We start from the raw sequence: 57,671 nt of genomic DNA, 5'->3' as shown, positions 1-57,671 counted from the left end.
TGGTCCATGACGTCACGGACCGACAGCTCGGGGCCGTGGGACCACAGCGTGTCCATGACGACCCGCTCGAGGTCGCCCAGGGAGGTGTTTCGCTGGCGCATCCCGTCAGTCTACTACGACGGTCCCGTAGTAGGCGAGGCGTGCCTCACCCGGGGTAGCCCTCCGGGTTGCCCTGCTGCCAGCGCCAGGTGTCGGCGCACATGTCGCGCACCGTCCGGGTCGTGCGCCAGCCCAGCTCCCGCTCGGCCAGGGAGGGGTCGGCGTAGGAGACCGCGACGTCGCCGGGCCGGCGGTCCACCACCTCGTAGGGCACGGGACGCCCGCTGGCCTCCTCGAACGCGCGCACGAGCTCCAGCACCGAGGTGCCGGTGCCCGACCCGAGGTTCCACACCGACAGCGGCCGGTCGTGGCTGCTGATCCGGTCGAGCGCCGCGACGTGGCCGGCGGCCAGGTCCTCGACGTGGATGTAGTCGCGCACCCCCGTGCCGTCCGGGGTGTCGTAGTCGTCGCCGAAGACCGACAGCCTCTCCCGGCGGCCCACCGCCACCTGGGCGACGTAGGGCATGAGGTTGTTGGGGATGTCCGAGGGGTCCTCGCCGATGCGGCCGCTGGGGTGGGCCCCGACGGGGTTGAAGTAGCGCAGGAGCGCGACCCGCAGCTGGGGGTGGGCCACGACGACGTCGCGCAGGATCTGCTCGTTCATCACCTTGGTCCAGCCGTAGGGGTTGGTGGCCGAGGTCGGCAGGTCCTCGGTCATCGGGACCGGTGCGTCGGCGCCGTAGACCGTGGCGGAGGAGGAGAAGACCAGGTGGCGCACGCCGTGGCGGACCATCGCGTCGACCACCTCCAGGGTCGCGTCGATGTTGTTGCGGTAGTAGGCGACCGGCCGGGCCACCGACTCCCCGACCGCCTTGAGGGCGGCGAAGTGCACCACGGCCTCGACCGGGGCCGACGGGTCGCTCATGACGACGTCGAGCTTGTCGCGGTCGGCGACGTCGAAGGCGTGCACGGGGACGTGACGCCCGGAGAGCTCCTCGAGCCGCTCGACCACGGCAGGCTTGGCGTTTCGAAAGTCGTCGACCACCACCACGTCGTGGCCGGCCGCGAGCAGCTGCAGGACGGTGTGGGAGCCGATGTAGCCGGCACCGCCGGTCACGAGGACGCGCATGTCCTCACCCTATGCGGGGCCTCACTCCACCTCGTGCGAGGTCCCGGTGCCGTCGTCGGGCTCGGGGGTCGGCTGCTGGCCCACCGCCTCGGAGAGCTCGTCGAGGTAGGTATCGACCGCCTCCTCCTCGTAGCCCTTGCGCACCCCGCGCGTGGGCTCGAACTTGGCGTCGGCGATGGACGGTGCGGGCCCGCCGCTGCGGACCGCGTCGAAGACGTCCTCGATCAGCGCGTCGACCTGCTCGGGCCGGTAACCCTGGTGGACGCGGGTCGTCGGGAACTCACCGGGCTCGGGCAGGTCGCCCTCCGCCACCCCGTCCGGGACGGGCACGGTGGGCTGGTCGTCAGTGCTCATCCCCTGATGGTGCCACCGTCACGCGCTTCCCGTCATGCAGCTCGACCAGCTGGTCGGCCCGGCCGATGAGCACGGCGTCGTGGGTGGAGACCACGGAGGCGATCCCGCGGCTGTGCGTGAGCTCGACGAGCAGGTCCATGATCGTGCCGGCCGTCTCCGAGTCGAGCTGCCCCGTGGGCTCGTCGGCGATCAGGATGTCGGGCCGGGAGACGAGGGCGCGGGCGATGCCGACCCGCTGCTGCTGGCCGCCGGACAGCTCGTAGGGACGCTGCGTCGCGTGCCGTCCCAGCCCCACGAGCTCGAGGACCTCGGCGACCCGCTTCGCCCGCTCCACCGGTGCGGTGCGCTGCAGCCGCAGCGGCACCTCGACGTTCTCTGCCGCGGACAGCACCGGGACCAGACCGAAGCTCTGGAAGACGTAGCCGATCCGCTCGCGCCGCACCGCCAGCACGTCCCGCTCGGGCAGGGCCGACAGCACCCGGCCGTCGTCGAGCACCACCTCCCCGGAGGTCGGCCGGTCCAGGCCGCCGAGCAGGTTGAGCAGCGTGGTCTTGCCCGAGCCGGACGGCCCCCGCACGACCGTCAGCCGGCCCGCGGGCACCTCGAGGTCGACACCGGCCAGGGCGTGCACCTGGGCCGCGCCCGTGCCGAAGGTGCGGCGCAGGTCGCGCGCGGTGAGCACCGCGCCGCTCGTGCCGGGGGTCCCGGGGTATGCGGTGTGCTGGGTCATCGCGCCTCCTCCGTCCCCGCGGCGTCGTCCGTGGGGAGCCCGTGGTCCTGGTCGTCGGCCCACACCTGCACGTGGTCGGCCTCCTTCTCCAGGCGCACGCGGTCGTGCAGCCCGAGCTCGTGCACGTGCTGGCGGGGCAGCTGGATGCGGCCGGCGCGGTCGATCACGGTGTACTCCCGCGCCACGACCCGCTCCACGCCGTCCTCGCCGACGACCCGCTGACGCAGGACCTCGGTGGAGGTGCGGCCGTCGCGGATCTGCACGGTGCGCCGCACGTGGTCGGACACGGTGGGGTCGTGCGTGACGACCAGCACGGTGGTCCCCAGCTCCGCGGCCGCGGAGCGCATCGCCTCGAGCACCTGCTCGGACGCGGTGTCGTCGAGCTCTCCGGTGGGCTCGTCGGCGAGGAGCACGGCGGGCGAGTTGGCCAGGGCGGTGGCGATCGCGACCCGCTGCTGCTGCCCGCCCGACAGCTGGGAGGGGCGCCGGTCGGCGCAGTCGGCCACGCCGAGCAGGTCCAGCAGTTCGCCGACCCGGGCGGCGCGGTCGGTGCGGCTGCTGATGACCATCGGCAGCGCCACGTTGTCGGCGGCGGTGAGGAAGGGCAGCAGGTTGCGCGAGGTCTGCTGCCAGACGAAGCCGACGACGTGCCGCTGGTAGTCGACCCGCTGCGCACGGCTCATCGTCAGCAGGTCGACGCCGGCGACGCGGGCGCGGCCGCCGGTGGGGCGGTCGAGGCCGGAGAGGATGCCCAGCAGGGTCGACTTGCCCGAGCCGGAGGCCCCGACGAGCGCGACGACGTCACCGGGGTCGACCACGAGGTTGAGGCCCTGCAGTGCCTGCACCTCGACCCCCTCGGTGGAGTAGATGCGGACCAGGTCCTCGCACCAGATGTCCGGCCCGCCGTGCTCGCGCACGACGGGGGTCGGCGCGGCGGCCCGGGCCCGGTCGGGGGTGCGGGTGTCGGTGTGGTTCATCGTTCCTCCCCGACGCGCAGCGACTGCGCGAGGTTGGTGCGCCCGGCGAGCCAGGCGCTGACGGACACGGCCAGGACGACCGTGAGCACGACGGTGAGCAGGACCCCGCCGACGGTCACCGGGTCCAGGGAGAGGGCGGGCTGCGCGCCGCCCCCGGTGAGGCCGCGCAGGTCGACGGCCCGCACGAGCACCCACGGCACCGCCAGCCCGAGCACGGCGCCGACCACCAGCGAGGTGACCAGCAGCGGGCCCAGCTCCCACGAGGTGAGGGCCCGCGTCTGGCGGGGGCCCAGGCCCAGGGTGCGCAGGACGGCGAGCAGGCGGGTGCGCGCCGAGGCGCCCATGAGCTGCACCACGACGATGGCGAGCACGGTGAGCAGGCCGCTGACCAGGGCGGCCCCGACGAACGCCCGCGTCAGCCCGGTGGTCACGGGGGCCGAGGTGAAGTCGTCGAGCTCCTCCTGCACGGTCGTGACGACCCCCGAGCCGATGAGCCCGCGGACCTCCTCGGCGACCCGTCCGGGGTCCTGCCCCTCGCCGACCGCGACGAGAGCGGTCCTGGCCAGCGGCGTGGTGCGGCCCGCCGCCTCCCACCGGGAGCGCTCGACCAGCGCCCAGCTACCGGGGGTCTGGACCCCGGGCACGTCGTCGAGGGCGCCCACGACGCGCACCGGGTCACGCAGGGTGCCCAGCGTGCCCTCGCCGGTGGTCACGGACACGTCCCCGCCGACCGCGAGCGGCACCGGGCCCTCCTCGTCCCAGAAAGCCTCGGGCGGACCGGCCGCCTGCGACGGCGGGGCCAGCACCCGCTCCAGGCCGTCGTCGGCGATGAGCAGGCGCAGGCTCTGCCGCTCCCCGTCGACGACGAGGTCGAGGCGGGAGCCGAGGTCACGGACGCGGGCGACGGCGGTGACACCGTCGACCTGCGAGATCTGCTGGACGAGCGCGTCGTCGACGACAGGACCGGTGAGCCGCACGGACGCACCGTTGCCCTGCCACGCCGCCGCCTCCGCGCCCTGGGTGACCGTCGTCAGCAGCACGGCGCTGACCAGGGCGACGGAGGTGCCGAGGACCACGGACAGGGCCGGCACGAGACCTCCGGAGGGGTCCCGCAGCGCGCGGGCCGCCCCGAGGAAGGGGGTGAGCGAGGAGCGGCCGCGCAGCACCCGGGTGAGCAGGCCGAGCGGCAGCGGGTAGAGGCGCAGCGCCACGACGCAGGCCGCCAGGGCGAGCAGCACCGGCGCCGCGGCGGCCAGCAGGTCGATGCCCGACTCGGCCGCCTCGTCCCCGCGCGCCTCGCGGTCCAGCAGCCGCCAGGTCGCCAGCGCGGCCAGGCCGAGCACGGCCACCTCGACCACCCAGCGCCACCGGCTGCGCCCGCGGGCCGACAGGTCGCTGCGGCGCTGCAGCAGGGAGGCGTCCTCCAGCGAGGCAGCCAGGGCGACGGCGGGGACCAGCGCGACGACCGCTGTCGCCGCCCACTCCCACCACCGCCCGGGGCCGGGCAGCACCGCACGCGCCACCAGGTGGCCGGCCAGCGCGGCGGGGACGCCGAGGGCAAGACCCTCCGCCGCCACCAGGCGGCGCAGCTGCACCGGGCTGGCACCGCGCGCCAGCGTCAGGGCCAGTGCCGGGCGCCGGCGCTGCACGACGAGGCGTGCGCCCAGGGCGGTCACGGCCGCCGCGACACCGAGCGGGCCGGCGGCGACGACCGCCAGCAGCGAGGAGGTGGCGCGCTGCTGGCGGGCGACCTGGTCCAGGGCCGAGGTGAGCTCGGTCGTGAACGACGGGACCTGCGGACCCTCGAGGGTGCCCAGCGAGGGGTCGCCCGCCGGCACGATCACGTGCTGCTGGGCGAGCATGCGCGTCAGCTGGCGGCGCACCAGGGTGGTGTCGACGCGGTCGGTGGTGAGCGCGGACGTGTCGACGGGATACCAGAGCTGGGTCCGGACCGAGGCGGGCGGCCCGAGGCTGCCGCGGTTGCGCGGGCTCAGGTATGCCGTGACCTGTGCGGCCTCCCCGCGGTTGGGGTCGGCCAGGATGCCCATGGAGGTCCCGTTGGGCACGTGCTGCCAGCGGGGGTCGTCGGGGTCCACGGGACGGTAGGTGCCCACCAGCTCCAGCCCTCCGCCGATCTCGTCCCCGACCTCCCAGTGCGTCCGCTCCGCCGCCTCGTCCAGGATCACCACCGGTACGGTCGTGCGGGCTGCGTCCTCCTCCTGGTCCGGCTGGGTGCCGGCGGGCCGGGTGCGGCCGACGGGGGCGTCCGGGTCGGGGCCCGCGGGGGCCCGCAGCTCGGGCCACTCGCCCTCGACGAGCTCGACGTGGCGCTCCAGGTCGGGGTCGGCGAAGACGGTGACCGTGGCGGCGTAGTAGGTCGACTCGATCGGCGGGACCGTCGTGATGTCGCTGGTGAGGTAGGAGTGCATCTGCGCCGGCTGCAGCAGGGAGCGCAGGGGCTCCGGCTGCGCCAGCCGCACCTGCTCGGCGCCGTCGCGGAAGGGCTGCCAGGGGTCGGTCGCCTGCCCGTCCGCCGGGTCGACGGCGAAGGGTGACTCGACCGTGGTGCCCCAGGCCCCGGTGACGTCGCGCTGCAGGGCGGACAGCGCGCTGACGTCCTGGGCGAGCTGGCGGGCCTGCACGTCCTCCAGGGCCCGTGGCACGGCAGTGACCAGCAACGAGACGAGGCCGACGAGGAGGGCCAGGGCGGCCGACACCCACGGGTCCGCGGCGAACTGGCGCCAGGCCAGCCCGGCGGGCGTGGTCCCCCGCCCGCGGCGCGCGCTGTGCCGGCCGGTCACCGGATCTCCTCCCGGTAGTCGCCGTCGAGGGCCTGCGCACGCACCCGCCCGGCCTGCAGCAGCACGACCGCGAGGACCGCGACGAGGCCGACGCCCAGCAGCACCGCCCACGGCCCCGGCTCCAGCAGGAGCGCCGAGGGCAGGGACACCTGCCCGGGGAGGGTCGTGGACAGCGCCAGCTCGGGCACCACGGCCAGCCCCACGAGCCAGGAGGCCACGAGGCCCAGCGCGATCGAGGCCAGCACGACCCCGCCCAGCTCCAGGGCGCGGGAGCGCGCCTGGGTGCGCGGCGGCATACCCAGGGCGCGCAGCACCGCGACCTCGGCCCGCCGGTGGCCGAGCAGCGTGGCGGCCACCGCCGCGATGCCGGTGACGGCGAGGAGCACGGCGCCGGCGGAGGCGACCCAGAAGACCAGGCGGGCGGCGCTGGTCGCGTCGGTGACGGCGACCCGGCCGGGTCCGGCGACGGCGCCGACGCCCTCGGCCCCGGCGAGCTCCTCGACGACGGGGGCCGCGTCCCCGCCGGCCGGGCGGACCCACAGCTCGGTGGGGTGGGGCAGCGTGCGCCCCGCCTGCGCGTAGTGGGCGGCGACGGTGTCACGGTCGAGCAGCACCGCCTGCGGGGCCAGCGTGCCGGGGACGGCCGGCACCACGGCGGCCACCCGCACCGGCAGCCGGGTGCTGAACGCGGTCAGCTCGGCGCGGTCGCCCAGGGTGAGCGAGGCGGCCCGGGCGGCCTGGACGGTGAGCGCGACCGGCAGCGCGGCATCCTCGGACGGGACGTCGTCCGGTGGCGGAGCACCGTGCCCCGTCACGGTGGCATCCTCCACCTCCAGCCCGGGCCCCACCGTGGCCGCCTCCGGGAAGAGGTGGTCGGAGTCGGCGCTGATCGACCACCTCGGCCCGCTGGTGTCCAGCGCGCCGAAGACCGCGGTGGCGCCGTCGGAGACCAGCACGCTCCCGTCCGGGAGGACGGTCGTCGTGGTCTCCTCCGGGTCGAGCCCGGCGTTGGCCTCCTCAGCCCTGGCGACCGCCTCCGGCGTGGCGAGCTGGTCCGAGCCCCACCCGGCGGTCGGGGCACCCAGCAGGTCGGTGCCGTCGTCGGTCCGCAGGGACAGGCTCGCCTCCACCGCGGGGGAGACGAACCCCCAGAAGGAGTCCTGGTGGCGCGGCGTGGACAGCCGGACCCCCGTCAGCGTCCAGGCCGTGCCCTCGGGGAGGGTGAACGTCAGGTCGGCGCTGCCGCCGCCCTGACGGACCTGCGCCAGCGTGTAGTCCACGACCGTGCCCTCGGGCACCTCCGCGACCGGGTCCTCGCCCGGCGCCGGGTCGGCTGCCGCGTCGAGGTCGAGCCACGGCGGCCGCACCTGCGGCAGGTCGACCGTGACCGGGGCGGAGCTGACCTCCTGGTAGAGCCCGCTGCCCTGCTCGACGAGCAGCAGCGTGACGCCCCACTCGACCTGTCCCATGGAGGTCAGCAGCATGGAGTCGGTCATCTGGCGCGCCGCCGACCGGGCGGCCTCCAGGTCCTCCTGCGGTGCGCCGTAGGTGCCCTCCTGGACGTCCCTGACCGTCTGCTCGAAGCCGCGCTGGATCGTCGTCAGGTCGCGCTCGGGGACGGTCAGCTCGACGTCGAGGACGGCGGTGACCTCCCGGGTCCCCTCGGGCACGGCCAGGCCCTCCCGGGCCGCGGCCTCGGTGGTCAGGGCGTCGGCCGGGACCAGCGGCGCGTCCTCCGGCAGGTCGGGCACGCTGGCGACCCGTCCCAGCTCCTCGACGTCAGCCATCGTCAACGGCAGCGTCAGGTCGCCCAGCCGGGCGTCCGCGTCGAGCCAGACGGGGGTGGAGGTGCTGCCCGGGACCTCGGGCAGGGCGGGCGGGGCCGGCACGGCGCCTGGCGCGGTGGTGCGGGGCGGCTCGTCGAGGCTGGCCCGGACCGGTGCGCCCTGGGCGACGGCGGCGAGGTTGTCCCGGAGCGCGGCGGAGGTGCCGGAGTACAGGCCCGCGAGCGTGGTGGCACCGACGGCGAGGACGGTGAGCACGGCCGGCACGGCATACACGGGCAGCCGCCGGGAGACCTGCGCGGCGGCGAGGTGACCGCCGGCCCGGCGCGACGGCCGGGTGAGGCTCTCCGCGAGCCGGCCCAGGGGACCCAGGAGCGCCATGGCGACCACGGCGGCGGCGGCCAGCAGCAGCGCGGGCGCGGCACCGGCCACGAGGTCGGTCCCGAGCGTCCCGTCCTCGCGGGTGACGAGGGGCGAACCGGTCCGGCGCAGCTGCCACCAGGCGACGGCCGCGGCGCCGAGCACGAGGACGAGCGTGGCCAGGGCGGTGGCCGCCCGGGTCCGGCCGGACATGTCGGCGCGGCCGCCGGCGGTCAGGCGCCGCACCTGCAGCACGGCGACGGCCGCGAGCACGGCGAGGACCGCGAGACCGGAGACCGCGGCGACACGGACCACCGTGGCCCCCTGGGCGTCGCCGGCCGGCACCGTGCCCAGCACCGCCCACGCCGCCAGCGCGCCGAGCGCCGCACCGACGACCGTCACGACGGCGGCCTCGGCGACGGTGCCCACGAGGACCTGTGTGCGCGTGGCGCCACGCGCGACGAGCAGCTGCGCCTGCGCCTCGCGGGTGGTCGACAGCAGCCGGGCCAGCTGGGTGACCGCGAGCAGGGTCACCAGCGTCAGCACCGAGAGCGGGATGACGCCGAGCGCGTTGGCGGTGGCCAGGTTGCGGGAGGCGGTCGCGGCCGTCGGGGCGAGGTCGCCGTCGACCGTCACGCCGCGGACCTCGACCTCGGGGGTCTTCAGCGACGAGCGCAGGCTGCCGGCCGCCGAGGCGAGGTGGGCGAGGTCGTCGGGCTGGATCTGCGAGGCGTCGGGCTGGACGGTCCACCGCACGAACGGGGCGTCCACCAGGTCGCCGACCGACCCCGGCGCCACGACCAGCGGGCCGCGCTGGTCGCCGTCGCGGCCGGCGGCGACGAGAGGGTCGCCGAACCAGAAGGCGTCCTCGGCGTCGACCGGGCGCCACAGCCCGACCACGGCGACCTCGGCGCCGCCGACCTCGAGGGTGTCCCCGACCGAGACCTCCCACTCGGTGGCCGTCCCGGCGTGGAGCATGCCCTCCAGGGAGCCCTCCCGCGGCCACGACCCCTCCACCACGTCGACCCGCTCGCCGGCCCCGGGGGCGTCCGTTGTCAGCGAGCCGCTGGCGACCGCGACGAGGCCCCCGTCCAGACGGGTGCCGTCGAGGGACGCCGGCCGGGGGGTGCTGACGACCGTGCGCTGCACGCTGACGGGGGCGGGGTCGAAGGCCTGCGCGATGCGCTGCCGCGCGGCCGCGTCCTGGGCCTGCGGGTCCTCGGCCTGGCGGGTCTGGACCCGGATGCCGGCCTCGCCGGGGACGGCCCCGGTCAGCGCCTCGCGTGCCGCGGTCGTGGCGGCCGCGCCGGAGTAGCCGACAGCACCGGCCAGGATCGCGGTCGTGGCCGTCACCAGCGCCAGCAGGGTCAGCAGCAGGCCCGTCGAGGCCCGGGCACGGCGCAGCGCCCAGCCCCACCACGACGTCATGAGCGGGACCATAGGCAGGGGGGCCGACGTGCGGCAACGGCCGCGCCGCAGGCGTGACCGGATCGTGACCGGCCCACCGCCCGTCAGCCGCGCTCGCGCTGGTCCACGATCCGCCTGGCCTTGCCGACCGACCGCTCGATGCCGCCCTCCCCGAGGACCACCACCTGGGCGCTGGTGCCGATGCGCGACTTGATCTGGTGGGAGACCTCCCGCGCGAGCACGTCATACCTGGCGGGGTCCGTGCCGGGGACCGCCTCGACGTTGACGGTGAGCTGGTCCATCCGCCCCGGGCGCGTGAGGATGCACTGGAAGTGCGGCGACAGCCCCTCGACCGTTAGCACGATCTCCTCGATCTGCGTGGGAAAGACGTTGACGCCGCGCACGATCATCAGGTCGTCCGAGCGGCCGGTGATCCGGGCCATCCGGCGCATCGACGGACGGGCGGTGCCGGGTAGGAGACGGGTGAGGTCGCGGGTGCGGTAGCGCAGCACGGGCATCGCCTCGCGGGTGAGCGCGGTGAGCACGAGCTCGCCCTCCTCCCCGTCGGCGACCGGCTCGTCGGTCAGCGGGTCGACGACCTCGGGGTAGAAGTGGTCCTCCCACAGCGTCAGCCCGTCCTTGGTCTCGACGCACTCCTGCGCGACGCCCGGCCCCATCATCTCCGAGAGCCCGAAGATGTCGGTGGCGTGCATCCGGCAGGTCTGCTCGATCTCGGCGCGCATCGCCTCGGTCCACGGCTCGGCGCCGAAGACGCCGACGCGCAGCGAGGTCTCGGCCGGGTCCAGGCCGAGCTCCTTGACGTGGTCCACGAGCGCCAGGAAGTAGGAGGGGGTGACCATGATGACGTCGGGGCGGAAGTCCTGGATGAGCTGGATCTGCTTCTCGGTCTGCCCGCCGCTCATCGGCACGACGGTGCAGCCCAGCCGCTCGGCCCCGTAGTGCGCGCCGAGCCCGCCGGTGAACAGCCCGTAGCCGTAGGCGACGTGCACCAGGTCGCCGGGGCGCACCCCGGCCGCGCGCAGCGACCTGGCGACAAGCCCGGCCCAGGTGTCGATGTCCTGCTTCGTGTAGCCCACGACCGTCGGCCGTCCGGTGGTCCCGGAGCTGGCGTGCAGGCGCACGCACTGCTCGCGCGGCACGGCGAGCATCCCGAAGGGGTAGTTGTCGCGCAGGTCGGCCTTGGTGGTGAAGGGCAGCAGCCGGACGTCCTCCAGGCTGCGGATGTCGTCGGGGTGGACGCCGCGCTCCTCCAGCTGCCGCCGGTAGTGCGGGACGCCGTCGTGGGCGCGGCGCACGCAACCCTGCAGCCGGCGCAGCTGCTCGGCGCGCAGCTGGTCGACGGACCAGCGCTCCGCCTCGTCGTGCAGGTCGGGACGGGCGTCAATGGTCGGCAGTGACATGAGCGGTCCTTCTCGTCGGTCAGAGGCAGGGTATGGCGTGTCTCAGCGGGGCGGGAGGGCGCGGCTGCGCCCGCGGAGCTCGGCGACGACGGCCCCGTCGGACTCGCGGGTGACGGTGACGTCGGTCAGGCCGCTGCGGCCGAAGGTGACCCGTTCGCGGGCCTCGGCCACGAGGACGTCACCGAGCCGGGCCGAGGTGACGAAGGTGATGTCCCCGCCGGAGGCCACCGTGGTCCGGCCCGTGGCGTTGCAGGCCAGGGCGAAGGTGGAGTCGGCCAGGGTGAAGATGTAGCCGCCGTGCACGATGTCGTGACCGTTGACCATCGACCCGTTCACCGGCATGCGGGTGCGGGCGTGGCCGAGCGGCCGCGTGCCGTCCGTGTCGACCCCGCAGTCGAGCAGCTCGATGCCCAGAGCCGCCGAGGCCCGGTCGTCGGCCCACATGCGCCGGACGTGGGTCAGGTCGGGCTCGCTCACAGCGCCTCGCTGGGGCGGTAGCGCCCGCCGGGGTAGGCCCGGTCGAGCTCGGCCAGCTGCGCGCGGACGGTCTCGGCGCCGATCTCGGCCAGCCACTCGAAGGGGCCCTTGGGGTAGTTGGTGCCGAGCTTCATGGCGGTGTCGACGTCCTCGGCGCTCGCCTCCCCGCGGGCGACCAGGTCGACCCCCTCGTTGACCAGCATGGCGACCGTCCGGGCCACGGGGTCGGTGAGCACCGGCCCGCCCACGAGGCGGTCGGCCAGCTGCTCGTCGGGCGTCGCGTCGAGAGCGGTGCCGGAGTCGTCATACCGGAAGACGCCGTGGCCGGTCTTGCGCCCGAGGCGACGCTCGCGCACGAGCCCGCGCTGGTAGTCGGTGGGGGCGTAGCGAGGATCCTCGCCGGTCTGGTGCCACACGGACTCGCCGACCGCGAGGTTGACGTCCTGGCCGATGAGGTCGGTCAGCTCCATCGGCCCCATGCGGAAGCCGGCGCGCCGCAGGGTGAGGTCCACGGTCGCGGGGTCGACCAGCCCCTCCTGCACCATCCGCTGCGCCTCGCCGTAGAACGGCCGGGCGACCCGGTTGACGATGAAGCCCGGCGTCGAGGTGCAGCGGACCGGGACCTTGCCCCAGCGCCGCATCAGCCCCGCGGCGTCGTCGACCACCCTGGGGTCGGAGTGGGTGCCGGCGACGACCTCGACCAGCCGCATCACCGGCGGCGGGTTGAAGAAGTGCAGCCCGACGACCCGCCCGCGGGTGGCCATGTGCGGGGACCGGCCGCCGTGCAGGGCCGCGTCGTGGCCGGTGGTGGCCTCGTCGGTGATGCCGTCGATCGGCAGGCTCGAGGTGTTGGTCGCCAGCACCGCGGCGGGCGACTGGGTCTGCTCGAGCTGGCGGAAGATCTGCCGCTTGACGTCCAGGTGCTCGACCACGGCCTCGACGACCAGCCCCGACGGCGGCACCGTGCTCATGTCGCCGGTCGTCATCGGCGTGATCCGGGCGAGCGTCGCGTCGGCGTCCGCACGCTCCAGGCGTCCCTTGCCGACCAGGCGGTCCAGCGTCGCGCCCATCGTCTCCAGGGCCTTCTCGGCGGCGCCCGGCTGGCTGTCGACGAGGTGCACCGGGTGCCCGGCCTGCGCCGCGACCTGGGCGATGCCGCTGCCCATGGCGCCGGCACCGATGACGGCGACGGCCAGCTCGGCCGCCGGGGAGCTGAGCAGGGGGCTGGAGGTGCCGGGGCTGTCGTCCATGGCGCCACTCTGGCACGCGCGGTGCGCGGGCGACCGAGCGGCTGTGCTGGGCGAAGCGTCCCGTGGGAGTGGCGAGTATGGCGTCACTCCCACGTGACCGCCGCCCTGGCGCTGTGGACGACGGGCGTCGTGCCAGCGCGGTTCTGCCACGCTGGGCAGGGCACGAGATCGCGGAGTCGTGAAGGAGATGGACGGATGGGCGGTGGCGCGGGACCCGGCGGCGGCTCCGTGGGGCGGCCGACGTCGGCGGAACGCTTCGCCCGACGGGGGGACATCGCCGCGCAGCTGGCACGGCGGCACGGGGGTGTGGTCCGGCGTGCTGACCTGCTGGCGGAAGGACTGACCCGCTACGACGTCGACGCGCAGCTCCGACGGGGCGTCTGGCACCGGGCCGGCGTCCACACCATCTGCATCGACGGGCAGCGGCCCCGCGACGAGGGGTTGCTGTGGCGGGCGCTCTGGGAGTCCGGCCCACGGTCGGTGCTGGACGGTCCGTCCGCTCTGGTGGTCGCCGGCCTCAGGCACTGGACCGAAAAGCTGATCCATGTCTCGGTGCCGGGCAACGCGACGATCCGTCCGCTGCGGGGCGTGCGCCATCACACCCTGCGCGACGTCGGGCCGTGCGTGCTCGCCGGTCTGCGCCGGACTCGCCCGGAGGTGGCGGCGGTCCGTGCCGCGCAGTGGGCCCGCACGGACCGCGAGGCCGCCACCGTGCTGGCGATGGTGGTGCAGCAGCGGCTCGTGTCACCGGCGGTGCTGCTCGGACGCTGGTCCGCCGTGCGAGCCTCGCGCCGACGCCGCTTCCTGGACGTCGTGATCCGAGACGTCTGCGACGGAGCCCAGTCGATCAACGAGCTGGACGTCGCGGCGGCGTGCCGCGCTCGAGGGCTGCCCGTGCCGACGCGGCAAGCTGTACGTACAGGCCCCCGCGGGGCTGTCTATCTCGACATCTTCTGGGACAAGGAGAAGGTTCACGCCGAGGTGCAGGGAGCTCACCACTACCAAGGGATCAAGGTCGTGGACGACTCCTTCAGGGCCAACGACCTCGCGATCGGCGACGTTGACACGATCAGTCTGACGATCCCGGTCCTGGGATGGCGGCTCTACCCTGACCGATACCTGGACCAGGTCGCTCGAGCGCTGCTTGCAGGACGTCGCCGCCGGGCGGCCTGAGCGCTGTGTGCCCTCGGCGCGGCCGGCGGTCACGTGGAAGTGGCGAGATGCTGACCACTCCCACGTGACCCCTTCCACGGGACGAAGGGCCAGGAGAGTGGCCCCCGCCCAAACCCGTGGACAGCGCCGCCGCGCCGCTGACACCATCGACTCGCGTGGGCCACGTCGACGTCAACCGGATCTCCTTCGTCCTCCCCGACGGCAGGCCGCTGCTGGACGAGGTGAGCTTCCGCGTCGGGGAGGGAGCCGTCGTCGCGCTCGTCGGGCCCAACGGCACCGGCAAGACGACGTTGCTGCGGATCGTCGCGGGCGAGCTGGACGCCCACGGGGGCACGGTCACCCGGACCGGCGGCCTGGGGGTGATGCGGCAGTTCGTCGGCTCGCTGCGTGACGACTCGACCGTCCGCGACCTGCTCGTCAGCGTCGCCCCGGGGCGCGTCGCCGACGCGGCGCGGGCCCTGGACGCCGCCGAGCTGGCGATCATGGAGGTCGACGACGAGCCGGCCCAGATGGCCTACGCCCAGGCGCTCGTCGACTGGGGCGACGCGGGCGGCTACGAGCAGGAGACCCGGTGGGACGAGGTGACCACGGCGGCCCTGGGCATGCCGTTCGAGCGCGCGCAGTGGCGGGCCGTCACCACCCTGTCCGGCGGCGAGCAGAAGCGCCTGGTGCTCGAGGCGCTGCTGCGCGGCCCGGAGGAGGTGCTGCTGCTCGACGAGCCGGACAACTACCTCGACGTCCCCGGCAAGCGCTGGCTGGAGGACCAGCTGCGGGCCACCCCCAAGACGGTGCTCCTGGTCAGCCACGACCGCGAGCTGCTCAGCCGGGCCGCCACCCGCGTCGTCACCCTCGAGGCGGGCGCGGCCGGGGCGACGGCCTGGACGCACCCCGGCTCGTTCGCCACCTGGCACCAGGCCCGGCAGGAGCGCAACGCCCGGCTCGAGGAGGCGCTGCGCCGCTGGGAGGAGGAGCACGCCAAGCTGCGCCGGCTCATGCAGCTCTACAAGAGCAAGGCCGCCTACAACGCCGACATGGCCGCCCGCTACCAGGCCGCCCAGACCCGGCTGCGCCGCTTCGAGGAGGCCGGCCCGCCGGAGAAGGTGGCCGCCGAGCAGCATGTGACCATGCGGCTGACCGGTGGTCGCACCGCCAAGCGCGCGGTCGTCTGCGAGGGCCTGGAGCTGCTCGCCCCGGGCACCCCCGGACAGGACGGGCCGGCCCCGGCCGACCCGCTCATGCGGCCCTTCGACCTCGAGGTCTGGTATGGCGAGCGCGTCGCCGTGCTCGGGTCCAACGGCTCGGGCAAGTCCCACCTCCTGCGGCTGCTGGCGGCGGGCGGCAGCGACCCGGACGTCGAGCACCAGCCGGTGGGAGAGACGCGCCCGGAGGCGGTGCGGCATACCGGCACGGCACGGCTCGGCTCCCGCGTGCGGCCCGGCTGGTTCGCCCAGACCCACGAGGGCAACAGCTACGCCGGGCGGACCCTGCTGGAGATCCTGCACCGCGGCGACGACCACCGCCGGGGCCGCACCCGGGAGGAGGCGGCCCGCGTGCTCGACCGCTACGAGCTGGCACTGCAGGCGGAGCAGACCTTCGACAGTCTCTCCGGTGGCCAGCAGGCCCGGTTCTGCGTCCTCATGCTCGAGCTGTCGGGCGCCACGCTCCTGCTGCTCGACGAGCCGACCGACAACCTCGACCTGCACTCGGCCGAGGCCCTGGAGGAGGGGCTGCGGTCCTTCGAGGGCACCGTCCTCGCGGTCACCCACGACCGGTGGTTCGCCCGGGGCTTCGACCGGTTCCTGGTCCTCGGGGCCGACGGCGAGGTCTACGAGGCCGACGAGCCGGTGTGGGACGAGGAGCGGGTGCGCCGGTCGCGCTGACGACGCCCGGCTGGGTGAGGATGGCTCGGTGCAGACCTTCCTGCCCGTGCCCGACTTCGACGAGAGCGCCCGCCTGCTCGACCCGGCCCGCCTGGGCAAGCAACGGGTGGAGACCCTGCAGGTGCTGCGCGCGCTGGAGCTGCCCGACTACGGCTGGGGCTCGCACCCCGTCGTGCTCATGTGGCGGGGGCGGACCGAGGCGCTCGTCGCCTACGGGCTGGCCACCGTGCGGCACTGGCGCGAGCGCGGGCACGCCGACAGCACCGAGCCGATGATCGCCGAGTTCGCGCCGCAGGTCGTGGGGGTGCCGCAGGCCGAGCTCGCCGCGGCGGGCCTGCTGCCCGGATGGCTGGGCGACGAGGCGCTGCACCTGTCCCACCGCTCCAACCTGCTGGCCAAGGACCCCGACTACTACCGTCCCCTCTTCACCGAGCGCTTCGGTGCCGAGCCGGAGGACCTGCCCTACGTCTGGCCGGACGCCGACGACGTGCCGACCCGTCCCCGACCGGAGGGCGTGAGCGCCTGGGTCGTCCGCCCGCGCGAGGACGCCGAGCTGGCCACCTGCCTGTCCGCCGGGGTCATCGGCCTCGGCGAGCAGTCGGGCGTGGACGTCGACGCCGGCCGGGTGCCGCCCGAGGAGCTTGCGGCCCTGGGCCTGGCCCGCAGCGGCCGACGGCGCGCCAAGGACCTGCGCCAGCTGGCGGTCCTCCTGGACGAGGTGCGCGAGGGGGACCTCGTGGGACTTCCGGTGCAGCACGGCGACGGGCTCCTGCTCGGCCGGGTGACCGGCGGCTACGCCTACGCGGGCCGGGGCCCGCTGCCGCACCGCCGCACCGTGCGCTGGGAGCGGGTCGTCCCCCGGTCCGCGGCCCTGCCCCCGGCGACGCTGCAGGACCCGCGGGCCCTCTTCCGCGTGGTCCTCGACCCTGGCCGGCTTGCCTGACAGCGGGCGGGCCGCCGGACTGCCGGTGGGGGCGCGAGCGGCGCGGCACCTGCCGGAGCCACCTCGTAGGGTGGGGACCATGCCCGAGACCGCCACGACGCACCCGTTCCTCGAGACGCACCGTGAGACGCTCGACGCGGCCACCCAGGCCTTGCGCGAGCGCAGCTACTACAGTCGCTACCCCGAGTCGCCCAGCCCGCGCGTCTACGGGGAGACCGCCCCCCAGGACGGGCAGGCGGCCCACGAGGCGCACCTCAACAAGGACTTCACCGCGCTCGCCGACCAGCCCACCACGGGCCGGACCGTCGGCTCCGAGCGCAGCCCCTACGGCCCCGCCCTCGGCGTGCGCTACCCCGAGCTCGACGTCCCGGCGGCGATGGCCGCGGCCCAGGCCGTCCTGCCCGCCTGGCGGGACGCCGGGGCCGAGGTGCGCGCCGCCGTCTGCACCGAGATCGTCGAGCGCATCAACCGCCGCTCCCACGAGATGGCCCACGCGGTGATGCACACCAGCGGCCAGCCGTTCGTCATGTCCTTCCAGGCCGGCGGCCCGCACGCCCAGGACCGCGCGCTCGAGGCCATCGTCGTGGCGCTGGAGGAGCAGCGGCGCATCCCGGCCTCGGTGACCTGGGAGAAGCCGGCCAAGGGTGAGCCGATCCGCATGCAGAAGGACTACCGCCTCGTGCCCCGCGGCGTGGCCCTCGTCATCGGCTGCAACACCTTCCCGACGTGGAACGCCTACCCCGGCATCTTCGCCAGCCTCGCCACCGGCAACCCCGTGGTCATCAAGCCCCACCCCCGGGCCGTGCTGCCGCTGGCGCTGACCGTCGCGATCGCCCGCGACGTGCTGGCCGAGGCCGGTTTCGACCGGGCCCTCGTCCAGCTCGCACCCGAGGACGACGGCGGCACCCTCGCCAAGGACCTCGCGCTGGACCCGGCCGTGCGGATCATCGACTACACCGGCGGCCCGGGCTTCGGGCACTGGCTGGAGACCGAGGCCGCCGCGCAGGGCAAGCTGGTCTACACCGAGAAGGCCGGCCTCAACACCGTCGTCGTCGACTCCACCGACGACCTCGAGGGCATGCTGGGCAACCTCGCCTTCTCCTTCTCCCTCTACTCGGGCCAGATGTGCACGGCCCCGCAGAACGTCTACGTCCCCTCCACCGGTGTCGACACCGACCAGGGCCACCTGTCGGCGGACGAGTTCGCCGGCCGGCTCGCCGAGGCGATCACCCGCTTCACCGCCGACGACGCCCGCGCCGTGGAGATCCTCGGTGCGACGGTCAACGACGACGTCCGCTCCCGCGCCACCCACGTCCCCGCGCTCGCCGAGCGTCTGGGCGGGGAGGTCGTCCTCGACTCCCGCGCGGTGACCCACCCCACCTACCCCGACGCCGTGGTCCGCACGCCCGCACTCGTCGGGGTCCTCGCCGACAACACGGGCGCCTACACCCAGGAGTGCTTCGGGCCGGTGGCCTTCGTCGTGCGGACGCAGGACACCGCCGAGTCGCTGCGGCGCTTCACCGAGACGGTGCGCGAGCACGGCGGGATGACCGCGGCCGTCTACTCCACCGACGAGCAGGTCCTGGACGCGGCCCGCGACGCGGCGGCCGACGCGGGTGTCGCGCTGTCCGAGAACCTCACCGGGCAGATCTTCGTCAACCAGACCGCGGCGTTCTCCGACTTCCACGGCACCGGTGCCAACCCGGCCGCCAACGCCGCCTACGCGGACGCGGCGTTCGTGGCCGGGCGCTTCCGGGTCATCACCAGCCGGCGGCACGTCTGAGGGACGGCACGGAGGTCAGGGGTATGGCGCCGGACGGCGACGGCGAGGCGGGTGCCGGGCTGCGCGCCGCCCAGCGGGGCGTGGTCACCCTGGTCGGCCTGCAGCACCTGCGGGTCGACGGCGAGCAGGCGGCCGAGCGTGCGCTGGGACAGGTGCGGGCCCTGGTCGAGGAGGCCTTCGCCGCGGGACACCACCGGGTCGAGGCTGACGTCGCGCCGGAGCAGGCAGCCCTGCGCAAGGTCCTGCAGCGCGCCGGGCTGCGCCCCGAGGGCCGCGCCCGCGGGCGGGGGGTCTCGCGCGACGGCATACCCGTCGACGTGCTGCGCCTGGCGCGCCTGCGCGACGACCCGGCGCCCGGCACCCAGGAGGCGTTCCTGGCGATGCTCGACGCCTCCCTGCCGACCAAGCGGCTCATCGTCCAGGGGCTGGTCGGGGACGGCGCCGGGCGGGTGCTGCTGTGCGAGCTGACCTACAAGAAGGACTGGGACCTGGTCGGCGGGGTGGCCGAGCCGGCGGAGACGCCGGTGGCGTCGCTGCAGCGTGAGGTGCGCGAGGAGCTCGGCGTCGACCTGCCCGTCGGCGACCTCGTGGCGGTCGACTGGCTGCCGCCCTACAAGCAGTGGACCGACGCCCTGCTGCTGGTCTTCGACCTCGGCCAGCACCCGGACCTGCCCGAGCGCGTCACCCTCCAGCCCTCGGAGATCAGGGCCGTCCACTGGCGCACGCCGCAGGAGGCGGCGGGGCACGTCGCGCCCTACGTCCACCGGCTGCTGGGATCGGTGGTCGCCGCCGAGCGGGCCCACGGGCGGCACACCGTCTTCCTGGAGGACGGGGTGCCGCGGGTCCGCTGACCGTCGAGGCGGCGTCGTCCAGAAGCCGCGCCCGCGGCCCGCGGGTTCACCTTTTCGGGCCGGTGACCGGGGCCCGCGGACTGCGCTATTTTGCGAGAGTGGCGAAGCACAGCGCCCCGGAGCCCGTGAACTTCGGAGCAGGGATGGTCGTCCTTCTCGTCGTGGTCCTCCTCGTCGGGGGCCTCGGCCTGCTCTGGTGGCTGGACCGCGACGGGGCGGGGCCCGCGGACGGGGCCGCCTCCGGGGACGGGGCGGCTGCCACGACCGGTGCGGAGGAGTCCGACGGCGCGGGGGCGTCCGGCGGCGGCTCACCCGTGGAGGGTCCGCCGAGCTGCGAGGCCGTGACGGTGTGGAGCGCCCCGGAGCTGCTGCCGGCCGTGGAGTCGGCCGCCGACCGGGCGGCCGAGGGGTCGGCGGACTGCTTCACCTACGCCGTCGTCTCGCGCGACACCGCCGTCTTCCAGGCCAGCCTGCGCGACGGGGAGGAGCCGGACGTGTGGCTGCCCAGCTCGCTGGCGTGGGCGCAGCTGGTCGAGCAGTCGGGCACCGACCTGGACGTCGGGCAGACGGTGGCCACCAGCCCGGTCCTGCTCACCGGCCGTCCGGAGGTCGTCGCCGGTCTGGCCGACCTCGGGGTGGGCCCCGACTCGACCTTCGCCGAGGTCCTGCAGCAGTACCAGGAGTCCGTCGCCTCGGGCGGTCCCGAGGTGTCGCTGCGCCTGGGGGACCCGCGCACCGACCCGGCCTCGATGGCGCTGCTCGGCTCCACCTCCGACCAGCTCGGAGGGCTGTCCGAGCCCGGCAGCCCGGGCCGCAACCTGCTGGTGCTGCTCGCGCAGAGCTCCATCCAGGGGGACCCCCTCGCGGCGGTGCGCAGCGACCCGACGACCCTCGTGCCGGCCACGGAGCAGCAGCTCGGCCGGGCCGTCGCCGACGGCGAGGAGCTGCGGGGCGTCGCCCTGCAGGGCGGCGTCGGGACGGTCACGATGCCCTTCGTGCGCGTCGGTGACGCCGGGTCCGCCGAGGCCGTCGACGCGCTCGAGGAGCAGCTGCTCTCCGAGGACGGGGCCGCCGACCTGCTCGCGCTGGACCTGCGGCCCGGTGCCGACGGCGAGGCACCCGGTGTGCCGGGGATCCCCGAGGACCTGGCGCTGCAGGCGGCCGCGCCGGACGCCGAGGTCAGCGCCAGGCTGGCGCGCACCTGGGCCGTCATCGCGCCGCAGTCGCGGATCCTCACCCTCATCGACATCTCCGGCTCCATGGAGGCGGTCGTCGGCGAGGGGACCACCCGCATCGACCTCACGCGCGAGGCCGCGCAGACAGCCCTGGCGGTCGTGCCCGGGCAGACGGCCATCGGGCTCTGGTACTTCGCCACGGCGCTCGACGACGACACGGACTTCGTCGAGGTCGTGCCGTTGCGCCCGCTCAACGAGGAGGTCCGCAGCGGGGTCACCCACGAGGACGTCCTTCTGGCCGAGACCGAGGACCTCGGGCTGGACACCCTGCAGGGCGACACCGGCCTGCACGACGCCCTCTGGGCGGCCTACCAGTTCATGCAGGAGGACTACCGGCCCGACGCCATCAGCTCGGTGCTGCTGCTCACCGACGGCATCAACGACGACAGCACGGGCGGGCTGTCCGAGGACGAGGTGGTCGAGCGGCTCGAGGAGGCGCGCGCGCCGGGCGACCGACCCGTGACCGTCGTGCTCATCGGGATGGGTCCGGACGTCGACGCCGACGCGCTGGAGCGTCTGGCCGCCGCCGCCGGCGGGGAGTCGCTCGTGCTGCGCGACCCCCGCGAGCTGCCGCAGGTCTTCGTCGACGTCGTGGCCCGCCGCGCCGGGTGATCCCCCCGGGTGAGAGGGTTCGCTGGTGAGCGAACCACACCGCATACCCCCGGGTGAGCCGGACAGGGCCGCCGCGTCCGTGCTGTGGCAGGAGTATGCCGCTGCCCACCCCGAGGCGGTCGCCGCCTGCCCGGAGCACACCGTCGAGCGCTTCGGTGACTCCGAGGCCCTGGCCGACGAACTGCTGGAGCTGGTGCTGGCCGGTGGGAAGCGCGCGACGTCGGCGCTGGTGGCCGACTTCGTGGCCGAGGGTGAGCAGCTGCCGCGGGTCGGCTCGCACTGGGTCGCGTGCGACGGGAGGGGGACTCCCCGGGTGGTCCTGCGCAGCACCGAGCTGCGCATCGGCACCATCGACACCGCCGACACGGCGTTCGCCCGGGACGAGGGCGAGGACGACCTGACGCTGGAGAGCTGGCGGCGCGAGCACCGCCGCTACTGGACCCGGACCTGCGCAGCCCGGGGGGAGTCGTGGACCGAGGACCAGGAGATCGTCCTCGAGCGCTTCACCGTGGTGTGGCCGCCGGAGCACGCCGACCCACGCTGATGGCGGCCTCAGCCGGGCAGCGGGGTGGCGAGCATCGCCTCCAGGGCGACGGTGACCATGTCGCCGAAGGTCTGCTCGCGCTCCTGGGCGGTGGTCTCCTCGCCGGTGACGATGTGGTCGGAGACGGTCATGACCCCGAGCGCCTGGCGCCCGTGCCGCGCCGCGAGGGTGTAGATCTCCGCGGCCTCCATCTCGACCGCCAGCACGCCGTAGTCCACGACGTTGGCGGTGAGCTCGGCGCGGGAGTGGTAGAAGCTGTCAGAGCTGAAGACGGTGCCGACCATGTGCCGGACCTGCGCGCGCTCGGCGACCTCGACCGCGTTGCGCAGCAGCGCGAAGGTCGCGGTGGGCGGGAAGTGGTAGCCCTGGAAGCGCAGGGTGTTCATCGAGCTGTCGGTCGCCGCGGCCTGGGCGATGACGACGTCGCGGACCCGCAGCTGCTCCGACAGCGCGCCGCAGGAGCCGACGCGCACGAGCTGCTGGGCGTCGTAGTCCTTGATGAGCTCGTTGACGTAGATCGAGGCGGACGGCTGCCCCATCCCCGTCCCCTGCACCGAGACGCGCTCGCCGCGGAAGGTGCCGGTGAAGCCGAGCATCCCGCGGACCTCGCTGTAGCACTCTGCCCCCTCGAGGAAGTTCTCGGCGATCCACCGGGCCCGGAGGGGGTCGCCGGGGAGGAGGACGCGGGGGGCGATCTGGCCGGGCTGCGCGGCGATGTGGGTGCTCACGCGGCAAACCCTACGGTCGTGGGCCGACGCACCGGAAGTCCGGCCCGTGCCGTGCACAATGAGCGGCATGCCCCGTCCTGCCGTCGCCCCGCCCGAGGAACGGCTGCTCGGCGCGGCGCTCCGCGGGCAGCACGACGCGACCTTCGACGCGCTGGCGCGGCACGCCCGCGCCGGCGCCCCCGCCCGGTCGCTGGCCGTCCGGCTGGCCGACGGCGCCCCTGTCCCGGACCGGGCGACGGTGCCGGGCAGCACGCTGCCCTTCGCGGTGGCCCTCGCGACGGCCTGGTTCGGGGCGGCCCGCGACGAGGTGGAGCAGCGGGCGGGGGTCGAGCTCTACCGCCAGGTGGTGGCCGCCCGCGGCCCGCGTGCGCTGCGGCCCGTCGAGCGGCGGCACTACCTGCAGGCGGCCTTCCTCCTCGGCCGGCACGACCTCGTGCGCCAGGGGCTGGAGCAGCTCGACGGGGTGAGCGCGGACGTGGTCGAGGGGCTGCGGGCCGACCTCGTCAACCCGCACGCGGAGGGGACGCAGCAGCCGGCGACGCACGAGCGGTGGCAGGAGCTGCTGGGGTCGCGCTTCGTCGCCCGCGACCTGCGCGGCCCGGAGGTCGACCCCTCCCTCCGGCCCGTCTTCGACGGGCTCCGGCTGACGGCCGACCGGTCCGTGGACGGCCCGCTCGTGTCGGTCGTCGTCCCGGCCTTCCGGCCCGACCGCGGGCTGGTCACCTCGGTCGCCTCGGTGCTCGCCCAGTCGTGGGGCAACCTCGAGGTGCTGCTGGTCGACGACGCCTCCGGACCGGGGTATGCCGAGCTCTTCGCCGAGTGCGAGGCCCTCGACGACCGGGTGCGGCTGCTGCGGCAGGAGGTCAACGGCGGGTCCTACCTCGCGCGCGCCGCGGCGCTCGCCGTGGCCCGCGGTGACCACGTGACCACCCAGGACGCCGACGACTGGTCGCACCCGGAGCGGATCGCCCTGCAGGTGGGCGCGCTCGACGAGGCGCCCGCCGCGGCGGCCAGCCGGAGCACCGCGATCCGGGCGCGGCCGGACCTGACACGGCAGTGGTTCGGCTACCGGCCGGAGCGGATGAACGCGAGCTCGCTGCTCGTCCGGCGGGACCTCCTGGAGCAGGTCGGCGGGTTCGACGCCATCCGCAAGGGCGCGGACTCCGAGCTGCAGGAGCGGCTCGAGCTGGTCGGCGGGGTCGTCAACGTCGTGCGGCCGCTGGCCGTCACGCGGCTGGCGGCGGGGTCGCTGTCCCGGGCGGACTTCGCGCTCGGCCGGCACAGCCCCGACCGGGTGCTCTTCCGCAGCGCCTTCCGGCACTGGCACGCCGGGCTGGCCAGGGCCGGCGCGAACGCACCGGAGGACGTCCGGCTGCGGCGGGAGGGCATGCGGCCGTTCCCGGTGCCCCGCGGCTTCGTGCGGGACCTGCCCGGCGCCCGGCCGGCGCGCACGGCATACCCGCTGGTCGTGGTCGTCGACCAGGCCGACCCGCTGCCGGCCGGGGTCGACGAGGAGCTCCGCTCCCTCGTGCTCGGGGGCGGTGACCCGGTCGACGGGAACCGGCCGCCGGTGGCGGTGCTGGGCCGCGAGGACCTGACGCGTGCCGGTGCCGCCTCACCCGGCTGGAGCCCTGAGCTGCTCGACGCGGCCAGGCAGGGAAGGGTCGACCTGGTCACCGACACAGACGCGGTGCACGCCGAGGTCCTGGTGGTGCTGGAGCCGTCGGTGCTCGCCCTGCCGGCCGTCCCGCTGCCGCGGGCCACGGCCGACCGCGTCCTCGTGGCTGCCGTGCCCCCGTCGGTGCAGGAGCCGCCCCGCGACCTCGAGTCGGCCGGGGCGTTCGTGCGCGAGCACCTGGGCCGTGTCCCCCGGTGGGTCGCGCGCAGCGTGGCCGACCAGGAGGCGTGGGAGCGGGAGGGATGGTCGGTGCCGCTGCTGCTCGACGACCTGCGCCCCGGCCGGGCGTCGGTGGCCCGGGCCGCGCGCCGGAGCCTCGCTGACGACGCGCCGCACGCGGCCACCGACGACCCGGTGGCGCGGCTGCGGGAGGCCCTCGCGCTCGTCGCCGAGGCGGAGCGCGCAGAGCCGGCGCTGCCGGGTCGGGCGGACGACGTGCTGCTGCTCGGGCGTGACCGGGTGGTGCGTCGGCCCGAGCTCGACCCCCGGGTGGCCGCCCTCGTGCCGGGCCGCAGCCAGCGTGCCGCCTGGGACCCCGACGACGAGGGAGTCACCGTGCTGCCCGCGCCGGTGGCCGCGGACCTCGTCGTGCTGGGCAAGTTCGACCTGCAGCGACGACCCAAGCTGCGCGCCGTCTACGCCGACGCCGGCCTGACCCTGGTCGTGCAGCCGCCGAGCCCGAGCAGCGGCAGCGGGGTCGCGCGGGCGGTGCGCGCCCACGAGGTCGTCGAGCGGCACGCGCCCGACCTCGTCCCGCCGATGGTGGGTCACGGCGTCCTCGGCGGAGGTATGCCGTACCTCGTGGAGCGGTGGCTCCCGGGCGCGCCGCTGGCCGGTGCGCGGCAGCTGACCGCGGCCGCCCCGCAGATCCTCACCGGGCTGGCCGCGGTGCACCGTGGCCACGGCGTGACGCCCGTGCGCCTCACCGACCACTGGGGCGGCGGGTTCGCCGAGCGATGGCGCGAGACGTGCCGCACCGACGTCGTGCCCGCCTCCCTGGCCGCCTGGGTGCAGGACCTGCTCGACCGGGACGGCGAGCTGCGCCGGTCGTTCATCCACGGCGACCTCGTCGCCTCCAACGTCCTGTCCGTCGAGGACCGGGTCGTGCTGGTCGACTGGGAGCAGGCGCACGAGGGCCTGGTGATGAACGACGCGGCCAAGCTGCACCTCTTCGGCGCCGAGCCCGAGGAGGTCCTCGACCTCGTCGTCGCGCTCCTGGTGGAGGGTGCGGGGGCGGGCGGCACCGCCTACCTGCCGCTGGAGGAGCTGGCGCTCTGTCACGCCCAGCTCGTCAGCCTGTACCCACGTCGCAGCGCCCGGCTCGCCGGTCACCCGCGGGCCGAGGCCTACGAGCGGCAGGTGCGCCGCCAGGTGGAGCGGCTCGAGCAGGTGCGCCGGCGGCTCGGAGCGTGACCGACGTCGAGGTCAGCCGCCGGGCGTCACGCGCAGCAGGACGTCACCCTGCCCGTCGGAGGAGGTGACCCACAGCGCGCCGTCGTCGTCGAGGGTGAGCGACCGCAACCGCCCGTAGGTCCCGTCGAGCTCCGGCGGACGGACGGTGCCGAGGACCTCCTGGCCGTCGACGTCGAAGATCGTGACCCCGCTGCCCTTGAGCTCGGCCACGGCCAGCGCCCCGTCCCAGGCGCCCCACTGCTCGCCCTCGAGGAAGACGGCGCCGCTCGTGGCGTGCGTGGGTGCTCCGCTGCTCCAGGCCGCGCCGACCGCGTCCGGGAAGGCGCCCGTGTCGGTCATCGGCACCGACTCGTCGTAGCCGGGGCCCGGATCCCAGCCGTAGTTGCCGCCCGGCACGAGGACGTTGACCTCGTCGTCGACGTCGGGACCGTGCTCGACCGACCACACACGGGCGGGGTCAGTGCCGGGCTGCAGTGCCAGGCCCTGCACGTTGCGGTGCCCGTAGGTGAGGATGCGCGGGTCGGCGCCCTCCACGTGACCGTCGGCGTCCGCCGGGTCCCCGTCGGGGGTGACGGCCAGGACCTTGCCGCCGAGGGAGTCCAGCGCCTGCGGGTTGCGCTCGTCGGCGGCGTCACCGGTGCCGACGAGCAGGGTGCCGTCGGGCAGGACGAGCAGACGGCAGCCCGAGTGCCGTCCCGACGTCAGGGGTATGCCGTCCACGACGACGGCGTCCTGGGTCGCCGCGGTCACGTCCGCGTCCAGGGTCCACCGGGTGACCCGGACGTCCGGGCGCCCGCCCGTCGGCTGCGCCGCGTGGCAGAGGAAGATCGTGCGGTCCTGCTCGAACTGCGGCGAGACCGCCAGGCCCATCAGCCCCGCCTCGCTGCCGACGAAGAGCTCGGACAGGTCGATCGACACCTCACGGGCCCCGGCGGACCCGGGCGGGTCGTCGACGGCCAGCAGCCGGCCGGCCCGCTCGGTGACCAGCGCGGTGCCGTCGGGCAGCAGCTGCACGTCCCACGGCAGCGCGAGCCCGTCGAGGACGACCTCGACGTCGAGGCCGTCCGGCGCGGCCGCCGGTGCGTCCTCGGTGGTGGGGTCCTCGGTCGTGGCGCCGCCGGGTGCGGTCGCGCCGGTGACGTCGCTGTCGTCGGTCGGGCCGCTGGGAGCCCCCGGTGTGGTCACGTCCACTGCGTCGGGGGTGGGCGCCGCGACGGGCTCGTCGGAGCCGCCGGTGTCGTCGGCTCCGCCTGAGCAGGCCGTCAGCGCCAGCGCGAGCACAGCGCCGGCCGCCGCCGCCCGCGCCACGCCCGCCATGGCCCCAGCGTAGGCGCCGCACAGTCTCTGCGGTGGTCCGTCCCGCCACGCACGCCCCGCGGGTGGACGGCGGCCGGCCACTCAAGGTTGTGCACCGCGCACCACGTCGCCAACCGTGTCTGCGGTGCACAACCTTGTCTACGGGCGCTCGTGGGGGCCACGCAGCAGCGCCGTCTCGATCTCGGCGACGGCGCCGGCGACGCCGTCCTCGCCGCGCACCGCGACAGACACCTGCTGCGCCCTGGCCCGGACGCCCGGGCCCAGCGCCACGGCCAGGGCCGCGCGGAGGGCGGCGGCACCGGTGGGGCTGCCGGCCGCGTCCGCCGGGACCGGGGCGGCCGCGACGCCGATCTCGTGCAGCCGCCGGCCGAACCAGGGCTGGTCCATCGTGAACGGGACCGCCACCTGCGGCCGTCCGGACCGCAGCGCCTCGGCGGTGGTGCCGGCGCCGCCGTGGTGGACCACGGCGGCGACACGGGGGAAGAGCAGGTCGTGGGGCGCCTCGCCGACGAAGGCGACGCGCCCGTCATACCCGCGCTCGTCCTCCAGACCCGACCCGCGCATGACGAGCACGCGCCGGCCCAGCCCGAGGGCCGCGTCGACCGTGCTGCGCAGGGCGTCGCGGACGGCCGGGACGGTGTGCGAGCCGAGCCCGGCGAAGACCGGCGGGGGCCCCGCCGAGAGGAACGCCTCGACCTCTGCAGGCAGCGCCGTGCCGGGCGGGCTGTCGGTGAAGGGGTAGCCGACGCTGCGCACCCGCCGGCCCGCCACGCGGCGGGGGGTGACGAGCTGAGGGGTGTTCGCGACGAAGGCCGGGGCGGTCGCCAGCTGCAGCGCGGCACGGCGCCGGTCGCGCCGCGTGACCCCGGCGGTGCCCGGCTCGACGCCCGGGGCGACGGCACCGAGCGCGGACCACATGCCACGTGCCCCGGCGGCCAGGTTGCGCAGCGAGCGACCCCGCGCGACCGAGAACAGGCTCGAGTCACCGTGCACGGACGGCAGCGCCGGGACGAACATCATCAGCACCTGCGGCCGCGAGGGTCCGGGGACGAAGAGGCCGGGCCAGGTGGCGCTCAGCGCGGTGGTGACGAAGCCGTCGTAGCGGGGTGCCAGGTCGCGCATCGTCCGGCTGACCTCCGGTGCCAGCACCCGGGCCATCTCGCCGATCATCCCCAGCTGCCCGTGCAGGTCCTCCGGCATCCCCGGTCCGGTGAGCACCTCCTCGCGGTAGCGGCGCATGAGGTCCATCCGGACCTCCTCGGGCCGCAGCCCGCCGGCCCGGACCAGGTCGACGTAGTCGGAGGTGGCGGTGACGCCGACGTCGTGGCCGCGTGCCGCCAGACCGCGCCCCACGGCGACCAGGGGCTGGTGGTCGCCGCGGCTGCCGGCCGCGAGCAGGGCGATGCGCATGGCTCCAGTGTGCGGGGCCCGGCCCTATCGCCGGACGCTGACCACGCGACCGCCCTCGTCACCGGCACCCGGGCCCAGCTCGACGACGACGTCGGCCGTCGCCACCGCCGCCTCGTCGTGCTCGGCGACCAGCACCGTGTGGCCGGCGTCGACCAGCGTGTGCAGCTGCGCCAGCAGCCGGTGCACGTCGGCCGGGTGCAGGCCGGTCGTCGGCTCGTCGAAGAGGTAGAGCGTCGGCGCGCGACGCTCGCGCTGCAGCTCGGTCGCCAGCTTGATGCGCTGGGCCTCGCCGCCAGACAGCTCGGTGGCCGGCTGCCCGAGGGTGAGGTAGCCCAGGCCCAGCGCGTCGAGGGCGTCCAGGGCGCGCCGCGCCGGCGGCACCCCGGCCAGCACCTCCGCTGCCTGCACGACCGTCATCGCCAGCAGGTCGGCGACCGTGCGGCCCTCCCAGGTCACCTCGAGGGTCTGGGCGTCGAACCGGGCGCCGCGGCAGGTCGGGCAGGTGGAGTAGGTGCCGGGCAGGAACAGCAGCTCGACGGCCACCGCTCCCTCGCCGCCGCAGGTCGGGCACTGCCCGGCGGCGGTGTTGAAGCTGAAGTGGGTGGCCGTCCACCCCCGCTCGCGCGCGTCCGGCGTCGCCGCGAAGAGCCGGCGCACGTGGTCCCACAGGCCCGTGTAGGTGGCGAGGGTGGAGCGCGGCGAGCGGCCGATCGGCCGCTGGGTGATGCGCACGACCCGTCGAGGTATGCCGTCACCGGTCGCGGTCACGCTCCCGGTGGCCGGCGCGTCGTCGTCGGCGGGGTCGTCGTCGGGCTGGTCCTCGACCCGGGCGAGGTCGGCGCCGGTGACGTCGTGGACCGCGTCGAGCAGGCTGGTCTTGCCCGACCCGGAGACGCCGGTGACGACCGTCAACGTCCCCAGGGGCAGGTCGAGGTCGACGCCGCGCACCGTGTGCCGCGCCAGCCCGGCCAGGTGCAGGGTGCCGGTCCCGGGACGGCGCGGCCCCTGGCGGATCTCGGCCGTGTGGACCCGGTCGGCGAGGTAGCGCGCCGTGACCGACGCGTCGACACCCACCAGGCCCGCGGGCGGGCCGGACCACAGGACCTCCCCGCCCTGGGCACCGGCGCCCGGACCGACGTCGACGACCCAGTCGCAGCGGCTCGCGATCCCCATGTCGTGCTCGACGACCACCACCGTGTTGCCCGCCCCGACGAGGCGGCGCAGCAGGTCGACCAGCCGGTCGGTGTCGCGCGGGTGCAGCCCGGCCGACGGCTCGTCCAGGACGTAGACCACGCCGAACAGCCCCGACCGCAACGCGGTCGCCAGCCGCAGCCGCTGCAGCTCGCCCGCCGAGACGCTGGTGCTCGACCGGCCCAGGGTCAGGTGCCCCAGCCCGAGCTCGGCCATGAGCCCCAGCCGCCCGGCCAGGTCCTCCAGCAGCAAGGTCTCGGCCTGCTGCCGCGCGTCGCGCTCCAGGAGCACCGCCAGCTCGTCCAGGCGCTCGCGGACGGTCGCGAGCAGCCCGTCGACCGGCACCCCCGAGGCCTCGTCGACCGCCAGCCCCTGCCAGGTGACGGCCAGCGCCTCCGGCCGGAGGCGGCGCCCGCCGCACGTGCCGCACGGGCGCGTGACGACACACCGGAGCATCCGCTCGCGCTGCGTGGCGCTCCTGGTCTCGGCCAGCGTGCGGCGGACGTAGCGGGCGGCCGAGGAGAAGGTGCCCTGGTAGGGCCGGTTGATGCGCGCGGCGTCGCGGGTGGGCACGACGGTGACCACGGGCTGCTCGTCGGTGAAGAGGATCCAGTCGCGGGTGGCCCGGGGCAGCTCGCGCCAGGGGACGTCGACGGCGTGGCCGAGGGTGGCGACGATGTCGCGGTAGTTCTTGCCCAGCCACGCGCCCGGCCACGCCGCGACGGCGCCCTCGGCGATGGACAGCGAGTCGTCGGGCACCATCGACGCCTCGGTCGGCTCGTGCACCACCCCCAGCCCGCCGCACGCCGGGCAGGCGCCGAGCGGGGTGTTGGGGGAGAAGGAGTCGGAGTCGAGGTGGCCGGCTCCCGCGGGGTAGGTGCCGCAGCGCGACCAGAGCATGCGCAGGGTCGAGCCGGTCGTCGTGACGGTGCCGACGGTCGACCTGGCCCCGGCGCCGCCCCGCCCCTGCTCGAGCGCGACGGTCGGGGGCAGGCCGCGCACGTCACGGACCTGCGGGTCGACGGCGGTGTGGATCAGCCGCCGCGCGTAGGGGGCCACCGAGTCGAGGTAGCGGCGCTGCGCCTCCCCGTGCACCGTGCCGAACGCCAGGCTGGACTTGCCGGAGCCCGAGACGCCGGTGACCGCCACCAAGGCGTCGCGGGGGAGGTCGACGTCGACGTCGCGCAGGTTGTGCAGGCGGGCGCCGCGCACCTCGATCCGTCCGGTCACCAGGTCAGGGTATGGCGTGCGCCACAGCCGGGCGCTCACGGGAATGTCGTTGAACCGTCACTCATTGACGCCTGCATGAGCTTCCCCACGATCGGCGTCGTCGTCAGCACCACCCGCCCCGCCCGGATCGGCCCCAAGGTCGCCGGCTGGGTCGCCGGCCTGGCCCCCTACGGCACCGAGGTCGAGATCGTCGACCTGGCCGCGATCGGCCTGCCCTTCCTGGCCGACGGCCAGATGCCCTCGGCCGGTGAGTACGACCAGCCCAGCACGATCGCCTGGTCCGAGCGGGTCCGCGGCTACGACGCGCTCGTCCTGACGGTGGCCGAGTACAACGGCGGCTACCCGGCCGTGCTCAAGAACGCCCTGGACACCCTCCACGCCGAGTGGAACGGCCTGCCCGTCGGCGTGGTCGGCTACGGCTGGGGCGGGGCGACCGCCGCGACCGGCGCCCTGGCGACCGTCCTCGACCGCCTGCAGACCGTGCGCCTGGACGGCCCCGGCCTGCGCTTCGGCGAGGACCTCACGCCCGAGGGCGAGGTCCTCGAGGCGGCCCCGGAGGACGCCGTGCGCGGACTCTTCGACCAGCTGGTCGCCGCCGCCCGCGAGCGGGGGTCCGTCACGGCCTGAGGCCGTCCCCCTGCGCGCGGCGGTCGGATCCGCCAGACTGACGGTCATGAGCGACGACAGCAGGAAGAGCAGCCTGTCGGTGGACATGGTGACCGTCGACTGCGAGGAGCCCCAGGAGCTGGCGGACTTCTGGCGCCAGGCCCTGCAGACCGAGGTCGGCACGGACCTGCCCGACTTCGTCATCCTGCGCGGCCGGCCCGCCCTCGCCTTCCAGCGCGTGGAGAAGCCGACCCCCGGCAAGAACCGGCTCCACCTCGACCTGTCCGGCGCCGAGCGGACGCAGGAGGTCGCGCGCCTGGTGGAGCTGGGGGCCAGCGTCGTCCGCAACCACGACCACGACGGGTTCGCCTGGACGGTGCTGCGTGACCCGGCCGGCAACGAGTTCTGCGTCTCCGACCCCCACGGCGCCTGACCCTTCGCCCCGCCCGGCGCACCGCATACCCTGCGAGGGTGACCGGACCGACCGACCCTCCGCCGCCCCTCGTCCTCCTGCACGCCGGCGGTCAGGCGCCGATGGCGTGGGAGGACGTCGTCGTCCGGCTCTACGGCTCGCGGCGGCTGCTCACGCCGTGGGTGCCCGGGCTGCGACCGACCGAGAAGGAGCCGCTGCCGATGGGCCAGGCCGCGGCGGCGCTCGACACCACCTTGATGCTCGAGGGTATGCAGCAGGTCGACCTGTGCGGGGTGTCGTACGGGGCGATGGTGGCCGCCCAGCTGGCGGCAGACTTCCCCGAGCGGGTGCGGCGGCTCGTGCTCGTCGGCGGCCAGGTGCGCCCGCCGCGGTCGGTGATGCGGATGCAGGGCGCGCTGCTGCGGATGATCCCCCGGTCGCGGTTCGTCGACGCGGGGGTCTCCAAGGACCAGGTGCTGCGCAGCCAGAAGGTCGTCCGCGCCCTCGACCTGACCGACGCGCTGCCGCGGATCACCGCCCGCACGCTCGTGCTCGTCGGGGCCAAGGACGTCGTCAACCAGGCGGCGGCGCGGGCGCTGACCTCCGGCATCGCGGACGCGCGGCTGAGGGTCGTGGAGGGCGCGGGGCACCTCGTCAACGTGGACCGGCCGGAGGAGCTGTCCACGATCCTGGCGGACTTCCTCGACGAGCCGGGGGACGACGCCGTCGCGTCGGGGGGCGTGGAGGCCTGAGCTAGGCCGACGCGGCCCGGTCGGAGGCCCGCCCGGGCAGTCCGCCGCGGTCCATCCGGGCCAGCAGGCGCAGCTGGGCGAGACGCTCACGGCGGAACACCGCCCGGGACGAGGAGGCCACCGCCCGGTCCAGCAGCCGCTTGCTCCAGGCCACGGCCTCGGCGTCGTGCTCGACGATCTGGCCGACGAGGCGGGCGGCCTCGGCGTGGGGATCCTCCGACAGCCGCGTCACCAGCCCCAGGCGGTGCGCCTCGGTGCCGGTCACGGTCCGGGCCGTGAGCGTCAGGTCCTTGGCGACGTCCAGCCCGACCAGCTCCACGAGCGAGCGCGTCCCGCTCATGTCCGGCACGAGCCCCCAGCGCACCTCGCGCACCGACCACTGCGCGTCCGGGGTGCTGACGCGCAGGTCGGCGCTGAGCGCCAGCTGCAGACCGGCGCCGAGGCAGTGGCCGTGGACGACCGCGACCACCGGGACGGGCAGCCGGCGCCACGCCCAGCACGCCTCCTGGAAGACGTTGGTGCCGCGCAGCCCGGGGACGAAGCGCCGGGCGATCCCGCGCGGCTCGCCCAGCGCGGCCCGCAGGTCGAGCCCGGCGCAGAACGCCTCGCCGGCGCCGCTGAGCACCACCGCCCGGACCTCACGGTCGTCCCGCAGTGCCCGCGCGGTCGCGACCAGCTCGTCGAGCATCCCCAGCGTCAGCGCGTTGAGCTTGTCCGGTCGCGCCAGCCGCACGTGCGCGACCTGCCCCTCCACCTCGGTGGTGACCAGTCCGGTGCCGGCGGATGACTCCATACCCGGAGCATGGCACGCGCGGTCAGAGACCGAGGAACTCCCGGATCGCCGGCAGCTCGCGGCGCGCCTGCGCCAGGCCCGCCTCGTGGCTCGCGCGCAGCCGCGCGACGTCGCGGGTGCCGTTGCCCACCGGCATGGCCCCGGGCACGAACACGTAGGCCGTGCCGGCCCGCTCCAGCTCCCACAGCTCCTCGCGCACGGCGTTGTAGCGCGCCGGCCGCTGCCGGAGGGCCTCGGCCACGGAGGGCAGGCGCCGGAAGTGCCGGCGCAGGTACCAGTCGTGGCGCGAGGGTGTCTTGACGTAGTCGCGCCCGCGCGTCAGCACGACCAGGAACCGCTGGTAGCCGTCGGCGCGCGCCGCGTCCAGCGGGATGCCGCCGGAGGGCCCGAGCGCCCCGTCGACCCAGACCTCGCCGCCGATCGTCACCGGGGGCATGACGACCGGCATGGTCGACGAGGCCCGCACGCGCACCATGAGGTCGTCCATCGTGGGGAGGTCCTCGCGGCCCCAGTAGACCTGCTCGCCGCGCGTGGCGTTGAAGGCGCCGATCCGCACGGCCGCGGGGCTGGCGGCGAAGGTCTCCCAGTCGAAGGGCAGCGCGGCGCCCGGCAGCCCGGTCTCCTCGTAGATGTACCGCGCGTTGAACAGCCCCTGCCCGCGCACGAACGTCCGCCAGTCGCCGAACCGGGGGTCCGCGGCGAAGTCGGTGAAGCTGTGCCGGGCACGCCACGGGTCGCGCGCCACGTAGTTGACCGTGTTGCTCGACCCGGCCGAGACGCCACCCACCCAGCCCAGGTGGACCCCGGCCTCGAGCAGGGCCACGACCAGCCCGGAGGTGTAGGACGCACGCATCCCGCCGCCCTCGAGGACCAGGGCGGTGCCGGGCGCGTCCGTCGTCAGCGGCTCCACGCCCCGAGGGTATGCCGTTGCCTCAGCGCACCGCGGCCAGCACCTCGTGCTCCTCCTCGTCGGTGAGCCCGGTCGGTCGCTCGCCCTCGCGGTTCTCCTCGTAGGCCAGGGCCGCGCGCAGCGTCTCGGCCAGCGGCCGGGTCACCAGCCCGGCGGCACGGGCCCGGGAGGTGTCCATGGTCCCGAAGCCGCGCATGGTGGGGTCGTCGATCCACAGCGGCATCGAGCGCGGCCCCATCCACGGGTTCACGCCGAGCTCGGCCAGCCGGGCCGGGGGCACCGGGTGGGGCCGGGCGGCCGTCCCCGCCACCTCGGCCGCGGTCGCGAGCACCTCCGAGAGCGGTGTGGTCGGCCCCGTGACGTTGTAGGGCCCGTCGAGGCGCTCGCGGGCGGCGGTGACGACGAAGGAGGCGATGTCGCGCACGTCGACGAGCGCGCAGGGGAAGCCGGGGTCGTCGGGCACGGCGACGGCCGACCCGTCGCCGACCGGGTGCGCAAAGCGCCACGGCCAGTAGCCCGACCGGCCCGAGGTGTCGCCCGCCCCGCCGATCAGCCCGGAGCGCACGAGCGTCGCGGTCGTGCCCGACCCGGCGTAGAGCTGCTCGCAGGCCACCTTGGCAGCCCCGTAGTCCTCGGGCCCGGCCATGACCTCGGCCTGCAGCGCCGGCGTCAGGGCGTCGGTCTCGCGGTGGCCGGCCGGCGTCGTCCCGGCGTAGACGTTGGCCGTGGACACGAACACCCAGTGGTCGGCCCGCAGGTCGCGCAGCGCCCTGCGTGCACGGCCGGGCTGGCTGGTCAGGTCGACCACGGCGTCCCAGCGACGACCGGCCACGGGGGCCAGGGCGTCGGCGGCGTCGTCGTCGCGGTCACCGGGGACGAAGGTGACGCCCTCCGGCGGCGGGGCGCTGCCCCGGGCCAGGCAGGTGACCGAGTGGCCGTCGGCCAGGGCGGACAGGGCGATCTGGCGGCCGAGGAAGGCGGTTCCGCCGAGCAGCAGGAGCTCCATACCCCTCATCCTGGGAGACGCGGCGGCGCCCGCGCCGGTCCGACCGACGCGGGCGCCGCGCAGGGCTCACCACCGGTGGGCGACGTCGATCACCAGCCGCGCGCCGTCACCGGGCCCGTCCAGCACGAAGACGCGCATCGGCAGCCGGGCGCGCACGCCCAGGCCCAGCGTGGTCTGTCCCTCGAAGCTGCCGGCCCAGGCCACCTGCCGGAAGGTGGAGTAACCGGTGACGTCGACGACGTTCGTGCGGCTGCGCGGTGTGAAGGTCGCGCGCCCCTGGTCGTCGTAGGCCGGCGCCCGCAGGACGATCCGCAGGTCGGCATCGCCCTTGAGCGGCACGGCCCTGCCGCTGCCGTCCTCGCGCACCGTGGTGACGTAGCGCACGTCGTAGCTGAGCGACCGGGGCACCTTCGCGACGTCGAGGACCAGGCGGTCGAAGCAGTCGTGGCGCCCGGACCGGACCCCGCTGAGGGTGCCGGTGGTGTGCGAGACCGCGTTGGCCTTGGCCAGCGAGCCCCAGGTGATCCCGCAGTAGGGCCGCGCCGTCGTGGCGAGGGTGGTGGCCGGGCCGGCCAGGGCCGAGGCGGGTGCCCCGAGCCCGGCGGCCAGGGCCGCTGCCGCGGCCAGTGCGGTGAGCTGTCGTCGGGTCCGTCGCGTCCCCATGGTCTCTTCCCCTTGCGTCGTCCGGGCGGCTGCCCGGGTGAGGTATGACGTGGAGCCACGTCATACCCCTGTGTCGCGGGGGGACGGGGAAAGGTTGCCTCAGACCGCCGGGTAGCCGTCCAGGCGCAGCAGCCGGGCCAGGTGGGCGGCGTTGGTGGCCGCGGTCGCCGTGGCCGAGGCGGTCGCCTCCGGCGTCTCGTCGAGGTCCTTGTAGTCCACGGTGTGCATGGCCTCGCCGTTCCAGTAGGTCACGCCGTTGGCCGGGACGGTGAAGCCGACGTCGTTGAGCGCCTGGAAGAGGACGGCGCTGATGTGGTGCGCCCCGTCCTCGTTGCCGACCACCACGGCCAGCGCCACCTTGCCGAAGGTCAGCAGCCGCCCCTCGTCGTCGGTCTCCGACAACTCGGCGTCGAGCCGCTCCAGCACCCGCTGGGCCACGCTGGTGTGCTGGCCCATCCAGGTGGGCGTGGCGAGCACGAGGATGTCGGCCTCCATCACCTGCTCGCGGATGGCCGGCCACTCGTCGCCGTCGCCCATGTCCTTCTCGACGCCCGGTCGCACGTCATGGTCGACGACGCGCACCTGCGAGCCGCTCACGCCGTGCCGGGCCAGGGCGTCCAGCACCTGCTGGGCGAGCACCTGGGTGCTGGACTCCGCGGGGGAGGGGCTCAGCGTGCAGTTGAGCGCGAGGGCGGTCAGCGGCGCGGTGTCGGTAGCCATGGGCAGCACGCTAGGCCGTCCGGGGCCCGGGCGCAGCACGGGAGGGGTGGAGCCGCCCGGGGAACACATCCGCCCGGGCGCAGGTTGAGCCAGGTGAACTCAACTTCGGTGAGCGCGAGCTTGACAAGATCGACCGCGCCGCACAGAGTTGAGTCCTGACGTGTCAACCGCGTCCACCCGCCCGGGTGCGGCGCACCTCATACCCGAAGGAGACCACCACATGGGACGTGCAGTCGGCATCGACCTGGGCACCACCAACTCCGCGGTCGCGGTCCTGACCGGCGGCGAGCCGGAGATCATCGCCAACGCCGAGGGCGGGCGGACCACCCCCTCGGTCGTCAGCTTCGCCAAGAACGGCGAGGTGCTGGTCGGTGAGGTCGCCAAGCGCCAGGCCGTCACCAACGTCGACCGGACCATCCGCTCCGTCAAGCGCCACATGGGCACGGACTGGACCACCCAGGACATCGACGGCAAGCACTACACCGCGCAGGAGATCAGCGCGCGGATCCTCATGAAGCTCAAGCGCGACGCCGAGGCCTACCTGGGCGAGCCGGTGACCGACGCGGTCGTCACCGTCCCGGCCTACTTCGACGACGCCGAGCGCCAGGCCACCAAGGACGCCGGTGAGATCGCCGGCCTCAACGTGCTGCGCATCGTCAACGAGCCGACCGCCGCCGCGCTGGCCTACGGCCTGGACAAGGGCAAGGAGGACGAGCTCATCCTCGTCTTCGACCTCGGTGGCGGCACCTTCGACGTCTCCCTGCTCGAGGTGGGCAAGGACGCCGAGGACGGCTTCGCGACCATCCAGGTCAAGGCCACCCACGGTGACAACAAGCTCGGTGGTGACGACTGGGACCAGCGCATCATCGACCACCTGGTCACAACGGTGAAGAACCAGTCCGGCGTCGACCTGGCCAAGGACAAGATCGCGCTGCAGCGCCTCAAGGACGCCGCCGAGCAGGCCAAGAAGGAGCTGAGCTCGGGCACCAGCACCACGATCAACCTGCAGTACCTGTCGATGGGGGAGAACGGCCCCGTCCACCTGGACGAGACCCTCACCCGCGCGCAGTTCGAGCAGATGACCAGCGACCTGCTGGAGCGCACCAAGGCGCCGTTCGACCAGGTGATCAAGGACGCCGGCATCAAGCTCGACGAGATCGACCACGTCGTGCTCGTCGGCGGCTCGACCCGCATGCCGGCCGTGACCGACCTGGTCAAGAAGATGACCGGTGGCAAGGAGCCCAACAAGGGCGTCAACCCCGACGAGGTCGTCGCCGTCGGCGCCGCGCTGCAGGCCGGTGTCCTGAAGGGTGAGCGCAAGGACGTGCTGCTCATCGACGTCACCCCGCTGAGCCTGGGCATCGAGACCCAGGGCGGCATCATGACCCGCCTGATCGAGCGCAACACCGCGATCCCGACCAAGCGCAGCGAGGTCTTCACCACGGCCAGCGACAACCAGCCGTCGGTGGGCATCCAGGTCTACCAGGGTGAGCGCGAGATCGCCCAGCACAACAAGCTGCTCGGCAACTTCGAGCTGACCGGCATTGCCCCGGCCCCCCGCGGCGTCCCGCAGATCGAGGTCACCTTCGACATCGACGCCAACGGCATCGTGCACGTCTCCGCCAAGGACCGGGGCACGGGCAAGGAGCAGTCGATGACGATCTCCGGCGGCAGCGCGCTGCCCAAGGACGAGATCGAGCGCATGGTCAAGGACGCCGAGGCGCACGCCGAGGAGGACCGCAAGCGCAAGGAGGAGACCGAGACCCGCAACACCGCCGAGCAGCTGGTCTACTCGACCGAGAAGTTCCTCGCCGACAACGGCGAGCAGGTCCCGGCGGACACCCGGGGCCCGGTCGACACGGCGCTGAACGACCTCAAGGAGGCCCTCAAGCCCGAGTCCGGCGCCTCCGTCGAGGACATCAGCGCCAAGATGGAGACCCTCTCGACCGAGTCGCAGAAGATGGGGTCGGCCATGTATGCCGCGCAGGGCGCCGCCGCCGGTGGCGCGGGTGCGGGGGCCGGCTTCGCGGACGCGACCGGTGCCGCGGACGTCGACCCCGACCGGTCGGCCGACGCCGGTGGTGACGACGTGGTCGACGCCGAGGTCGTCGACGACGAGGAGACCAAGTGACGGACAGCTTCGGCACCCAGACCGGGGGTGCTCCTCGCGACGAGGAGCACCCCGGCTCGGGGCCGGTCATCCGGGACAAGCGGCGCATCGACCCCGAGACGGGTCAGCCGCGCACCCCGCAGACCGCGCCCGAGCCGGCGCCCGGCCAGGCCGACGGCGATGCCGGTGCGGACACCGGCGTGACCGACGCCGGCGCTGCCGGTGACGACGCGCACCCGGACACCGCCCTGGCCGCCGAGCGGCTGGAGGAGATGCGCCGGATGCAGGCGGAGTTCGTCAACTTCCGCAACCGCACCCAGCGGGAGCGCGAGGCGGACAAGGACCGCGCGGTCTCCTCGGTCATCGAGGCCCTGCTGCCGGTCATGGACGACATCCACTCGGCCCGCGAGCACGGTGACCTCGGCGAGGGCACCCCGCTGCGGGCGATCGCGGACAAGCTCGAGGTCACCCTGGAGCGGTTCGGCGTCCGGCGCGTGGGCGAGGTCGGCGACGTCTTCGATCCCACCGTGCACGAGGCGCTCATGCACCTGCCGGCCGACAGCCCCGGCGTCGAGCTGCCCGAGGGCTCGACGGAGATGACGGTCGTGCAGGTGATCCAGCCGGGGTTCGTGGTCAACGACAAGGTCGTCCGCGCGGCACGCGTCGCGGTGGCCGACCCCGCCTGACCGACCGAGGACGTGGCGTGCACGCCCCACCCCCGACCGGGGACGCGGCGTGCACGCCATACCCGGAGTCCCCGGTGGCCGCAGATGCGGGCACACGGCGTCGTCGGTGGGGACAATGGCGTACAGACCGTGACCTCGGTCGGGAGAAGGTCGAGAAGACGAAGGAGGTGAGGACCGTTGGTCAGCCAGGACTGGATGGAGAAGGACTTCTACGCGATCCTCGGCGTCCCCAAGGACGTCGACGAGAAGACGCTGAAGAAGACCTACCGCAAGCTCGCGCGCGAGTGGCACCCGGACTCCAAGCCCGGTGACGCGGCGGCGGAGCAGAAGTTCAAGGACATCGGCGAGGCCTACGCGGTCCTCTCCGACCCCGAGCAGCGCAAGCAGTACGACGCCGTCCGCGCGATGGGCGGCGGAGCCCGGTTCACCGCCGGCGGCCCCGGTGGGCCCGGTGGCGGCGGCTTCGAGGACGTCTTCGCCCAGATGTTCGGCGGTGGCGGCGGCGCCCAGAACGTGCGCTTCTCCACCGGAGGCGGGGGCGGGATCGACCTCGAGGACCTGCTCGGTGCCTTCGGCGGCGCCGGTGGCTTCCAGCCCGGCGGCGGCCAGGGCTTCCCCGGTGGTGGCCAGGGCTTCCCCGGCGGTTTCGGCCAGCGCGGGCAGCGGGGTACGGCCAAGGGCCAGGACGTGGAGGCCCGCACCGCGATCGACTTCCGTGCCGCGGCGAGCGGTGACACCGTCACCCTCAGCAAGCCCGACGGCGGACGCATCACCACCAGGATCCCGGCCGGCGTCAAGGACGGCCAGAAGATCCGGCTGCGCGGCAAGGGGATGCCCTCCCCGGTCCAGGGCGGGGAGCCGGGCGACCTGATCCTGCACGTGACCGTGCGCCCGCACCCCGTCTTCGGCCGGGACGGCGACAACCTCACCGTGGACCTGCCGGTCACCTTCAGCGAGGCCGCGCTGGGAGCCACGGTCGCCGTGCCGACCCTGGACGGCGGCACCGTCAAGGTCCGGATCGCCCCGGGCACCCCCTCAGGGCGTGTGCTGCGCGTCAAGGGCCGGGGCATCGAGACCAGCAAGGGCACCGGCGACCTGCTCGTCAGGGTGCAGGTCGTCGTGCCGCAGCGGCTGTCCGACGCCGCGCGCGAGGCGGTCGAGACCCTCCGCGACGAGGAGGGGGCGGCCGACCCCCGCAGCGAGCTGATGCGTCAGGCGAGGGCGTGATGACCCGTGGTCGACCGTGACACCCCCGTCTACGTGATCTCGGTGGCGGCCGAGCTGGCAGGGATGCACGCCCAGACCCTGCGCCAGTACGACCGCCTCGGCCTGGTCACCCCGTCCCGCACCCGGGGCGGTGGCCGGCGCTACTCCTCCCGCGACATCGACCGGCTGCGGGAGGTGCAGCGCCTCTCCACCGAGGGCGTGAGCCTCGCCGGGATCCAGCGCATCCTCGACCTGGAGATGCAGGTCGAGGCGATGCGCAGCCGGCTCGCCGAGCTCACCGCGGAGAACCACGCCCTGCGCGAGGCCCTGGGCCAGTCGCAGCGGGTCTTCGCCGCCGGCCGCTCCGGCGAGGTCATCGCGCTGCGGGCCGGCACCCGGCCACGGGCCAGCTCGGGCAGCACCGCGCTGGCGCTCTGGCGTCCCCACGGCTGGCCGTTCCCGGACTGAGACGAGCACCGGCTCGTCACTTCACCTCGCGCCGGGCCACCCGCCAGAAGCCGACGGCCAGCGGCAGCAGGATCCACAGCGCGCTCGTGGTGCCCACCTGGGCCCACTGCTCACCGGTCGCCCACTCGTCGCCGAGGAGCGCGCCCTGGGCGACGGACATGTCCAGCCAGGCTGAGTTCTCCCGCAGCCACGCCGTGGTGAGGAAGAGCAGCGGCGAGAGCATGGGGACGAGGAAGTAGGCGACGATGCCCACCGGCACGTTGAGGAACAGCGCGCCGAAGGCCACGCCCATGAGGACCCCGATGGTCTGCAGCACCAGCAGGTTGACGGTCAACGGCCAGCCCAGCCACGCGTCGACCTCACCCCCACCGGCGGCGGAGACCGAGACCGTGTGGGCGGCGGCTGCCAGCAGGGTCGTCACGAGGAGCACCCCGAGGCCCAGCAGCACCGCGGCGAGCGTCTTGGCGGCCATCACCCGCAGCCGGCGGGGCTCCTGGGTGAAGGTGATGAGTGCGGTGCGCTGGCCCCATTCGTTGGCCGCCGTCATGACGCCCAGGATCGGGATGAGCAGCGCCTGCGGGATGTTGGCCGCCAGCATCAGCCCGAGCATGCCGGTGCCGGTCTCCCGGTTGAGCCACAGCGTGACGCCCATCGACAGCGCGGTGATCACCAGGATGGCGACGACCAGCCACCGCCCTGCGCGGGTGTCGATGAGCTTGCGCAGCTCGGTGCGCAGCAGCCGGGAGAAGGGCAGTGCGCCCACCGCGTCGATCTGCGGCGGGTATGCCGTCTCGGTCCCCGGTCGGGCGGTCGTGGTCATGGCGCTCTCCTCGAGGGTCGTGCGGGTCGGGCGGGTCGTGCCGGTCGTGCCGGCTCTGGGGGTGGTCGTGCTCATGCCGCGACGCCCTCGGCGCCGGTCTCCCGGGCGTCCGCCGCGGTGAGCTGCAGGAACATCTCCTCGAGCCCGCTGCCCCCGGCGGTGCGCAGCTCGGTGACGAGCAGCTGCGCCGCCAGGGCTAGCCGGGCGACCTCCTCCGCCGTCGCCGTCGTGCGCAGGTCACCCTCGGCGCGCAGCGTCACCTCGTGGCCGTCCCGCTCCAGCGCCGTGCCCAGCCCGGCCAGGTCGGGCGAGCGCACGAGGGTGCCGCCGGCCTGCAGGAGCTCCTCCTTGGTGCCCTGGGCGACGATGCGCCCCCGGCCGATCATGACCAGGTCCTGGGCGATCTGCTCCACCTCGTGCAGCAGGTGCGAGCTGAGCAGCACCGTGCCGCCCTCCGCGGCGAAGTCGCGCAGCAGGCCGCGCATCCACCGGATCCCCGCCGGGTCCAGGCCGTTGGCGGGCTCGTCCAGGACGAGCACCTGCGGGTCGCCGATCAGGGCACCGGCGAGGCCGAGCCGCTGCCGCATGCCGAGCGAGTAGTTGCCGACGCGACGCTCCGCCTCCCGGGAGGTCAGCCCCACCCGCTCCAGGGCCGCGTCGACGTCGCGACGCCCGCGCCCGGCCATGACGGCCGCGAGGTTGAGGGTCTCCCGCCCGGTCCGCCCCGCGTGCTGCGCCGTCGCGTCGAGCATCGCCCCGACGTGCCGTGTCGGTGTGGGCAGCGCGCGGTAGGGCCGTCCGAGCACCAGCGCGGTGCCCGAGCTCGGGGTGGTCAGGCCGACCATCATCCGCATGGCGGTGGACTTGCCGGCGCCGTTCGGGCCGAGGAAGCCGGTCACCCGCCCCGGCCGGGCGGTGAAGGTGATGTCGTCCACGGCGGTGAAGCCGCCGTAGCGCCTGGTCAGGTTCTCGATCTGGATCATGTCCCCAGGCTCGCCGCCGGGCCGGGCCCGGGACATCGGCCGTGCGTCTGGCAGGTGCGGCCGTCGGTCGGGCACGGCCCGCGGCCACCCCCTACCGAAGGAGGGGGTCGCCCCCGACGGAAGACGGTCGTCCCGACCGCGACGGGCCACCTAGCATCTCGGTATGCCGTCCCTGTCCGTCGCGTCCCCGCCCCCCACGGCGGCGACGGCCGGTTCGGCAGCACGCGACTTCGAGCGCCTCCCGCTGTGGCGCAACGCCTGGCGGTTGGTGGTGGCGTGGCTGCTCGGCATGGTCTTCTTCGTGGTCTACGTCAGCCCGCTCATGCTCAACGCGCGGTCCGACCTGGACGCGGCCGTGGCCGGGGCCTTCCTGCTCCTCGACCTGCTGGTGGGACACCTTGCCCTGGTCCTCGTGGCCTTCCGGCGGCGCCGGCCGGTGGCCGTCGCCGTGGTGGCCACGGTGCTGTCCGCCGTGTCGGTGCTCGCGGTGGGGCCGGTGTTCCTGGCGGTGATGTCCCTGGCCACCCGGCGGCGGCTGTGGCCGCTGGTGTGGCTGGGCGTGCTCAACGGGGTGGTGGGCGCCGCGCACGAGCGCCTGGTCGTGCCCTGGACGACCCCCGCGGAGTTCCGGGAGAGCCTCACCGGTCAGGGCTGGCTCGTCGACGGGCTGGTCTACGTGGCGTTCGCGCTGCTCCTCTACGGCGTCGTGGTCCTCATCGGCTGGAACGTCGGGTCGCGGCGCGAGCTCGTCGCGAGCTGGCGCCGCCAGGCGGAGACCGCCACCAGCGAGCAGGCGGCACGCGTCGCGCAGGCCCAGCTCGCCGAGCGTGCCCGGATCGCGCGGGAGATGCACGACGTGCTCGCCCACCGGCTCTCCCTCGTCGCCATGCACGCCGGAGCCCTGGCCCACCGTCCCGACCTGACGGACCAGGAGCGGGTCGAGGCCGCCGAGGTCGTCCGGTCCGGCGCGCACCAGGCGCTGGAGGAGCTGCGCGAGGTGCTCGGGGTGCTCAGGGACGACGACCGCGAGGGCGGCGAGCGTCGCGTCGAGGCTCCGCAGCCGGGGCTGAGCGACATCCCGGCCCTGCTCGCCGAGGTGACCGGCAGCGGCCAGCAGGTCCGGCTGAGCGTCGAGGAGGACCTGTGGCGGCGGTCGCTGTCGCTGCCGGCGAGCACCGGCCGTCACGCCTACCGCGTCGTCCAGGAGTCCCTGACCAACGCCCGCCGCCACGCGGCGGGCCGACCGGTCACCGTGCACGTCGACGGGCGTCCCGGGCGGGGCCTGTCCATCACGGTGGCCAACCCGACGCCACCCGTCGCGGAGGGTACGCTCCCCTCCGGCGGCCGCGGGCTGGCCGGCCTGGCCGAGCGCGTGCAGCTGGCGGGCGGGCGCTTCGAGGCGGGCGTCGAGGTGACCGACTTCGTGGTGCGGACCTGGCTGCCGTGGCCGGGTCGAGGAGGAGACGATGGGTGAGGGCCGTCCCAGGGTGGTCATCGTCGACGACGACCCGCTGGTGCGCGCCGGCCTGCGGATGATGCTCGGCGGCCCGGACGGGGTGGACGTGGTCGCCGAGGGGGACGACGGCGACCGCGCCGTCGAGCTGGTCGGCCGCCACCGCCCCGACGTCGTGCTCATGGACATCCGGATGGCCAGGGTGGACGGGCTGCTGGCCACCCGCTCCGTCCTGGCGGCCTATCCCTCCGCCCGGGTGCTCGTGCTGACCACCTTCGACGCCGACGACCACGTCGTCGAGGCGCTGCGCTCGGGTGCGCGGGGGTTCGTGCTCAAGGACACCCCGCCCGACCGGCTCGTCGCAGCGGTGCACGAGGTGGCGGGCGGCGACCACGCCCTGTCGCCCTCGGTCACCGCGCTGCTCGTCGACCAGGTCTCCTCCGGTGCCGGGACGGGCCGCGTCGACGAGCGGGCGGCCCGTGCGCGCGGCCGCCTGGCGGCGCTGACCGACCGGGAGCGCGAGGTCGCCCGGGCCGTCGCCCGCGGCGGCTCCAACGCCGAGATCTCCCGCGAGCTCTACCTCGGCGTGCCGACCGTCAAGGCCCACGTCTCCAGCATCCTGGCCAAGCTCGGGCTGTCCAACCGCGTCCAGGTCGCGCTGCTGGTCCACGACGCGGGCGAGGCCCCCGTGGACTGACCCGTCGCCCGCGGCAGGTCAGTGCCCCCCGGGCCGGCCGACCACCTCCGCGACGAACCGCCGCGCGCCCTCGGCATACCGCTCGGGGAAGGTGACCGCGCACCCGATGGCCCAGGCGTTGCCCTCCAGCCGCCGCAGCCGCAGCCACGGGGCCAGCTCCTCCGCCGAGGGCACCTCGCGTCCCAGCAGCGCGCAGCAGGCGGACAGGGCCCGCGCCCCCAGCTGTGGCGTCGGGGTGGTGCCGAGGACGGCCAGGTCCCACTCGAGCGGGCCCCGGCAGGCCTCCTCCAGGTCGTTCCACACCCACGACCCGTCGGCCGCGCGCAGCAGGTTGCCGCGGTGGGCGTCGCCGTGGAGCACCACCTGCCGCGACCCGCGACCCTCGATCCCCGCGAGCGCCTCCTCGTGCTCGCGCCGCAGCGCCGCGTGCTCCGCAGCGTCGAGGAAGCCGTGCCGTCGCGCGTGCTCCAGCGGCTCGCTGATGACCCCGCGCGCCACTGTCAGGGCGGGCAGGGCGGTGCCGTCCGCGCCCTCGAGGGCCCGGTGCCAGCGGGCCAGCGCCCGCGCCGCGGCCAACGGCTCCGGCCTGTCGCCACCCCCGTCACCCAGGTCGGTCCACAGCGAGACCCAGAGCCCGTCCACCTCGTGCGGCCCGGCGTCCGGGTGCGTCGCGGGCGGGACCACCCCCGCTCCCGCCGCGGCCGCGATCCTCCCGGCGGCGACCTCGGTGCGAAGCCACCAGCCGGGGTCCCGTCGCTGGGCGCCGGTGTGGGTGGAGACCCGGGCGACCACCCCGGCGCGGGGCATGCGGACCATGAGCGACCCGCGGTTGGACAGGACCCGGGGCTCGTCGGGCGGCAGCCCCAGCCGCACCCACAGCCGCCGCAGGGCGGTCGTGCCGAGCAGGGCCGTCCGGCGCGCCGTGGGGAAGGGGTCGGTGTCCATGCCTGTCGTCCGGGTCGGGGTCCGCGGTCGGCGGGTCGGGGAGAATGTGCCCATGACCTCGTTGACGGATGCTACCGACCAGGTGCCTGAGGCGATCCTCGACCTCGCCCGGGGTGCGGCGCGTGTGTGCGTGCTGACCGGCGCGGGGATGTCGGCCGAGTCGGGGATCCCGACCTTCCGGGACGTGCAGGTCGGGTTGTGGGAGCGCTTCGACCCCGCCGAGCTGGCGAGCCCCCAGGCCTGGGAGCGGGACCACGCGCAGGTCTGGGCGTGGTACGCGTGGCGGGCCTCGCTCGTGCGCCGGGCCGCGCCGAACGCCGGGCACGAGGCGCTGGCCGCGTGGCAGCGGCGGCCCGGCGTCGACCTGGCGGTCGTCACCCAGAACGTCGACGACCTGCACGAGCGCGCGGGTGCCGAGGTGCTCGCCCACGTCCACGGCAGCCTCTTCACGCTCCGCTGCGCGCGCTGCGACCGGCCCAGCGACGCGGCATACCCGGAGGTCACCGGGCCGGTCGGGCACCTGGACCCGCCCGTGTGCGGGGTCTGCGGCGGGCCGGTGCGTCCGGGCGTGGTCTGGTTCGGCGAGGCACTGCCGGAGGCGGACTTCCTCGCCGGGGCCGACGCCGCCCGCGAGGCCGACCTCGTCCTCGTGGTCGGCACGTCCGGCCTGGTCCACCCGGCCGCGACGATCCCGCACCTCGCGGGTGCGCGGGGCGTGCCGGTGGTCGAGGTCAACCCCAGGGAGACCGCGGTCAGCGAGGCCGCGGACGAGGTATGGCGCGCTCCGGCCGCCGAGGCGCTGCCCGCGCTGGTCGCCGCGCTCGCGGGCGCGACCCCGCCGCCCTAGCGTGGAGGTCATGCCCGGGCGTGAGGCGGTGGGAGAGGCGATGCGGGCGACGCCCCGCGCCGACTACCTGCCCGGGCCGGCGCGGCACCGGGCCGCGGTCGACGCGCCGGTGGACCTGGGGCACGGGTCGACCTGCTCCCAGCCCTCCACGGTCCGCACGATGCTCGAGCTGCTCGACGTCCACGAGGGGCAGCGGGTGCTCGACGTCGGCAGCGGCTCGGGATGGACGACGGCGATCCTGGCGCGGCTGGTCGGCCCGGCCGGCCGCGTGGTGGGGGTGGAGGTCGTGGACGAGCTGGTGCAGGACGCCGCCCACCGGTTGCGGCGGGACGGCCTGGCGCACGCGTCCGTCCGGGTGGCGGCCGCGGACGAGCTGGGCGCCCCCGACGCGGCGCCGTTCGACCGCATCCTGGTCTCGGCTATGGCGGGGGAGCTGCCGGACGCCCTCCTCGGCCAGCTCGCGCCCGAGGGCCTCATGGTGCTGCCGCTGCGGGGCCGGCTGGCCCGCGTGACCCTGACCGCCGGGCACGCGCAGGTCGACCGCGCGCCCGGGGGCTACCGCTTCGTGCCCCTGCAGACCTCCGGCCCCTCCGGTCACCGCCGGGGCCGCCGGTGGCCGTGGGGGCGGGAGGCGTCAGACTGAGCGTCATGAGCGCACCCACCTACGCCGACGTGGAGGCCGCGGCGGCCGTGATCGAGGGCGTGGCCCACCGCACCCCGGTCCTGCGCTCGCGCCGGCTCGACGAGCTCGCCGGGTGCCAGGTGCACCTCAAGGCCGAGCACCTGCAGCGGGTGGGGGCCTTCAAGTTCCGCGGCGCCTTCACCGCGCTGTCGGCCTTCGACGCCGACCAGCGGCGCGGCGGGGTCGTGGCCTACTCCTCCGGCAACCACGCCCAGGCGGTCGCGCTGGCGGCGCGCGAGCTCGGCGTCCCCGCGACCATCGTCATGCCGCACGACGCCCCGGCGCTCAAGGTCGCGGCGACGCGGGGCTACGGCGCGGAGGTCGTCCGCTACGACCGCTGGAGCGAGGACCGCGAGGCGATCGGCGCCGCGCTGGCCCGCGAGCGCGGGATGACGCTCGTGCCGCCCTACGACCACCGTCACGTCATCGCCGGCCAGGGCACCGCGGTCAAGGAGCTGCTCGAGGACGCCGGACCGCTGGACGTCATCATCACGCCGCTCGGCGGGGGCGGGCTGCTGTCGGGCAGCATCCTCGCCTCCCGGGCCCTGGCCCCGCAGGCCCGCGTCTACGGGGTGGAGCCGGAGGCGGGGGACGACGCCCGTCGGTCGCTGCAGGAGGGGCGGATCGTGCACATCGAGACGCCGCGCACGATCGCGGACGGGGCGCAGACGCTGCACCTGGGGGAGCTGACCTTCCCGGTCATCCGCGACGGCGTGACCGGGGTCGTCACCGCCACGGACGAGGAGCTGGTCGGGGCCATGGGCCTCGTGGCAGCCACGCTCAAGCAGGTCGTGGAGCCCACCGGGGTGCTCGGGCTGGCCGCGCTGCTGTCCGGTGCCGTGCCGGAGACCGCAGGTGCCCGCGTGGGTGTCGTGCTCTCCGGCGGCAACGTCGACCTGACCCGCTTCGCGGCGCTGGTCGGCGGCCGCGACGCTCCCGCCTGACGGCTCAGGCGCCGGCGGTCCCCGGCTCCTCGGCCGCGCGCTGGGTGGCCTGGGCCGCCAGCTGCCGCATCATCCAGCCGGCCAGCAGGTTGAACCCGGCGAACCCGAGGAAGAGCCAGGTCAGCCAGCCGGTGTCCCCGGCGCTCAGGCGGGCCAGGGCGAAGACCATCAGCGCGGCGCCCAGCACCAGGTAGAGCACCGCCCGGCGGCGCAGCATCCGAGGGTCGAGCCGCGGGTCGGCCAGGGGGGAGGGCGGGCCGGCCGGGCCCGCGGGTGCCGCGGCGGCCGACGGCACGGACGGCTCCGTCGAGGCCGCCGCCGTCCCGCCCACGGGGGGCCCGGGCTGCGACCCGTCGTCGAACAGGCCGTCGTAGGCGCGGCCCGTCTGCGGGTCGTACGCCTCGTAACCGGTCTCCGTCGCGACCACCCGCACCGCCCGGCGGGCCTGGTCGTGCAGGAGGGCGCGACCCTCGGTGGCCCCGGTCGGGAAGGACACCGACGCCGACCGGTCGTAGAGCTCGACCTGCAGGCCGCTGCCGGTCGCCGTCAGCTCGCCGAGGACGTCGCCGTCGGCCTCCTCGGCCACCCAGACCTCGACCGGCTCGGTGAGCAGCTCGCGCAGGTGCGCCTCGATCCGGCGGAAGGTGGCCACCCCGGCCTCCAGCTGGGTGCGGTCCATCGGCGGGCCGTCCTGCTCGTCGGCGGCGACCACGTCGGCCCAGTCCTGCCCGGCCCGGCGCGGGTAGAGGGCGATCTCGTACGTCATACCCCCATCCTGACGCCCCGGCAGCCGGAGGACGAAAACGGCAGTCCAGCACACAAGATGTAACAGATGTAACTCGATCGTGGGGATGTAACAGGTGTAACGTCGCTCGGGTCCGTCGGGGGTCCGGGCTAGCCTCGGACGCCCACCCCGAGAGGAGGTACGACGTGGTCACCGGAGCCAACCCCTTCCGCCCCAGCTTCGGGGTGTCCCCGCGCGTGCTCGCCGGCCGCGAGGACCTGCTGCAGGACTTCGACGTGGCCCTCGACGAGGGCCCCGGGTCCCCGCTGCGCTCGCTGCTGGTCAGCGGAGCGCGGGGGATGGGCAAGACCGTCGTCCTCAACGAGCTGGAGGACATCGCGCGCACACGAGGATGGCTGGTCGTGCGGCTGCCCGAGGGTGACGGGATGCTCGAGGAGCTCGAGGCCTCCACCGTGCCGGCCCTCCTCGCCGAGCACGACACCACCGCCGTGCGCCGCCGGTTCACCGGTGGCGGGATCAGCGCCGTCGGCTCCGTCTCCACCGAGGTGGAGGACCGCTACCCCGTGCGGCAGTCGCTGGCCCAGCTGCTCGGCCGGCTCCTCGACGTGCTGGTCGGGCACGAGACCGGCCTGCTCTTCACCCTCGACGAGGTCCAGGCCGCCTCCCCCGACGTCGTCGGCCGGTTCGCGGCGACCTACCAGCACCTGGTGCGCGACGACCGCGAGGTGGCCTTCGCGGCCGCCGGGCTGCCCACCGGCATCGACCAGCTGCTGCGGCAGGCCGGCACGACCTTCCTGCGGCGCGCCGAGCGGGTCCACCTCGCGGTGCTCGCCGACGAGGACGTGCGCACCGCGGCGCGGGCCACGGTCGAGGACGCGGGCCGCAGCATCGGCGAGGAGGCGCTGGAGCGCTACGCCCGGATCGTCCACGGCTACCCCTACCTGCTGCAGCTCGTCGGCTACCACGCCTGGCGCGTCGCGCCCCAGCGTCCGGAGATCACCCCCGACGACGTGGGAGGCACCCGGCCGCTGGTCGTGGAGCGCATGGGCAGGCTGGTCCACGCCCCGGCGCTCGGCGCGCTGCCGGAGGGACAACGCGCCTACCTGCGCGCCATGGCCGCCGACGACGGTCCCGCGGCCACCCGCCAGGTCGCCGAACGGATGGGCGTGCCGATGCAGCAGCAGAACGTCTACCGCGCCCGCCTCATCGACCGGGAGCTGGTCCAGGCGGCGGGGCACGGCTTCGTCGACTTCACCCTGCCCTACCTGCGCGAGCATCTCCGTGCGCAGGCCCGCTGAGCGCGGCGGGGGAGCGGGAGCGGCGACGCCCGCCCCGCGCGACCCCATACCCCGCGAGATCTGGATCCTCGTCGGTGCCGCGTTCGTCATCGCCGTCGGCTTCGGCATCGTCTCCCCGGTGCTGCCGGCCTACGCCCGGTCCTTCGACGTCGGGGTGGCGGCGGCCTCCGTCATCGTCTCGGCCTTCGCCTTCTTCCGGCTGGTCTTCGCCCCCGCCGGCGGGTTCCTCGTGGGCCGGCTCGGTGAGCGACCGGTCTACCTGACCGGCCTGCTCGTCGTGTCGGTCTCCTCGTTCGCGACGGCCTTCGCCCAGTCCTACGGCCAGCTCCTGCTCTTCCGGGGCCTGGGTGGCGTCGGCTCGACGATGTTCACCATCTCGGCGATGGCGCTGCTGGTGCGGCTGGCCCCGCCGCGCGCCCGCGGCCGGGTCTCCTCGGCCTACGGCTCGGCCTTCCTCGTCGGCGGGATGGTCGGGCCGCTGATCGGTGGCCTCCTCGCCGGCTGGGGGCTGCGCGCCCCCTTCGTCGTGTATGGCGTCGCGCTGCTTCTCGCCGCCGCGGTGGTCGCGGTGGGGCTGGGCGGGGCCCGGCTGCGCCCCGCCCCGGACCGGGCGACGCACCCGACGATGCGGGTCAAGGAGGCCTGGGGCTCGCCGGTCTACCGCGCCGTCCTCGTCTCCGGCGCGGCCAACGGATGGACCAACTTCGGCGTGCGCATGGCCGTGCTGCCGCTGCTGGCGATCGCGGTCCTCGACCGGCCCTGGGTCGCCGGCGCCGTCCTGGCGGTGGGGGCGGTCGGGACGGCCGCCACCCTGCAGTTCTCCGGCCGGATGGCCGACCGGGTGGGACGCAGGCCGCTGGTCATCACCGGGCTGCTGGTCATGGGGGTGTCCATGGGGCTGCTCGGGATGGCCACGGTGCTGCCCACCACGGCGGGGCTGGTCGTCCTGCTCGGCCTGTCGGTGGTCTCCGGCATCGGTGCCGGGCTGGTCAACCCCGCCCAGCAGGCCGCGGTGGCCGACGTGGTGGGCCATGAGCGCAACGGCGGGCCGGTGCTGTCCGGATTCCAGATGGCCCAGGACGGCGGGGCGATCGTGGGGCCGATCCTCATCGGCGTCGTCGCCGACGCCCTCGGCTTTCGGGCCGCCTTCCTCGTCACCGGGCTCGTCTGCGTCGTGGGCGTGCTGCCGTGGCTGCGCGCTCCGGAGCCGTTGACCCTGCAGGACGACGGCCCACGGTCCTGACCGGGTGGTGCCGGCCCGTCCGGGCACTGCAGGTCAGCCCGTCCGTTCCAGGGGCTTGCTGGTCCACAGCACCCGGTCGACGTCGTCCCCGCGGAACTCCCCCCGCGGCAGGACGAGACGGTCGCCGTCGACCCGCCAGCCGAGCTCGGCGTACTTCACGTCGGTGCACCGCTCGCCGGCGTCGGCCCACAGCACCAGCCGGTCAGGGTCGCTCGGGCTGGGGCTGACCGACCCCGTGCACCACACCTCCTCGCCGTCCCCGCGGCTGACGGTGTAGTCCGACCCGCGCAGCTGCAGCCGGAGGGTGCCCTCCGCGAGCTCTGCCTGTTCCGCCAGGAAGGCTCCGGAGTCGGGGTCGAGGTCCCCGAGCGACTCGCGCGCCCACCGCAGGAGGGTGGTCCTCAGCTCGTCCGCACCCCACGTCACCTCGTAGCTGCCCTGCAGGCCGGGGGACACGACCGGCCCGTCGCCGCGCAGGTCCGCGAGCGTCGGGCACGCCGGCAGCGCGTGCGAGGTGCACTCGGCCTGGGTCAGGCCGCGCCACAGGGACTCCCGCGCCAGCCCGAGGAGCTCGTCGGCGTCGGTGGTCACCGTGGTGACGTGGCCGCTCGCGCTGAGCACGACGAGGTGGCGGTCGCTGAGCCACCGCACGCCGTCCAGGCGTCCCAGCCCGGGGCCGGCCTGGTCGACCCGCGACTGCTTGGCCAGGTCCCACACGGTGACGAGACCGTCGCTGCGGGCCAGCGCCAGGCGGGTGCCGTCGGGAGAGAGCGCCGCCGACTGCACCGACGCGTCGGTGGAGGCGTCCCACCGTTGCCGCACCTCGAGGTCGTCGGGGTCGAGCAGCAGGACGGTGGTGCTGCCGGCGATCTGGTGCAGCGGCGTGACGACGACCAGCGCGCCGTCGGCGGCGGTCCCGACCAGGCCCGCCGAGTGGGCGCTCTGCACCTGCAGCCGTGCGGGCGGGCCCGGTTCCCAGGTCGTCGTGTCCACCGGCACGACGTACCGGCCGAGGGTCGTCATCAGCAGGCGCCGGGAGTCGTCGGTGAAGGAGAGGTCCCACGGCAGGCCCCACCGCTGGTTGGCGGCGGAGCCCGTGCCGCCGAGCGTGGTGACCAGCTCCCCGGTCCGTGCGTCCCAGACCCCGAGGCCCTCGCTGGCCGCCGCGATCCATCGCCCGTCCGGGGACCACGCGACCGACCCGGTCATGAACCGGAAGGGCGCGTCGGGGAAGCGACGGCACCCCTCGGCAGCCGGGTCGCCGCCCTCGACGCTGGCGAGCGAGGTGATCAGGGCGTGGTCGCAGAGGCCCTCGAGCTCGACGACCTCCGCACCCGTGCGCAGGTCCCGCACCGTCAGCGCGCCGACGTGCGGTGCTCCGGTGCCGGGGTCGAGGGCGCCCTCCCGACCGACCACCCGACGGCCGTCCGGGGAGACCTCGAAGGCCTCCCAGCTGAGGAGGTCGTGGCTGGCGACGGCCTCGCCGGCGGTCGTCAGCGTCTCCACCCGGCCGCCGGGCGCCGGGTCGCAGTCTCGTCCGACGACGACGAGGGTGTCGGTGACCCGCAGGCGGTCCGTCCCGGCCGCGCCGCCGCAGGACGGGACCGACCACAGGTCGCCGTGGGGGCGGGTCTCCAGGAGGACGGCACCGGCGGTCTCGGGGCGCGGCACCAGGACGCGCGTCCCGGCGACGCTGGGAGCGCCGCTGCCCACGGCCGGCAACGTGCGCAGGTGGATCCCGGTGCCGGCGTCCCACTGCACCAGCGCGTTCTCCGTCCCCGTCGTCCAGACCGTGGCGTCGTCGGAGGAAAAGCGCCCGTAGCTGCTCCAGGAGCTGCGGCCCGTGTAGGTCACCTCCGTCTCCAGCCCGGGCACGGAGACGATGCGCCACAGGTCGTTGCCGAACGGGATGACGTCGATGGTCAGGAGATGCTCACCGGTGGAGTCGAGGTCGAGGGCGACGGCGTTGTCGGTCCGCCCCACCTCCCGGCCGGTCGGGACGTCCAGCAGCACGGCGTCCCAGGTCTGCAGGTCCGGCACGACGGCGAGGGAGCCGTCGTCGCTGAGTGCGTGGCCGACGGTGAGGGTGATGTTGAGGTCCTCGGTGATGCTCACCTGCCGGGACCGCCCGGTGCTCCGGTCGACCAGGAGGGTGGCGATCGCGCCCTCCTGCCACGGGCACGCTCGCAGGAAGCGCTCGCGCCCGGCAGCGTCGAGACCGTCGCTCGGTCGGGCGGCCAGCGTCCGGACGAGGAGCGCGTCGCCCGCCACCGCGACCGGCCACCCTCCGCAGGGACCGACGTCCACGACCTGCAGGAGCTCGTGCGTCGTGGCGTCCCAGACGTGCACGCCGACCACACCCTCCGGCGGGGGTGGGGGCTGGTCGGGGACGGGGTCCGGACGGACCTGGCCGGCGGGGTCTCGGAGCACGCCTCCGGTGAGCACCGTCCCGTCGGGTGAGTACTCCGCCCCCGCCACGACCACCGAGCCGTACTCCGGCTCCTCCGGGGGGACCCACTCCCACACCAGCGCACCGGTCCGCGGGTCCCGGACCTCGATGCCGTCCGCGGGCTGGTAGGCGTGCTCTGCCGTCATCGCGACGCGGTCCCCCTCCGGGTGCAGGACGGCCCACAGCCGCCCGGGCGCCCGGTCCGTGCCCGTCCGTGCCACGACGTGGTCGGCGAACAGCGCGCGGTGCAGGGCGTCCGTGCTCTGCGGTGTGGGGCGACCCTCGGCCGCGCTGAGGACGGCCAGGGTCCTGGCGAGGGCCGGGTCCTGCCCGACCGCGGCGACCGAGGCGGCGGCCAGCTCCTGCGAGCGGGCCAGCGTCTCCTGCGCCCGGGCCGCGTCCGCCTCGACCTGGGCGGCCGCACGCGCGTCGCCGGCCTCCTGCCACTGCAGGCGTGCGAGCGTGCCGAAGGTCACGGCCACGAGGGCGAGGACGACGGCCCCGACGGCCAGCAGCCGCAGCCGCCGGTTGAGCCGTCGCTGCCGACGCGCCTCGTGCTGGGCGCGGGTGAGCTCGGACCGCTCCGCCGCGTCGCCCGCGTCGAGGAACGCGCGCTCGAGGGTCGTCAGCCGGTGCAGGCCGGTGTCCCGCCACTCGCGGGCGGCGGCGAGCCGGGCACCGCGGTAGAGCTCGCTCGCCGGCCGGTCCATGGCGTCCCACGCCTGCGCCGCCGCCGCGAGGTGGTGGCGCAGCCGCTCGCCCTCCACGTCCTCGGCCAGCCACGCCTGCAGCCGGGGCCACGCCCGGACGAGGGCCTCGTGCGTGATCTCCAGGCGGTCGGTGTGCGCCGTGACCAGACGCGCCCGCACCAGCTGCTCGACGACCGGTGCGTGCTCGTCGTCGACGACGGAGCGGCTGACGCTGGTGCGCACCGGCTCGCCCGCGGGCCCGGGCTGCACCAGGCGCAGCAGGAGCTCGCGCAGGGCCCGCCGCTGCTCCTCGGTGGCGGCCTGGTAGATCCGCTCGGCTGACTGTGCCACCGCTCCGCGGATGCCGCCGGAGGCCCGGTAGCCCTCGACCGTCAGCGTCGAGCCGACCCGTCGCGCCCACGTCTCGCGCAGGGCGTGGGTGAGCAGGGGCAGCGAGCCCGGTTCTCCCTCGACCTCACGCACCAGCAGGTCCACCAGCCCCTGCTCGAGCAGCAGCCCCGCACGACGTGCCGGGCGCTCGATGGCCTCGCAGACGCCCCGGGTGTCCAGAGGCGTCAGCAGGTAGAGACCGTCCTCGACGAGCCGGGCGACCCGCGGGTATACGGCCAGCTCGCCGAGCCGGTCGGCGCGCAGGGTCAGCACCACGGGGCCGCGTGCAGCCTGCTCCGTCACCTGGTGCAGGAAGGTCGACCGCACCGTGAGCGGCACCGTCGGGGCGAAGATCTCCTCGCCTTGGTCGATCACCAGCACCGTGGCGGAGGTGCCGGCCGGCGGGACCAGCGCGTCCAGGGACCGCGGCCCCGGCGTGAGGACGACGACCTGCCGACCCAGGTGGCGCAGGCGCGCCGCCAGCCCGGCCCGGACGAGGGAGGACTTGCCCGAGCCGGAGGGGCCCACGACGGCCAGCAGACCGGTCCGGTCCAGCCGCTCGAGGCACTCGGCGACCTCGGCGTCACGGCCGAAGAAAGAGTCCGCGTCCTGCACGTCGTAGGACGCCAGGCCGGGCCACGGGCACCCGGCCGCCACCGTCTCCGCGACCGGGACGGCGAGGTCGGGGTCCTGCCGCAGCACCGCGTGCTCCAGAGCCGCCAGCTCGGGGCCCGGGTCGAGCCCCAGCTCATCGGCCAGGGTGTCGCGCGCCTGCCGGATCGTGGTGAGGGCCTCGGCCTGGCGACCGTCCTGGTAGAGCGCGCGCGTCAGCAGGGCCCAGCGGTGCTCGCGCAGCGGCTCCTCCTGCACCCGGGCGCGGGCCTCCGGCAGGGCCTCCGCCACCCGCCCCGAGGCGAGGAGGGCCTCGAGGCGCAGCTCCTCGACGTGCAGGCGCAGCTCCCCGAGGCGCTCGGCCTCGCCGCGCCCGGGGGGCCAGTCCACGAGGTCGGCGAGCGGCATACCCCGCCACAGGGCCAGGGCCTCGTCGGTGGTGAACGCCGCCTGGTCGGGCTGGTGCAGCGCGAGCAGGTCCCCGGCGTGGTGCACCAGGCGCTCGAAGCGGCCTGCGTCGACCGACTCGGGCGGGACGCTGAGGCGGTAGCCACCACGGTCGGTGACGATGGCGTCGTGCCCGAGGCGGCGCCGCAGCCGCGCGATGCAGCCCTGGACGACCTTGTGCCAGGACGGCGGCAGGTGCTCACCCCAGAGGGCCTCGGCGATCGTGTCCGCCGGCACCTCGTGCCCCCGTCGGGCGACCAGCACCGAGAGCACGACCCGGTCCCGCGGCGGGAGCGGCGACCCCTGGTCACCGACCCCCACGGGTCCCAGCACGGTGATGCCGGTCACGGGAGCTCCGTCCCCTGGTGAGGCGGTCAGCCGGCCCGCTCCAGCGGGCGGCCGGTCCACAGCAGTGCGTCGAGCTGGCTGCCGCGGAACGTCTCGGGCGGGAGGACGAGCTCGTCCCCCTCGAGGCGCCAGCCCGTCTCGGCGTAGTGGAAGTCGACGCACCCCGCCCCGCGGTCGGCCCCGAGAAGCAACCGGTCGGGGTCGTTCGCGCGTCGGGTGACGGCACCGGTGCACCACTCCTGCCCGCTGGGCGAGGTGACGGAGTAGCCGTGCTCGGAGAAGGTCAGACGGTAGGTACCGGCCATGGCGGCCGCGAAGTCGTCGAGCGTCTGCTGCGCCTCCGGGCCGGGACCTGCGCCGTAGGCGTCGGCGACGGCGGCCGCCCCCGCCTCGCGCAGCTCCTCGACGGTCCAGGTGAGGGTGTAGCTGCCGCGCAGCTCGTCCGGCACGGTCGGTGCCGCACCCCTCAGCGTGCCCAGGTCGGGGCAGGGGTCGATGGCGTGGGCCGCGCACTCGCTGAGCGTGAGGCCCCGGGTGAGCGTGCCGCGCACGAGCGAGGTCAGCTGTGCAGGGTCCGAGGTGACCCGGACGATGGCACCCTCCGCGCTCAGCACGAGCAGGTCCCCGTCGGCGGTCCACTGCACCCCCTCCAGGCTGCCCAGCCCCAGGTCGGCACGGTCCACGGCGGCACCGGTGGCGAGGTCCCAGACGCCGACGAACCCCTCGCTCGTGGCCATTGCGACGCGTGTCCCGTCGGGGGACACCGCGGCCGAGCGCACCGATCCGTCCACGACGCTGGAGAAGGTCTGCCTGGTCTCCAGGGTCGTCGGGTCCAGCAGCAGCAGCGAGGTGCTGGTGGCGTTGTTGCGCAGGGGGCTCACGACCGCGACCGCGCCGTCGCCCCGGTGGCCGACCAGGCCCGGCGAGATGTGGTTGCCGCCCGAGGGCAGGGCGGCAGCCCCCAGCTCCTCGCCCGTCTCCGTGCCGACGGCGATCAGCCGGGCGTCGTCCGTCGACACCAGCAGGCGGG

At 75.1% G+C, this 57,671-nt stretch carries 47 protein-coding genes (2 of these 47 cut by a window edge); 22 read left to right on the top strand and 25 right to left on the bottom strand.

Going from position 1 to position 57,671, the window contains the following annotated elements; translation table 11 throughout:
• From K330_RS0106725 to K330_RS0106680, 10 genes are all read right to left on the bottom strand, one after another.
• Positions 1-101, bottom strand: the start of a protein-coding gene (locus K330_RS0106725) for a BlaI/MecI/CopY family transcriptional regulator (protein ID WP_022921073.1). The gene continues 280 nt to the left of window position 1, outside the view; 101 of the gene's 381 nt are visible here — the first part of the coding sequence; it begins with the start codon at positions 99-101; its stop codon lies off the left edge, out of view.
• Positions 102-145: 44 nt separating this feature from the next.
• A complete protein-coding gene (galE, locus tag K330_RS0106720; RefSeq protein WP_022921072.1) occupies positions 146-1,168 on the bottom strand; it encodes a UDP-glucose 4-epimerase GalE in 1,023 nt (340 codons plus the stop codon).
• A gap of 21 nt (positions 1,169-1,189) precedes the next feature.
• Positions 1,190-1,522, bottom strand: coding sequence for a hypothetical protein (locus tag K330_RS0106715; protein WP_022921071.1), 333 nt, complete (start codon positions 1,520-1,522; stop codon positions 1,190-1,192).
• Entirely contained in the window at positions 1,512-2,252 is a 741-nt protein-coding gene (locus K330_RS0106710) for an ABC transporter ATP-binding protein (RefSeq protein ID WP_022921070.1), read from the bottom strand. The genes K330_RS0106715 and K330_RS0106710 overlap by 11 nt, the downstream gene beginning before the upstream one ends.
• Entirely contained in the window at positions 2,249-3,229 is a 981-nt protein-coding gene (locus K330_RS19665) for an ABC transporter ATP-binding protein (protein ID WP_022921069.1), read from the bottom strand. Before K330_RS19665 ends, K330_RS0106710 begins: the two co-directional genes overlap by 4 nt.
• Complete coding sequence (locus K330_RS0106700) at positions 3,226-6,030, bottom strand: ABC transporter permease (protein ID WP_022921068.1); 2,805 nt, start codon at positions 6,028-6,030, stop codon at positions 3,226-3,228. Before K330_RS0106700 ends, K330_RS19665 begins: the two co-directional genes overlap by 4 nt.
• Positions 6,027-9,602: an FtsX-like permease family protein gene (locus K330_RS0106695; protein ID WP_156875716.1), complete on the bottom strand. Its 3,576-nt coding sequence runs from the start codon at positions 9,600-9,602 to the stop codon at positions 6,027-6,029. The genes K330_RS0106700 and K330_RS0106695 overlap by 4 nt, the downstream gene beginning before the upstream one ends.
• Positions 9,603-9,685: 83 nt before the next feature.
• Positions 9,686-11,002, bottom strand: a complete 1,317-nt coding sequence (paaK, locus tag K330_RS0106690; RefSeq protein ID WP_022921066.1) for a phenylacetate--CoA ligase PaaK — start codon at positions 11,000-11,002, stop codon at positions 9,686-9,688.
• Positions 11,003-11,044: 42 nt separating this feature from the next.
• On the bottom strand, positions 11,045-11,479 hold the full coding sequence (locus tag K330_RS0106685; protein ID WP_022921065.1) for a hotdog fold thioesterase: 435 nt from the start codon (positions 11,477-11,479) through the stop codon (positions 11,045-11,047).
• On the bottom strand, positions 11,476-12,729 hold the full coding sequence (locus K330_RS0106680; RefSeq protein WP_022921064.1) for a 3-hydroxyacyl-CoA dehydrogenase NAD-binding domain-containing protein: 1,254 nt from the start codon (positions 12,727-12,729) through the stop codon (positions 11,476-11,478). The genes K330_RS0106685 and K330_RS0106680 overlap by 4 nt, the downstream gene beginning before the upstream one ends.
• A 195-nt stretch (positions 12,730-12,924) precedes the next feature.
• Here K330_RS0106680 and K330_RS19660 point away from each other — a divergent pair, with 195 nt between their 5' ends.
• The 7 genes from K330_RS19660 (at position 12,925) to K330_RS0106645 (ending at position 21,750) form a co-directional block, all read left to right on the top strand.
• Entirely contained in the window at positions 12,925-13,902 is a 978-nt protein-coding gene (locus K330_RS19660; RefSeq protein WP_022921063.1) for a type IV toxin-antitoxin system AbiEi family antitoxin domain-containing protein, read from the top strand.
• Between the two features lie 155 nt (positions 13,903-14,057).
• The gene (locus K330_RS0106670) at positions 14,058-15,782 is read left to right on the top strand and encodes an ABC-F family ATP-binding cassette domain-containing protein (protein WP_022921062.1); all 1,725 of its coding nucleotides are present in this window, start codon (positions 14,058-14,060) and stop codon (positions 15,780-15,782) included.
• Positions 15,783-15,810: 28 nt separating this feature from the next.
• Positions 15,811-16,725 (top strand): MSMEG_6728 family protein, encoded by a 915-nt coding sequence (locus K330_RS0106665; RefSeq protein ID WP_022921061.1) that lies wholly within the window; start codon positions 15,811-15,813, stop codon positions 16,723-16,725.
• A gap of 79 nt (positions 16,726-16,804) precedes the next feature.
• A complete protein-coding gene (gene paaN, locus K330_RS0106660) occupies positions 16,805-18,508 on the top strand; it encodes a phenylacetic acid degradation protein PaaN (RefSeq protein WP_022921060.1) in 1,704 nt (567 codons plus the stop codon).
• Between the two features lie 23 nt (positions 18,509-18,531).
• Positions 18,532-19,359: an NUDIX hydrolase gene (locus tag K330_RS24210; RefSeq protein ID WP_051145498.1), complete on the top strand. Its 828-nt coding sequence runs from the start codon at positions 18,532-18,534 to the stop codon at positions 19,357-19,359.
• Positions 19,360-19,457: 98 nt separating this feature from the next.
• Positions 19,458-21,206, top strand: a complete 1,749-nt coding sequence (locus K330_RS0106650) for a substrate-binding domain-containing protein (RefSeq protein ID WP_156875715.1) — start codon at positions 19,458-19,460, stop codon at positions 21,204-21,206.
• 25 nt (positions 21,207-21,231) lie between these two features.
• Positions 21,232-21,750, top strand: coding sequence for an ASCH domain-containing protein (locus K330_RS0106645; protein ID WP_022921059.1), 519 nt, complete (start codon positions 21,232-21,234; stop codon positions 21,748-21,750).
• Positions 21,751-21,758: 8 nt separating this feature from the next.
• Here the strand turns inward: K330_RS0106645 and deoD are convergent, their stop codons facing one another.
• Complete coding sequence (gene deoD, locus K330_RS0106640) at positions 21,759-22,478, bottom strand: purine-nucleoside phosphorylase (RefSeq protein ID WP_022921058.1); 720 nt, start codon at positions 22,476-22,478, stop codon at positions 21,759-21,761.
• A 67-nt stretch (positions 22,479-22,545) separates the two neighbouring features.
• Here deoD and K330_RS24490 point away from each other — a divergent pair, with 67 nt between their 5' ends.
• Positions 22,546-25,569, top strand: coding sequence for a glycosyltransferase (locus tag K330_RS24490; RefSeq protein WP_022921057.1), 3,024 nt, complete (start codon positions 22,546-22,548; stop codon positions 25,567-25,569).
• A gap of 12 nt (positions 25,570-25,581) precedes the next feature.
• Here K330_RS24490 and K330_RS0106630 read toward each other — a convergent pair whose 3' ends face one another.
• The 3 genes from K330_RS0106630 to K330_RS0106615 form a co-directional block, all read right to left on the bottom strand.
• Complete coding sequence (locus tag K330_RS0106630; RefSeq protein WP_022921056.1) at positions 25,582-26,886, bottom strand: PQQ-dependent sugar dehydrogenase; 1,305 nt, start codon at positions 26,884-26,886, stop codon at positions 25,582-25,584.
• 138 nt (positions 26,887-27,024) lie between these two features.
• Positions 27,025-28,296: a glycosyltransferase gene (locus K330_RS22510; protein ID WP_022921055.1), complete on the bottom strand. Its 1,272-nt coding sequence runs from the start codon at positions 28,294-28,296 to the stop codon at positions 27,025-27,027.
• A gap of 24 nt (positions 28,297-28,320) precedes the next feature.
• Entirely contained in the window at positions 28,321-30,756 is a 2,436-nt protein-coding gene (locus K330_RS0106615; RefSeq protein WP_022921054.1) for an excinuclease ABC subunit UvrA, read from the bottom strand.
• A 36-nt stretch (positions 30,757-30,792) separates the two neighbouring features.
• Between K330_RS0106615 and K330_RS0106610 the strand changes: the two genes are divergently transcribed.
• Genes K330_RS0106610 through K330_RS19640 form a run of 3 tightly spaced genes read left to right on the top strand, consistent with a single transcriptional unit; the run spans position 30,793 to position 32,487 of the window.
• Entirely contained in the window at positions 30,793-31,344 is a 552-nt protein-coding gene (locus tag K330_RS0106610) for an NADPH-dependent FMN reductase (protein WP_022921053.1), read from the top strand.
• Between the two features lie 46 nt (positions 31,345-31,390).
• Positions 31,391-31,756, top strand: a complete 366-nt coding sequence (locus K330_RS0106605; RefSeq protein WP_022921052.1) for a VOC family protein — start codon at positions 31,391-31,393, stop codon at positions 31,754-31,756.
• A gap of 38 nt (positions 31,757-31,794) precedes the next feature.
• The gene (locus K330_RS19640) at positions 31,795-32,487 is read left to right on the top strand and encodes an alpha/beta fold hydrolase (protein WP_022921051.1); all 693 of its coding nucleotides are present in this window, start codon (positions 31,795-31,797) and stop codon (positions 32,485-32,487) included.
• A gap of 1 nt (position 32,488) precedes the next feature.
• On the opposite strand, the gene K330_RS19635 is transcribed toward K330_RS19640, so the two are convergent.
• The 5 genes from K330_RS19635 to K330_RS0106575 form a co-directional block, all read right to left on the bottom strand.
• The gene (locus tag K330_RS19635) at positions 32,489-33,280 is read right to left on the bottom strand and encodes a crotonase/enoyl-CoA hydratase family protein (protein ID WP_022921050.1); all 792 of its coding nucleotides are present in this window, start codon (positions 33,278-33,280) and stop codon (positions 32,489-32,491) included.
• Between the two features lie 22 nt (positions 33,281-33,302).
• On the bottom strand, positions 33,303-34,190 hold the full coding sequence (locus K330_RS0106590) for a patatin-like phospholipase family protein (protein WP_022921049.1): 888 nt from the start codon (positions 34,188-34,190) through the stop codon (positions 33,303-33,305).
• A gap of 22 nt (positions 34,191-34,212) precedes the next feature.
• The gene (locus tag K330_RS0106585) at positions 34,213-35,196 is read right to left on the bottom strand and encodes an NAD-dependent epimerase/dehydratase family protein (protein ID WP_022921048.1); all 984 of its coding nucleotides are present in this window, start codon (positions 35,194-35,196) and stop codon (positions 34,213-34,215) included.
• A gap of 66 nt (positions 35,197-35,262) precedes the next feature.
• Positions 35,263-35,859, bottom strand: coding sequence for an AMIN-like domain-containing (lipo)protein (locus K330_RS0106580; RefSeq protein ID WP_022921047.1), 597 nt, complete (start codon positions 35,857-35,859; stop codon positions 35,263-35,265).
• 99 nt (positions 35,860-35,958) lie between these two features.
• Positions 35,959-36,579, bottom strand: coding sequence for a flavodoxin family protein (locus tag K330_RS0106575; RefSeq protein ID WP_022921046.1), 621 nt, complete (start codon positions 36,577-36,579; stop codon positions 35,959-35,961).
• A 220-nt stretch (positions 36,580-36,799) separates the two neighbouring features.
• Here K330_RS0106575 and dnaK point away from each other — a divergent pair, with 220 nt between their 5' ends.
• The 4 genes from dnaK (at position 36,800) to K330_RS0106555 (ending at position 41,049) form a co-directional block, all read left to right on the top strand.
• Positions 36,800-38,710, top strand: coding sequence for a molecular chaperone DnaK (gene dnaK / locus K330_RS0106570; RefSeq protein WP_022921045.1), 1,911 nt, complete (start codon positions 36,800-36,802; stop codon positions 38,708-38,710).
• Entirely contained in the window at positions 38,707-39,375 is a 669-nt protein-coding gene (locus tag K330_RS24195) for a nucleotide exchange factor GrpE (RefSeq protein WP_022921044.1), read from the top strand. The genes dnaK and K330_RS24195 overlap by 4 nt, the downstream gene beginning before the upstream one ends.
• A gap of 177 nt (positions 39,376-39,552) precedes the next feature.
• Positions 39,553-40,602 carry a DnaJ C-terminal domain-containing protein gene (locus tag K330_RS0106560; RefSeq protein ID WP_022921043.1) on the top strand — a complete coding sequence of 350 codons (1,050 nt, stop codon included), beginning with the start codon at positions 39,553-39,555 and terminating at the stop codon, positions 40,600-40,602.
• A gap of 6 nt (positions 40,603-40,608) precedes the next feature.
• Positions 40,609-41,049 carry a heat shock protein transcriptional repressor HspR gene (locus K330_RS0106555; protein WP_022921042.1) on the top strand — a complete coding sequence of 147 codons (441 nt, stop codon included), beginning with the start codon at positions 40,609-40,611 and terminating at the stop codon, positions 41,047-41,049.
• Between the two features lie 16 nt (positions 41,050-41,065).
• Here the strand turns inward: K330_RS0106555 and K330_RS0106550 are convergent, their stop codons facing one another.
• On the bottom strand, positions 41,066-41,944 hold the full coding sequence (locus K330_RS0106550; RefSeq protein WP_022921041.1) for an ABC transporter permease: 879 nt from the start codon (positions 41,942-41,944) through the stop codon (positions 41,066-41,068).
• Positions 41,941-42,852 (bottom strand): ABC transporter ATP-binding protein, encoded by a 912-nt coding sequence (locus K330_RS0106545; protein WP_022921040.1) that lies wholly within the window; start codon positions 42,850-42,852, stop codon positions 41,941-41,943. Before K330_RS0106545 ends, K330_RS0106550 begins: the two co-directional genes overlap by 4 nt.
• 163 nt (positions 42,853-43,015) lie before the next feature.
• On the opposite strand from K330_RS0106545, the gene K330_RS19630 reads away from it, so the two are divergent.
• Both K330_RS19630 and K330_RS0106535 read left to right on the top strand, forming a co-directional pair.
• Positions 43,016-44,326 carry a sensor histidine kinase gene (locus K330_RS19630; RefSeq protein ID WP_022921039.1) on the top strand — a complete coding sequence of 437 codons (1,311 nt, stop codon included), beginning with the start codon at positions 43,016-43,018 and terminating at the stop codon, positions 44,324-44,326.
• Positions 44,319-45,002, top strand: coding sequence for a response regulator (locus tag K330_RS0106535; protein WP_022921038.1), 684 nt, complete (start codon positions 44,319-44,321; stop codon positions 45,000-45,002). Before K330_RS19630 ends, K330_RS0106535 begins: the two co-directional genes overlap by 8 nt.
• 18 nt (positions 45,003-45,020) lie before the next feature.
• On the opposite strand, the gene K330_RS19625 is transcribed toward K330_RS0106535, so the two are convergent.
• On the bottom strand, positions 45,021-45,947 hold the full coding sequence (locus K330_RS19625; protein ID WP_022921037.1) for a phosphotransferase family protein: 927 nt from the start codon (positions 45,945-45,947) through the stop codon (positions 45,021-45,023).
• Between the two features lie 52 nt (positions 45,948-45,999).
• On the opposite strand from K330_RS19625, the gene K330_RS0106525 reads away from it, so the two are divergent.
• From K330_RS0106525 to K330_RS0106515, 3 genes are read left to right on the top strand one after another with little or no spacing between them, the layout of a single operon-like run.
• Positions 46,000-46,794 (top strand): SIR2 family NAD-dependent protein deacylase, encoded by a 795-nt coding sequence (locus K330_RS0106525; protein ID WP_040657789.1) that lies wholly within the window; start codon positions 46,000-46,002, stop codon positions 46,792-46,794.
• Positions 46,795-46,804: 10 nt separating this feature from the next.
• Entirely contained in the window at positions 46,805-47,437 is a 633-nt protein-coding gene (locus tag K330_RS19620; protein WP_051145513.1) for a protein-L-isoaspartate O-methyltransferase family protein, read from the top strand.
• Between the two features lie 5 nt (positions 47,438-47,442).
• Positions 47,443-48,420, top strand: coding sequence for a threo-3-hydroxy-L-aspartate ammonia-lyase (locus K330_RS0106515; RefSeq protein ID WP_022921034.1), 978 nt, complete (start codon positions 47,443-47,445; stop codon positions 48,418-48,420).
• Positions 48,421-48,424: 4 nt separating this feature from the next.
• Here K330_RS0106515 and K330_RS0106510 read toward each other — a convergent pair whose 3' ends face one another.
• Positions 48,425-49,186, bottom strand: a complete 762-nt coding sequence (locus K330_RS0106510; RefSeq protein WP_022921033.1) for a hypothetical protein — start codon at positions 49,184-49,186, stop codon at positions 48,425-48,427.
• A gap of 164 nt (positions 49,187-49,350) precedes the next feature.
• Here K330_RS0106510 and K330_RS0106505 point away from each other — a divergent pair, with 164 nt between their 5' ends.
• Entirely contained in the window at positions 49,351-50,463 is a 1,113-nt protein-coding gene (locus K330_RS0106505; RefSeq protein ID WP_022921032.1) for an ATP-binding protein, read from the top strand.
• Entirely contained in the window at positions 50,447-51,706 is a 1,260-nt protein-coding gene (locus K330_RS0106500; protein ID WP_022921031.1) for an MFS transporter, read from the top strand. Before K330_RS0106505 ends, K330_RS0106500 begins: the two co-directional genes overlap by 17 nt.
• Before the next feature lie 33 nt (positions 51,707-51,739).
• Here K330_RS0106500 and K330_RS23615 read toward each other — a convergent pair whose 3' ends face one another.
• Both K330_RS23615 and K330_RS0106490 read right to left on the bottom strand, forming a co-directional pair.
• Positions 51,740-56,641 (bottom strand): nSTAND1 domain-containing NTPase, encoded by a 4,902-nt coding sequence (locus tag K330_RS23615; RefSeq protein WP_022921030.1) that lies wholly within the window; start codon positions 56,639-56,641, stop codon positions 51,740-51,742.
• Between the two features lie 26 nt (positions 56,642-56,667).
• Positions 56,668-57,671 carry the end of an nSTAND1 domain-containing NTPase gene (locus K330_RS0106490; protein WP_022921029.1) on the bottom strand. Its footprint extends 3,832 nt past the window's final position, so only the last 1,004 of its 4,836 coding nucleotides appear in the window; the start codon falls outside the window, past its right edge — the gene reads right to left on this strand; it ends in the stop codon at positions 56,668-56,670.

Source organism: Ornithinimicrobium pekingense DSM 21552, assembly GCF_000421185.1.
Classification (GTDB): Bacteria; Actinomycetota; Actinomycetes; order Actinomycetales; family Dermatophilaceae; genus Ornithinicoccus; species Ornithinicoccus pekingensis.
Note: the sequence above shows the minus strand (reverse complement) of the source record. Positions and strands in the feature narration are given on the sequence as shown.

Bases quoted from the DNA above. Each gene is read 5' to 3' on its own strand.
- galE (WP_022921072.1), bottom strand. From the start codon at position 1,168: ATGCGCGTCCTCGTGACCGGCGGTGCCGGCTACATCGGCTCCCACACC.
- K330_RS0106715 (WP_022921071.1), bottom strand. From the start codon at position 1,522: ATGAGCACTGACGACCAGCCCACCGTGCCCGTCCCGGACGGGGTGGCG.
- K330_RS0106710 (WP_022921070.1), bottom strand. From the start codon at position 2,252: ATGACCCAGCACACCGCATACCCCGGGACCCCCGGCACGAGCGGCGCG.
- K330_RS19665 (WP_022921069.1), bottom strand. From the start codon at position 3,229: ATGAACCACACCGACACCCGCACCCCCGACCGGGCCCGGGCCGCCGCG.
- K330_RS0106695 (WP_156875716.1), bottom strand. From the start codon at position 9,602: ATGACGTCGTGGTGGGGCTGGGCGCTGCGCCGTGCCCGGGCCTCGACG.
- paaK (WP_022921066.1), bottom strand. From the start codon at position 11,002: ATGTCACTGCCGACCATTGACGCCCGTCCCGACCTGCACGACGAGGCG.
- K330_RS0106680 (WP_022921064.1), bottom strand. From the start codon at position 12,729: ATGGACGACAGCCCCGGCACCTCCAGCCCCCTGCTCAGCTCCCCGGCG.
- K330_RS19660 (WP_022921063.1), top strand. From the start codon at position 12,925: ATGGGCGGTGGCGCGGGACCCGGCGGCGGCTCCGTGGGGCGGCCGACG.
- paaN (WP_022921060.1), top strand. From the start codon at position 16,805: ATGCCCGAGACCGCCACGACGCACCCGTTCCTCGAGACGCACCGTGAG.
- K330_RS24210 (WP_051145498.1), top strand. From the start codon at position 18,532: ATGGCGCCGGACGGCGACGGCGAGGCGGGTGCCGGGCTGCGCGCCGCC.
- K330_RS24490 (WP_022921057.1), top strand. From the start codon at position 22,546: ATGCCCCGTCCTGCCGTCGCCCCGCCCGAGGAACGGCTGCTCGGCGCG.
- K330_RS0106630 (WP_022921056.1), bottom strand. From the start codon at position 26,886: ATGGCGGGCGTGGCGCGGGCGGCGGCGGCCGGCGCTGTGCTCGCGCTG.
- K330_RS22510 (WP_022921055.1), bottom strand. From the start codon at position 28,296: ATGCGCATCGCCCTGCTCGCGGCCGGCAGCCGCGGCGACCACCAGCCC.
- K330_RS0106610 (WP_022921053.1), top strand. From the start codon at position 30,793: ATGAGCTTCCCCACGATCGGCGTCGTCGTCAGCACCACCCGCCCCGCC.
- K330_RS0106605 (WP_022921052.1), top strand. From the start codon at position 31,391: ATGAGCGACGACAGCAGGAAGAGCAGCCTGTCGGTGGACATGGTGACC.
- K330_RS19635 (WP_022921050.1), bottom strand. From the start codon at position 33,280: ATGGAGTCATCCGCCGGCACCGGACTGGTCACCACCGAGGTGGAGGGG.
- K330_RS0106585 (WP_022921048.1), bottom strand. From the start codon at position 35,196: ATGGAGCTCCTGCTGCTCGGCGGAACCGCCTTCCTCGGCCGCCAGATC.
- K330_RS0106580 (WP_022921047.1), bottom strand. From the start codon at position 35,859: ATGGGGACGCGACGGACCCGACGACAGCTCACCGCACTGGCCGCGGCA.
- K330_RS0106575 (WP_022921046.1), bottom strand. From the start codon at position 36,579: ATGGCTACCGACACCGCGCCGCTGACCGCCCTCGCGCTCAACTGCACG.
- dnaK (WP_022921045.1), top strand. From the start codon at position 36,800: ATGGGACGTGCAGTCGGCATCGACCTGGGCACCACCAACTCCGCGGTC.
- K330_RS0106550 (WP_022921041.1), bottom strand. From the start codon at position 41,944: ATGAGCACGACCACCCCCAGAGCCGGCACGACCGGCACGACCCGCCCG.
- K330_RS0106545 (WP_022921040.1), bottom strand. From the start codon at position 42,852: ATGATCCAGATCGAGAACCTGACCAGGCGCTACGGCGGCTTCACCGCC.
- K330_RS19630 (WP_022921039.1), top strand. From the start codon at position 43,016: ATGCCGTCCCTGTCCGTCGCGTCCCCGCCCCCCACGGCGGCGACGGCC.
- K330_RS0106535 (WP_022921038.1), top strand. From the start codon at position 44,319: ATGGGTGAGGGCCGTCCCAGGGTGGTCATCGTCGACGACGACCCGCTG.
- K330_RS19625 (WP_022921037.1), bottom strand. From the start codon at position 45,947: ATGGACACCGACCCCTTCCCCACGGCGCGCCGGACGGCCCTGCTCGGC.
- K330_RS0106525 (WP_040657789.1), top strand. From the start codon at position 46,000: ATGACCTCGTTGACGGATGCTACCGACCAGGTGCCTGAGGCGATCCTC.
- K330_RS19620 (WP_051145513.1), top strand. From the start codon at position 46,805: ATGCCCGGGCGTGAGGCGGTGGGAGAGGCGATGCGGGCGACGCCCCGC.
- K330_RS0106515 (WP_022921034.1), top strand. From the start codon at position 47,443: ATGAGCGCACCCACCTACGCCGACGTGGAGGCCGCGGCGGCCGTGATC.
- K330_RS0106510 (WP_022921033.1), bottom strand. From the start codon at position 49,186: ATGACGTACGAGATCGCCCTCTACCCGCGCCGGGCCGGGCAGGACTGG.